Annotated in this window: 39 protein-coding genes and 2 pseudogenes (2 of these 41 only partly in view); 33 read left to right on the top strand and 8 right to left on the bottom strand. The window is 71.6% G+C overall.

Features of this window, described 5'->3' with window-relative positions; all coding sequences use genetic code 11:
• The 3 genes from NKJ47_RS18340 to NKJ47_RS18330 form a co-directional block, all read right to left on the bottom strand.
• Positions 1-186, bottom strand: the 5' end (the start) of a protein-coding gene (locus tag NKJ47_RS18340) for a valine--tRNA ligase (RefSeq protein ID WP_254459172.1). It extends 2,661 nt beyond the left edge of the window; the window shows 186 of its 2,847 coding nt (coding positions 1-186); it begins with the start codon at positions 184-186; its stop codon lies off the left edge, out of view.
• 115 nt (positions 187-301) lie between these two features.
• On the bottom strand, positions 302-727 hold the full coding sequence (locus NKJ47_RS18335; RefSeq protein ID WP_254461470.1) for a DNA polymerase III subunit chi: 426 nt from the start codon (positions 725-727) through the stop codon (positions 302-304).
• 108 nt (positions 728-835) lie between these two features.
• A complete protein-coding gene (locus tag NKJ47_RS18330; RefSeq protein ID WP_254459171.1) occupies positions 836-2,317 on the bottom strand; it encodes a leucyl aminopeptidase in 1,482 nt (493 codons plus the stop codon).
• A gap of 107 nt (positions 2,318-2,424) precedes the next feature.
• Here NKJ47_RS18330 and lptF point away from each other — a divergent pair, with 107 nt between their 5' ends.
• From lptF to NKJ47_RS18315, 3 genes are read left to right on the top strand one after another with little or no spacing between them, the layout of a single operon-like run.
• Positions 2,425-3,510, top strand: coding sequence for an LPS export ABC transporter permease LptF (gene lptF, locus NKJ47_RS18325; protein ID WP_160948123.1), 1,086 nt, complete (start codon positions 2,425-2,427; stop codon positions 3,508-3,510).
• Positions 3,507-4,613: an LPS export ABC transporter permease LptG gene (gene lptG, locus NKJ47_RS18320; protein ID WP_254459170.1), complete on the top strand. Its 1,107-nt coding sequence runs from the start codon at positions 3,507-3,509 to the stop codon at positions 4,611-4,613. Before lptF ends, lptG begins: the two co-directional genes overlap by 4 nt.
• Positions 4,614-4,615: 2 nt before the next feature.
• Positions 4,616-4,924: a hypothetical protein gene (locus NKJ47_RS18315; RefSeq protein WP_254459169.1), complete on the top strand. Its 309-nt coding sequence runs from the start codon at positions 4,616-4,618 to the stop codon at positions 4,922-4,924.
• An 86-nt stretch (positions 4,925-5,010) separates the two neighbouring features.
• Here NKJ47_RS18315 and NKJ47_RS18310 read toward each other — a convergent pair whose 3' ends face one another.
• On the bottom strand, positions 5,011-5,487 hold the full coding sequence (locus NKJ47_RS18310; RefSeq protein ID WP_254459168.1) for an RDD family protein: 477 nt from the start codon (positions 5,485-5,487) through the stop codon (positions 5,011-5,013).
• A 193-nt stretch (positions 5,488-5,680) separates the two neighbouring features.
• Between NKJ47_RS18310 and xerD the strand changes: the two genes are divergently transcribed.
• From xerD to NKJ47_RS18225, 18 genes and pseudogenes are all read left to right on the top strand, one after another.
• Positions 5,681-6,655, top strand: coding sequence for a site-specific tyrosine recombinase XerD (gene xerD / locus NKJ47_RS18305; protein ID WP_254459167.1), 975 nt, complete (start codon positions 5,681-5,683; stop codon positions 6,653-6,655).
• Positions 6,656-6,753: 98 nt separating this feature from the next.
• Positions 6,754-7,560, top strand: a complete 807-nt coding sequence (locus NKJ47_RS18300) for a DsbC family protein (protein WP_254459166.1) — start codon at positions 6,754-6,756, stop codon at positions 7,558-7,560.
• Between the two features lie 312 nt (positions 7,561-7,872).
• On the top strand, positions 7,873-11,943 hold the full coding sequence (gene purL, locus NKJ47_RS18295) for a phosphoribosylformylglycinamidine synthase (RefSeq protein ID WP_254459165.1): 4,071 nt from the start codon (positions 7,873-7,875) through the stop codon (positions 11,941-11,943).
• Positions 11,944-12,700: 757 nt separating this feature from the next.
• Positions 12,701-13,018: pseudogene (locus NKJ47_RS20840) on the top strand (ESPR domain-containing protein); the annotation flags it as partial.
• Positions 12,995-18,010, top strand: a complete 5,016-nt coding sequence (locus NKJ47_RS18290; protein WP_429002551.1) for a beta strand repeat-containing protein — start codon at positions 12,995-12,997, stop codon at positions 18,008-18,010. The pseudogene NKJ47_RS20840 and the gene NKJ47_RS18290, both read left to right, overlap by 24 nt.
• Before the next feature lie 156 nt (positions 18,011-18,166).
• Positions 18,167-20,062 (top strand): S8 family peptidase, encoded by a 1,896-nt coding sequence (locus NKJ47_RS18285; protein ID WP_254459163.1) that lies wholly within the window; start codon positions 18,167-18,169, stop codon positions 20,060-20,062.
• A 314-nt stretch (positions 20,063-20,376) separates the two neighbouring features.
• The gene (gspE, locus tag NKJ47_RS18280; RefSeq protein ID WP_254459162.1) at positions 20,377-22,107 is read left to right on the top strand and encodes a type II secretion system ATPase GspE; all 1,731 of its coding nucleotides are present in this window, start codon (positions 20,377-20,379) and stop codon (positions 22,105-22,107) included.
• Positions 22,108-22,240: 133 nt separating this feature from the next.
• Positions 22,241-23,455, top strand: a complete 1,215-nt coding sequence (xpsF, locus tag NKJ47_RS18275) for a type II secretion system protein XpsF (protein WP_254459161.1) — start codon at positions 22,241-22,243, stop codon at positions 23,453-23,455.
• A gap of 372 nt (positions 23,456-23,827) precedes the next feature.
• Positions 23,828-24,265, top strand: coding sequence for a type II secretion system major pseudopilin GspG (gene gspG, locus NKJ47_RS18270; protein WP_026143220.1), 438 nt, complete (start codon positions 23,828-23,830; stop codon positions 24,263-24,265).
• Between the two features lie 78 nt (positions 24,266-24,343).
• A complete protein-coding gene (xpsH, locus tag NKJ47_RS18265) occupies positions 24,344-24,793 on the top strand; it encodes a type II secretion system protein XpsH (RefSeq protein WP_254461469.1) in 450 nt (149 codons plus the stop codon).
• The gene (gene xpsI / locus NKJ47_RS18260; RefSeq protein WP_254459160.1) at positions 24,790-25,206 is read left to right on the top strand and encodes a type II secretion system protein XpsI; all 417 of its coding nucleotides are present in this window, start codon (positions 24,790-24,792) and stop codon (positions 25,204-25,206) included. Before xpsH ends, xpsI begins: the two co-directional genes overlap by 4 nt.
• Positions 25,203-25,856, top strand: coding sequence for a type II secretion system protein J (locus tag NKJ47_RS18255; RefSeq protein ID WP_254459159.1), 654 nt, complete (start codon positions 25,203-25,205; stop codon positions 25,854-25,856). Before xpsI ends, NKJ47_RS18255 begins: the two co-directional genes overlap by 4 nt.
• Positions 25,853-26,710, top strand: a complete 858-nt coding sequence (locus NKJ47_RS18250) for a general secretion pathway protein GspK (protein ID WP_254459158.1) — start codon at positions 25,853-25,855, stop codon at positions 26,708-26,710. Before NKJ47_RS18255 ends, NKJ47_RS18250 begins: the two co-directional genes overlap by 4 nt.
• Complete coding sequence (locus NKJ47_RS18245; protein WP_254459157.1) at positions 26,707-27,831, top strand: PilN domain-containing protein; 1,125 nt, start codon at positions 26,707-26,709, stop codon at positions 27,829-27,831. Before NKJ47_RS18250 ends, NKJ47_RS18245 begins: the two co-directional genes overlap by 4 nt.
• Positions 27,812-28,468 (top strand): annotated as a pseudogene (gspM, locus tag NKJ47_RS18240) (type II secretion system protein GspM); the annotation flags it as partial. The gene NKJ47_RS18245 and the pseudogene gspM, both read left to right, overlap by 20 nt.
• A gap of 145 nt (positions 28,469-28,613) precedes the next feature.
• Positions 28,614-29,387: a type II secretion system protein XpsN gene (gene xpsN / locus NKJ47_RS18235; RefSeq protein WP_254459155.1), complete on the top strand. Its 774-nt coding sequence runs from the start codon at positions 28,614-28,616 to the stop codon at positions 29,385-29,387.
• Between the two features lie 11 nt (positions 29,388-29,398).
• The gene (gene gspD / locus NKJ47_RS18230) at positions 29,399-31,699 is read left to right on the top strand and encodes a type II secretion system secretin GspD (protein WP_254459154.1); all 2,301 of its coding nucleotides are present in this window, start codon (positions 29,399-29,401) and stop codon (positions 31,697-31,699) included.
• Positions 31,700-31,703: 4 nt separating this feature from the next.
• The gene (locus NKJ47_RS18225; protein WP_254459153.1) at positions 31,704-32,537 is read left to right on the top strand and encodes a glycosyltransferase; all 834 of its coding nucleotides are present in this window, start codon (positions 31,704-31,706) and stop codon (positions 32,535-32,537) included.
• 681 nt (positions 32,538-33,218) lie between these two features.
• Here the strand turns inward: NKJ47_RS18225 and NKJ47_RS18220 are convergent.
• The 4 genes from NKJ47_RS18220 to NKJ47_RS18205 all read right to left on the bottom strand — a co-directional run bounded on the left by NKJ47_RS18220 (position 33,219) and on the right by NKJ47_RS18205 (position 38,626).
• Positions 33,219-33,950, bottom strand: coding sequence for a UTRA domain-containing protein (locus NKJ47_RS18220; protein WP_254459152.1), 732 nt, complete (start codon positions 33,948-33,950; stop codon positions 33,219-33,221).
• Between the two features lie 151 nt (positions 33,951-34,101).
• Positions 34,102-34,674 carry a nicotinamide riboside transporter PnuC gene (gene pnuC / locus NKJ47_RS18215; RefSeq protein ID WP_254459151.1) on the bottom strand — a complete coding sequence of 191 codons (573 nt, stop codon included), beginning with the start codon at positions 34,672-34,674 and terminating at the stop codon, positions 34,102-34,104.
• A 512-nt stretch (positions 34,675-35,186) separates the two neighbouring features.
• Complete coding sequence (locus NKJ47_RS18210) at positions 35,187-37,367, bottom strand: TonB-dependent siderophore receptor (RefSeq protein WP_254459150.1); 2,181 nt, start codon at positions 37,365-37,367, stop codon at positions 35,187-35,189.
• A 107-nt stretch (positions 37,368-37,474) separates the two neighbouring features.
• Entirely contained in the window at positions 37,475-38,626 is a 1,152-nt protein-coding gene (locus tag NKJ47_RS18205) for a phosphotransferase enzyme family protein (RefSeq protein ID WP_254459149.1), read from the bottom strand.
• Positions 38,627-39,044: 418 nt separating this feature from the next.
• Between NKJ47_RS18205 and NKJ47_RS18200 the strand changes: the two genes are divergently transcribed.
• The 12 genes from NKJ47_RS18200 to NKJ47_RS18145 form a co-directional block, all read left to right on the top strand.
• Positions 39,045-39,890, top strand: a complete 846-nt coding sequence (locus NKJ47_RS18200; RefSeq protein WP_254459148.1) for a glycosyltransferase family 2 protein — start codon at positions 39,045-39,047, stop codon at positions 39,888-39,890.
• A gap of 150 nt (positions 39,891-40,040) precedes the next feature.
• The gene (locus tag NKJ47_RS18195; RefSeq protein ID WP_254459147.1) at positions 40,041-40,991 is read left to right on the top strand and encodes a hypothetical protein; all 951 of its coding nucleotides are present in this window, start codon (positions 40,041-40,043) and stop codon (positions 40,989-40,991) included.
• A gap of 2 nt (positions 40,992-40,993) precedes the next feature.
• Positions 40,994-42,925, top strand: a complete 1,932-nt coding sequence (locus NKJ47_RS18190; protein WP_254459146.1) for a glycosyltransferase family 2 protein — start codon at positions 40,994-40,996, stop codon at positions 42,923-42,925.
• A complete protein-coding gene (locus NKJ47_RS18185) occupies positions 42,873-44,387 on the top strand; it encodes a hypothetical protein (protein WP_254459145.1) in 1,515 nt (504 codons plus the stop codon). Before NKJ47_RS18190 ends, NKJ47_RS18185 begins: the two co-directional genes overlap by 53 nt.
• Positions 44,369-45,343 (top strand): glycoside hydrolase family 113, encoded by a 975-nt coding sequence (locus tag NKJ47_RS18180; RefSeq protein ID WP_429002454.1) that lies wholly within the window; start codon positions 44,369-44,371, stop codon positions 45,341-45,343. Before NKJ47_RS18185 ends, NKJ47_RS18180 begins: the two co-directional genes overlap by 19 nt.
• A 152-nt stretch (positions 45,344-45,495) precedes the next feature.
• Positions 45,496-46,680, top strand: coding sequence for a nicotinate phosphoribosyltransferase (gene pncB / locus NKJ47_RS18175; protein ID WP_254459144.1), 1,185 nt, complete (start codon positions 45,496-45,498; stop codon positions 46,678-46,680).
• 222 nt (positions 46,681-46,902) lie between these two features.
• A complete protein-coding gene (gene bcsD, locus NKJ47_RS18170) occupies positions 46,903-47,361 on the top strand; it encodes a cellulose biosynthesis protein BcsD (protein ID WP_254459143.1) in 459 nt (152 codons plus the stop codon).
• A gap of 47 nt (positions 47,362-47,408) precedes the next feature.
• Positions 47,409-47,780 (top strand): hypothetical protein, encoded by a 372-nt coding sequence (locus tag NKJ47_RS18165; protein WP_254459142.1) that lies wholly within the window; start codon positions 47,409-47,411, stop codon positions 47,778-47,780.
• 95 nt (positions 47,781-47,875) lie between these two features.
• Positions 47,876-50,026 carry a UDP-forming cellulose synthase catalytic subunit gene (gene bcsA, locus NKJ47_RS18160; RefSeq protein ID WP_254459141.1) on the top strand — a complete coding sequence of 717 codons (2,151 nt, stop codon included), beginning with the start codon at positions 47,876-47,878 and terminating at the stop codon, positions 50,024-50,026.
• Positions 50,027-50,085: 59 nt separating this feature from the next.
• Positions 50,086-52,374: a cellulose biosynthesis cyclic di-GMP-binding regulatory protein BcsB gene (gene bcsB / locus NKJ47_RS18155; RefSeq protein WP_254459140.1), complete on the top strand. Its 2,289-nt coding sequence runs from the start codon at positions 50,086-50,088 to the stop codon at positions 52,372-52,374.
• A complete protein-coding gene (gene bcsZ, locus NKJ47_RS18150) occupies positions 52,371-53,537 on the top strand; it encodes a cellulose synthase complex periplasmic endoglucanase BcsZ (protein WP_254459139.1) in 1,167 nt (388 codons plus the stop codon). Before bcsB ends, bcsZ begins: the two co-directional genes overlap by 4 nt.
• Positions 53,525-57,671, top strand: the 5' portion of a protein-coding gene (locus NKJ47_RS18145; protein WP_254459138.1) for a cellulose synthase subunit BcsC-related outer membrane protein. The gene runs 335 nt beyond the window's last position; 4,147 of the gene's 4,482 nt are visible here — the first part of the coding sequence; it begins with the start codon at positions 53,525-53,527; its stop codon lies off the right edge, out of view. The genes bcsZ and NKJ47_RS18145 overlap by 13 nt, the downstream gene beginning before the upstream one ends.

Genomic DNA, 57,671 nt, shown 5'->3' with positions numbered 1-57,671 from the left:
CGCATCCATCAGCGTCTGCTGGAAGGCGTGGCCCATGTGCAGCGTGCCGGTCACGTTCGGCGGCGGCAGCAGCACCGTGTACGGCGTGCCCTGCCCGGACGGCGCGAAGTAACCGGACGCCTCCCATTGCGCGTACAGGCGCGATTCGAAGGACTTGGGATCGTAGCTGGAGGCGAGGGTGGTCATTGGCTGGGAATCGGGAATCGGGAATGGGGAATCGATGGAGCGCAGAGCGGGACCCGCCTCAATGCGGCGCTTGGAGAAACGATTCCCGATTCTCCATTCCCGATTCTCCGCTGCATCACATATCGTGCTTGTTGACCGCGTAGCCCTGGGCCTTGTACTGCTTCCAGCGCTCGCGCAGCGGTTCGCGTGCGGACGGATCGGCCGGGACCACTTCCAGGACGCGGTCGCAGGCGCCCAGGTAGGGCGCATCGCGCAGGTTGATCACCAGCGGCCGCGCCGGCGCGTCGACGCCGGGCGGGGCGATCAGCACCTGCGCTTCTTCCTCGTCGGCGTCGGCGCCGGCGATCTGGTGCGGGATGTAGGCCTCGTCGTCGAACGCCCACAGCAGCTCGTCCAGCTCCTCGGCCTGGGCCATGTCGCGCGCCAGCACCAGCGTCCACAGGTTGGCGTCGTTGGCCTTGCGCGCCAGCTCGCACACCAGCCGCAGCGGTTCGTTGAGGAACCGCGGCTTGGCGATCAGGTAGAAGTCGGCGCGCATCAGGGCTGGGAGTGGGGAATGGGGAATGGGGAATGGGAACAGCGTGCGGCGCGCGCGCCGCCTCCGGTTGGGTCAGACAAGGCGCTTTTCACGATTCCCGATTCCCGTTTCTCAATTCCCGGCCGCAACGCGGTCGAGCAACCACTGCGACAACAACCCCACCGGGCGGCCGGTGGCCATGCCGCGCTTGCCTTCGTCGCTGGCGACGCCGGCGATGTCCAGGTGCGCCCAGCGCTGGCCTTCGGTGAAGCGCGACAGGAAGCAGCCGGCGGTGATCGCACCGGCCCAGCGGCCGCCGATGTTGTAGACGTCGGCGAAGCTGGAATCCAGCAGGCCCTGGTACTCGTCCCACAGCGGCAGGCGCCAGGCGCGGTCGAACACGTGTTCGCCGGCGGCCAGCAGTTCGGCGGCCAGGTCGTCGTGCTTGCTCATCAGGCCGGCGGTCTGGTGGCCGAGGGCGACCATGCAGGCGCCGGTGAGGGTGGCCACGTCGATCAGCGCCGCCGGCTTGAAGCGCTCGGCGTAGGTCAGCGCGTCGCACAGGATCAGGCGGCCCTCGGCGTCGGTGTTGCCGACCTCGATGGTCTTGCCGGACATGCTGGTGATCACGTCCGACGGGCGGTAGGCATTGCCGTCGATCGCGTTCTCCACCGCCGGCACCACCACCACCAGGTTCAGCGGCAGGCGCGCGGTGGCCGCGGCGACGAAGGTGCCGATGACGTTGGCGCCGCCGCACATGTCGTACTTCATTTCCTCGATGCCGCCCTGGGTCTTCAGGTTGACGCCGCCGGTATCGAAGGTGATGCCCTTGCCGACCAGCACGTAGGGCTGGGCGTCGCCGCCGCCATGCCACTTCAGCACCAGCAGCCGCGGGCGGTTGGCCGAGCCGCGCGCCACCGCCAGCAGCGAGCCCATGCCCAGTTCCTGCATCTGCGTCTCGTCGAGGATCTCGGCCTCGGCGCCGTCCACGCCCTGGGCGAAGGCGGCCGCGGTCTCGGCCAGGTAGGCCGGGGTGCACAGGTTCGGCGGCAGGTTGCCCAGTTCGCGGGCGAACGTCACGCCGGCGGCGATCGCCTCGCCCTGGGCCAGCGCGGTGGCGTCGTCGCCATGCACGGCCAGGCGGGCGAGGCCGCTGTCGTCGGGCTTCTTCTTACCGAGGGTGGCGGTGTAGCGGTAGCAGGCGTGGTCGCTGGCGATCACTGCCTGGCGGATCGCCCAGGCCTGGTCCCGGCCCTTGACCTCCAGCTCGCTCAGGGTCAGCAGCGCGTTGGCCGCCGGCCCGCTCTTGAGCGCGCGCGCGGCGTCGCCGACCGCCTTCAGGTACTGCGGCACGCCGAACTTGGCGGCGTCGCCCAGGCCCACCGCGAGCACGCGCGGCGCCTTCACGCCGGGCAGGTCGTGGAGCAGGGCAGTGGCGCCGGTCTTGCCGCTGACGTCGCCGCGCTCGGCGAGGGCGGTCAGGCGTCCGCCGCTGGCCGCGTCCAGGGCCTGGGCGGCCGGGGACAGGCGCTTGTCGGCGAACACGCCGACGACGATGCAATCGAACGCCGCGGTGGCCGGGGCGTCGTGGTTCAGGGTGAATTCCAGGGCCATTGATCAGATTCCGTTGGCAAATCCGTACAATCGCGGACTCTTTACCCCCAGTCGAATAGGCTGGGTCCGCCGCGAACGAATCCGAGAGTTTAAATCAACCCACCCCCATGCCGAAGCTCGATCGATACCTGCTGCGCGATTTCGTCCAGAGCTTCTCGGCCACCCTGATCGTGCTGCTGGTGGTCAGCGTCGGTGGTGTGCTGGTGGACATCCTGGGCAACATCGCCGATGGCCGCATTCCGGCCAAGTTGTTGTTTTCACAGCTCGGCCTGCAGTTCGTGGTGTACCTGCCGCTGATCCTGCCGCTGGCGCTGATGCTGGGCCTGCTGCTGGCGCTGGCGCGCCTGTACCGCGATTCGGAGATGGCGGTGATCACCGCCATCGGCGTCGGTCCGCGGCGCCTGCTGCGGCCGATCCTGATGCTGGTGATCCCGGTGGTGACCCTGGTCGGCATGTGCTCGCTGTGGCTGGGCCCCTGGGCCGACCGCACCTCCGACCGGCTGATCGACGAGGCCAACCACAGCCTGCTGATGGCCGGGCTGGAGGCGGGCCGCTTCACCCCGCTGTCCGATGGCGGCATCGTCTACATCAGCACCCTGTCCGGGGACGGCACCAAGCTCAGCAAGGTGTTCATGCAGCGGCAGAAGGACGGCCGCCTGGATGTGGTCACCGCGCAGCGCGGCGCGATGTTCTTCGAAGGCAAGGCCGACCGCTACCTGCGCCTGGAGGACGGCTACCGGGTCGAAGGGCCGCTGGCCGGCGACGGGCTGGACTACCGGATGATGCGCTTCGTCAGCAACGACGTGGCGCTGCCGGACCGTGACGCCGCGCGCAAGGACGACGATCCGGAACTGCTGCCCACCGCCAAGCTGATCGGCGATCCGCGCCCGCAGGCCAATGCGCAGTTGCACGCGCGCCTGGCGCCGCCGCTGCTGGCGCTGGCCTTCGCCCTGCTGACCCTGCCGCTGTCGCGCAGTTCGCCGCGGCAGCAGCGCTATGGCCGGATCATGCTGGCGTTCCTGGCCTACCTGGTCGGCACCAACCTGATGTTCCTCGGCACCCAGTGGCTGAGCACCGAGAAGCTGCCGCGCGCGCTCGGCCTGTGGTGGCTGACCCTGCCGTTGCTGGCCCTGTCGGTCTGGATGTACCTGCGCGATGGCCGGCTGTCGCGGCCGCGGAGGCAGCCGGCATGAGGCTGCGTCCGAATCTGCATGATGTGTACGTGGGCCGCGCCGTGCTCGGCACGGTGCTGCTGACCTGGGCGGTGCTGCTGGGCCTGGACGTGATCATGGCCCTGTCCAACGAGTTCAAGGTCATCGGCACCGGCAGCTACAGCCTGGGCCATGCCGCCGCGTTCGTGGCCTACACGGTGCCGCGCCGCGCCTACACCCTGTTCCCGACCGGTGCGGTGATCGGCGTGCTGATGGGCTTGGGGCAGCTCGCCGCCACCTCCGAACTGACCGCGCTGCGCGCGCTGGGCCTGTCGCGGCGCCGGCTGAGCCTGGCCGCAGCCTCGACCATGGCGGTGCTGACCGTGGTCATGGTGGTCAACGGCGAGACCCTGGCGCCGTGGGCGCAGAACCAGGCCGACGCGATCAAGGCCAACGCCAAGTACAACGGCGACATGAGCATGGCCCGCTATTCCGGGCTGTGGGCGCGCGAGGGCAACACCTTCCTCAACGCGCAGGCCGGCGAAGAGCACCTGGAGGACGGTGGCGGCACCTGGCTGGAGCTGCGCGACGTGCGCCTGTACACGCTGGACGACAACGGCCGGCTGGCCTCGCTGACCCACGCCGCCATCGCCGAGCATCGCCATGACGGCTGGACCCTGAAGCAGGCCTACCGCGACACCTTCGGCGAGCGCTCGGTGCAGCGCGAGAAGTTCGACAGCCTGCCGTGGCAATCGCGGCTGGATGCGGCGGCGCTGGCCTCGGGCCTGGCCAAGCCGCGCAACCTGTCCGCGCGCGACCTGCACACCAGCATCGAGTACCGCCGCCGCAACGGCCTGGACGCGCGCGACTACGAGGACCAGTACTGGAGCCGCTGGTTCTATCCGCTGAACGTGCTGGCGCTGTGCTTCGCCGCGATCCCGTTCGCGTTCGGCGCGCTGCGCAGCGGCGGCATGGGCAAGCGCCTGTTCCTGGGCATCCTGTTCGCGCTGGTGTTCTGGCTGCTGCAGCTGTTCTTCGGGCGCATGGCCGGTGCCCTGAAGTTCGACTACCGCATCGCCTACGCCTTGCCGCCGCTGGTGATGTTGACCGTGTCCTGGTTGCTGTTCCGCAAACGCAGTAGCTAGCGGTGCGCCGGCGCAGCCTGCTCGGCCTCGGTCTGTGCATGCTGTATGCGGCGCTGGTGGCGTGCTGCGTGTGGGGGGCGCTTGGCGCCGACGACAAGGGCCGTTTCGTGTTCTTGCAGTTGCCGTTGACGCCGCAGTTGCTGGTGTTGGAGGCGTTGGGTGTGGATGGTGCGCTGCCCGGCCTGTCCTGGGTCGCCCGCTATCTGCTGCTGATCCCGCCGTTCGGGCTGCTGCTGTATCTGACCGGATGTGCGCTGCAGGCACTGGTGCGGCGCGCTGTCATGCGTCTGCCGCGGTCCATGCGAGGTTGAGCGGCATAGCGTTCCTGAGGCCGCTTGGCGCCTAATCCCGATACGTCAGCAACGGCTGGGCGCCGCTGTGCGGCTTTCTGCTGCGGTCAGGGCTTGGCTTTGGATTGACGGGTCAAGCGGGTAGCGCTGGCTCTGTCATGCCACGTCAACCGTTCCCGATCGAACAACGCCCACCAGAACCCCAATCCACCCAGCAGCAACGACACGGTCCCGACCAGATAGCGCCGCCACAGCGCGCTCCAGCTCGGTGGCTTGCCGTCGGCGCCGTGCAGGCGCAGCCGCCACGGACGCATGCCCAGGGTCTGGCCGCCGCGGCGCCAGCTCAGCGTCGCGTACAGGCCGGCGACGACCCAGCAGCACAGCCACAGTAGCCACTGCAGGGCGCTGAACGGGGCGATGTTCTCGCGCGGCGCATGCCCCTCCAGCGTGTAGCCGAGGGTGAACAGCGCCGAGACCACAAACCACAGCGCCAGCACCGGCCAGGCGTCGTAGAACAGCGCCAGCAGCCGCCACAGCAGCAGCGCGCGTGGACGGGGGGCGGAGGCGGGAGGCGAGGCGCTCATCGGCACAGCTTAGAGCCAGTCGCGCGGATTGCGGTGGACCGCGTGCATCGCGGTCGCGCCGCTCGCGCACGCCATCCTGGCGCTCGTTGCCCGGCCACGCCGACCTTGCGCCCCCGGGCAAAGCGGCTAGGCTCTCCCGAATCCCGAATCCCGAATCCCGAATCCCGAATCCCGAATCCCGAATCCCGCCCGCATGCCCTCCCTGCATTCCCCCGCCGAACGCCGCCAGCAGGCGCAACGGCTCGCGCCGCTGCGCGAGGCCGATGCGGTGACGATCCAGCAGTTCCTGGATGCGGCCTGGGCCGAGCAGGGACTGGCGCGGCAGAGCCTGGAGAGTTACCGCCGCGATCTGGAGGGCTTCGCGCGCTGGCGCGACGGGGTCGGCGGCGGCCTGGCCGGCGCCGATCGGCAGGCGCTGTTCGACTATCTGGCCTGGCGCACCGAACTGGGCTATTCGCCGCGCAGCAATGCGCGCTGGCTGTCGTCGTTGCGCGCCTTCTTCGCCCTGCGCGTGCGCCGCGGCGAGCGCGGCGACGACCCGACCGCGCTGCTGGAGCCGCCGCGGCTGCCGCGCTCGCTGCCCAAGGCGCTGGCCGAGAGCCAGATCGATGCGCTGTTGGCGGCGCCGGACGTGTCCGCGCCGGTGGGGCTGCGCGACCGCGCCATGCTCGAGCTGATGTACGCGGCCGGCCTGCGCGTCAGCGAGCTGGTCAACCTGCCGGCCAACGCGGTGAACCTGCGCCAGGGCGTGCTGCGGGTCACCGGCAAGGGCAGCAAGGAGCGGCTGGTGCCGCTGGGCGAGGAGTCGCAGCACTGGCTGCAGCGCTACCTGGACAGCGCGCGGCCGGCGCTGGCGGCCGGGCAGGCGGTGCCGGCCAGCGACGGCGTGGTGCCGCTGTTCATCGACGCCGCCCGGCGCGCGCTGACCCGCCAGCAGTTCTGGGGGCTGGTCAAGCGCTATGCGGCGGTGGCCGGGATCGATCCGGCGAAGATCAGCCCGCATGGCCTGCGCCACAGCTTCGCCACCCATCTGCTCAACCGCGGCGCCGACCTGCGCGCGCTGCAGATGCTGCTCGGCCACAGTTCGCTGTCCACCACCCAGATCTACACCCTGGTCGCGCGCGAGCACCTGCAGAGCCTGCACCGCAAGCATCATCCGCGCGGCTGAACGCCGCCGCGGCGCGGGCGGGCCGCTCAGCCTGTCTACATGGAGCGCGCCGGGGGGTGTGCGACAATCGGGCGATTCGCAGCCCTCATGGATCGCCAATGCTCCGTTTTGCTCTTTGCGCGCTGCTGGGCGCGGCTTCGCTCTCCGCCTGCGCACAGTCCACCACGCCGCCCGCCGGCGCCACCGCCGGGGCCAAGGCCGCTCCCGCCGCCAGCGGCGCGCCGGGCGAACAGCGCGTGCGCGCGGCGCTGCTGCAGCTCGATCCCAACTTCAAGCCCGACTACATCGGCGCCGCGCCGTTCCCTGGTTTCCGCGAGGTGGTGGTCGGCGGCCAGGTGCTGTACGTCTCCGACGACGGCCGCTACCTGTTCCAGGCGCAGCCGTTCGACATCCAGGAGAAGCAGTTCGCCTCCAGCGAGGGCCTGCTGAGCTACCGCCGCAAGCTGCTGGAATCGGCGCCGCGCGCCGATCGCATCGTGTTCGCCCCGGCCAATCCCAAGTACACCATCAGCGTGTTCACCGACATCGAATGCGGCTACTGCCGCAAGCTGCACAGCGAGATCGGCGAGCTCAACAAGCAGGGCATCGCGGTGGAATACCTGGCGTTCCCGCGCATGGGTCTGGGTAGCCAGGACTTCAAGGACATGGTCGCGGTGTGGTGCGCGGCGGACAAGAAGCAGGCGCTGACCGAGGCCAAGAGCAGCGGCAAGGTGCCGGGCGCGACCAACTGCAAGAACCCGGTGACCATGCAGTACAACCTGGGCCAGCGCCTGGGCGTCAACGGCACCCCGGCGATCTTCGCCCCGGACGGCACCCAGATCGGCGGCTACCTGCCCCCGGCCAAGATGCGCGAGGCGTTGGACAAGCGCGCGGCGGAAGCGACGAAGGCTGGCGGAAGCCGTTAAGGGCCGTGCGCTGAGCGGCCGGGAATGGGGAAACGGGAATCGGGAATGGGCGCGACGTCGCTCGTTCCCGCGGGCACGAGCGCTGAACGCGCGTCTCTCCCCCTTGGCCGGCGGTGCGACCTTCGCGCCACCGGTGGTGCCACCCCGCGTTTTGCCGCTGGAGCGCCGCGTCCGTTGGCGCCCAACCACCGCTAGCGTCCGCGTGCGCCGACCCCGCTCGGCGGCCGGCTGTGCCGATTCCCCATTCCCGAATCCCCATTCCCAGCTCTCCGCTACAATAGCCAGCCCGTTTCCTCACACGGTTCCCCGGACATGATCGTCCTCGAGGGCGCTTCCGCCCTTTCGCCGTTCCGTCGCGCTCGGCTCGAAACCCGCCTGCAGTCCCTGGTTCCCGGTGTGCGTATCGCCGGCGCCTGGCATGTCTACTTCATCGACGGCGAGAACGCCGAGTCGCTCGATCTGGTCGCGGCGCGGCGCATCCTGCAGGCGCAGGAGGCACCGGCGCCGGCCGCGGCGGGGACCTGCTCGCGCTACGTGGTGCCGCGGCTGGGCACGCGCTCGCCCTGGTCGAGCAAGGCCACCGAACTGGTCCGCGGCGCCGGCCTGGCGATCCGCCGGGTCGAGCGCGGCACCCGCCTGGACCTGGCCGGCTGGCCGCAGGCGCCGGCCGACCAGGCGGCGCTGGCCAAGCTGCTGCACGATCCGATGACGCAGTCGCTGCTGGACGGCGCCGCGCAGGCGCAGGCGCTGTTCCAGGCGCCGGCGCGCGGCGAGGTCGAGCGCATCCCGCTGGACCAGCTGGATGCGGCCAACGCGCGCCTGGGCCTGGCCCTGGCCCAGGACGAGATCGACTACCTGCGCCAGCGCTTCGGCGAGCTCGGCCGCGCTCCGGCCGACGTGGAACTGATGATGTTCGCGCAGGCCAATTCCGAGCACTGCCGGCACAAGATCTTCAACGCCAGCTGGACCATCGACGGCAAGGAGCAGGACCGCTCGCTGTTCCGGATGATCAAGCACACCCACCAGCAGACCCCGCAGCACACGCTCAGCGCCTACAGCGACAACGCGGCGGTGGTGGAAGGGCATCCGGCCGCGCGCTACCGCCCGGATCCGGCCAGCGGCGAATACCGCCGCGAGCCGGTGACGCCGTCGGCGTTCTGCATCAAGGTCGAGACCCACAACCACCCGACCGCGATCGCGCCGTTCCCGGGCGCCTCCACCGGCGCCGGCGGCGAGATCCGCGACGAGGGCGCCACCGGCCGCGGCGGCAAGCCCAAGGCCGGCCTGACCGGTTTCAGCGTTTCGCACCTGCGCATTCCCACCCTGCCGCAGCCGTGGGAGGGCGCGCGCCCGCTCAACCCGCGCATGGCCCCGGCGCTGGAGATCATGCTGGACGGCCCGCTCGGCGGCGCCGCGTTCAACAACGAATTCGGCCGGCCCAACCTGCTCGGCTATTTCCGCAGCTTCGAACTGCCGGAAACGCAGGACCTGACCCGCGCCTACGACAAGCCGATCATGCTGGCCGGCGGGCTGGGCGCGATCGACCGCGTGCAGGTGGAGAAGATCCCGCTGCAGCCCGGCGATGCGGTGATCGTGCTCGGCGGCCCGGCGATGCTGATCGGCCTGGGCGGCGGCGCGGCCAGTTCGGTGGCCTCCGGCGACAGCGCCGAGGACCTGGATTTCGCCAGCGTGCAGCGCGACAACCCGGAGATGGAGCGGCGCGTGCAGGAGGTCATCGACCGCTGCGTGGCGCTGGGCGCGGACAACCCGATCCGCTGGTTCCACGACGTCGGCGCCGGCGGCCTGTCCAACGCCATTCCCGAACTGCTGCACGACTCCGGCGTGGGCGGGATCATCGACCTGGACCGCGTGCCCAGCGACGACCCCTCGCTGTCGCCGATGCAGCTGTGGTGCAACGAATCGCAGGAGCGCTACGTGCTCGGCGTGCCGCAGGCGCGCCTGGCCGAGTTCGCCGCCCTGTGCGAGCGCGAGCGCTGTCCGTTTGCCGCCGTGGGTGTGGCGACTGCCGAGGAACGGCTGGTCGTGGGCTACGGGGTGCTCGGCGGCGGGAATGGAAAATCGGGAACCGGCAATGGTGAAAAGCAGGCATACCCCGCTGTTGCCCATTCCCCATTCCCCGCTCCCCATTCCCAGCATCCCATCGACCTGCCCATGGACGTGCTCTTCGGCAAGCCGCCGAAGATGCACCGCGACACCCGGCAGCCGCCGGCGCCGCGCTGGCCGGAGCTGGACACCGATGCGCTGGACCTGCGCGAGGCCGGGCTGCGGGTGCTGGCGCATCCGACGGTGGCGGCCAAGAGCTTCCTGGTCACCATCGGCGACCGCAGCGTCGGCGGCCTGACCGCGCGCGAGCAGATGATCGGCCCCTGGCAACTGCCGCTGGCCGATTGCGCGATCACCCTGGCCGGGTTCGACACCCACGCCGGCGAAGCGATGGCGATCGGCGAGCGCACCCCGCTGGCCCTGCTCGATGCCGCCGCGGCGGCGCGGATGGCGGTGGGCGAAGCCATCACCAACCTGTGCGCGGCGCCGGTGCAGGCGCTGGACCAGGTCAAGCTGTCGGCGAACTGGATGGCCGCGGCCAACCATGACGGCGAGGACGCGCGCCTGTACGCCGCGGTCAAGGCGGTGGGCATGGAACTGTGCCCGCAGCTGGACCTGAGCATCCCGGTGGGCAAGGACTCGCTGTCGATGCAGGCGCAGTGGGCGGTGACCGCCGTGAATCGGGAATCGGGAATCGGGAATCGGGAAAAGCGCGATGCGTCCGCCACCGATGCCGCCGCTTCTCCGCTTCCCGATTCCCCATTCACCAGTCCCGGCGAGACGCACAAAGGCGAGACGCACAAAAGCGTCTCGCCCGTCTCGCTCATCGTCTCCGCGTTCGCGCCGGTGGCCGATGCGCGGGCGCAGTTGACGCCGTTGCTGGCGCGCGAGGCCGACAGCGAGCTGTGGCTGATCGGGCTGGGCGGCGGCAAGCAGCGCCTGGGCGGTTCGGTGCTGGCGCAGGTGCATGGCGACGGTGCGTTGCCGGCGTTCGGCGGGGCGGTGCCGGACCTGGACGACCCGCAGCGGCTGCGCGCGTTCTTCGAGCTGATCCGCGATGCGCGCGAGGCCGGCTTGCTGCTGGCGTATCACGACCGCAGCGACGGCGGCGCGTTCGCCGCGCTGTGCGAGATGGCGTTCGCCTCGCGGCAGGGGCTGGACATCACCCTCGATGCCTGGGGCGACGATCCGTTCCGCAGCCTGTTCAACGAGGAACTGGGCGCGGTGGTGCAGGTCGCGCGCGAAGACCGCGCCGCCTTCGCCGACCTGGTCGAGCGCCACGCGCTGACCGAATGCGCACAGCGCATCGCCCGCCCCAGCACCGCGGCGGCGGTACGCGTGGGCCTGGGTGGCAAGACCCTGGCCGAATGGCGCTGGGAGGAGCTGTTCGACGCCTGGTGGTCGGTGACCCACGCCATGCAGACGCTGCGCGACAACCCCGACAGCGCCGCCGAGGAGCGCGCGCTGGCGCGCGACTTCGCCGCGCCCGGGCTGAAGCCGAAGCTGGCCTTCGACCCGACCGAGGACATCGCCGCGCCGTTCGTGGCCAGCGGCCAGCGGCCGAAGGTGGCGATCCTGCGCGAGCAGGGCGTCAACGGCCAGATCGAGATGGCCAATGCGTTCGAACGGGCCGGGTTCCGCGCCTTCGACGTGCACATGAGCGACCTGATCGCCGGCCGCGTCGACCTGGCCGACTTCGTCGGCCTGGCCGCCTGCGGTGGCTTCAGCTACGGCGACGTGCTCGGCGCCGGGCGCGGCTGGGCCACCTCGATCCTGGAGCGGCCGGCGCTGCGCGATGCCTTCGCCGCGTTCTTCGCGCGCAGCGACAGCTTCGCCCTGGGCGTGTGCAACGGCTGCCAGATGCTCAGCCAGCTCAAGGACATCATCCCCGGTGCCGAGCACTGGCCGCGCTTCCTGCGCAACCGCAGCGAGCAGTTCGAGGCGCGCACCAGCCTGCTGGAAGTGGTGGAATCGCCGTCGATCTTCCTGCGCGGCATGGCCGGCTCGCGCATCCCGGTGGCGGTGGCGCACGGCGAAGGCCGCGCCGAGTTCGACAGCGCGGTGGACCAGGCCGCCGCGCGCGTGGCGCTGCGTTTCGTCGACGGCCATGGCGCCGTCGCCACGCAGTACCCGCTGAACCCGAACGGCTCGCCCGACGGCATCACCGGCCTGACCAGCGACGACGGCCGGGTGACGATCCTGATGCCGCATCCCGAGCGCACGCTGCGCTCGCTCAACCTCAGCTGGCATCCGGCGGAGTGGCCGGACGAGGCGCCGTGGCTGCGCATGTTCCGCAACGCGCGGGTCTGGGTGGGCTGAGCCCGGCGTTGCGCCTGGCGTGCGCCGCGATGGCGATGCGCCAGGACGGCCTCGGCGGCGACACGCTGCCGTGGGCCCTGCCGCGTGCTGGGGGATGCAGATACAGCACCACGCGGCGCACCGCGCAGCGTCTCTGGATTGGTCGCGCGGCGCAGGCGCTGGATCGCGCGTCGCCGCATCCCGTGTGGGAGGGACTCCAGTCCCGACGCTGGACAGCCTCCGGGCCGGCGGCTGGGCGGTCGATGCCGTCGTTTTTTCCTGTGGGCCGAGCTGCGTTGTCTCGGCCCAACCCCCATTCCGATGATCTGAGCGTGCGCGGTCGCGGCTGAAGCCGCTCCGACGCGCATCGCGGCGCTTCTGGCGCTGCCGTCATGGCGGCAGCGTCCGCATGCCTGCGCCATTCGGCGTCTCGCGCAGGCCAGTGGCGCGCACGCATGGCGCTCTCCGCTGCGCCGCCGCCAAGCGTGGCTCCCTCCCAGACCTCCAACGCTCCAGCCCGGGCTGCCGCGCGACGTCGGCTGCGTGTTTCGCGCAATCGGCGCCCTCCGCGTCCGTCGCTCGCCTCGCGTTGGCGGGTCTGGATGCGCCTACCACGCGTTTGCGTCAAGTCCTTGACGGGTAACGAAATCGCGCCAAACGCAATGTGTCAAGGCTGGCAAGGTGTGTGCCGAAAATTTGGCGTGACCCGGTTGTTTTTATTGATATTTACCGAAAAATTAACGAAAACGACCTGAATTCGCGGTCTTTGTCACGGCCTATGTCGTCGCAAGTCAAAAACTTGACGTACGCGAGAGACCGGGTTAACACTTCGGCCAGTTCCGCATTCCACCTCGGTTCATCTTCAGCTCCGAGCAGCGACAGGCGTGAGCCTCTCGGGTCCCGTATCGGGACGTGCGGCACCAAAAAACCGACAGGGGGTCGGCCGGCCGGAACGCCGGGCGAGGGTGGCTTTTTGACCAAAACCAGCCGAATTGAGGAGCAGTCGTCGATGAATCGGATTTATCGCAAGGTCTGGAACAACGCGTTGGGGATGTGGGTGGTGGCATCGGAACTGGCCAGCGGCGACGCGCGTGGCGCGCTCGTCCGCGACCGTCGTGCCGCCCGTGCGCACGGCCTAGCCCTGGCCGGCGCGATCGCCCTGGCGCTGGGCGCCGGCGCGGCGGGCCTGCCCGCGGTGGCGCAGGCACAGGCCGTGCAGATCGGCGACAACGCCAGCGCCAGCGGCGACTACGCCACCGCGGTCGGTGCCGAGAGCAATGCCAGCGGCGCACAGAGCACCGCGACCGGCGCGGCCAGCAACGCCAGCGGCGACGGCAGCGTGGCCAGCGGCACGCTCAGCGAAGCCAGCGGCGTGGAGTCCAGCGCGCTCGGCTACTACAGCACCGCCAATGGCGATGGTGCGACCGCGCTCGGCGCCGAGAGCATCGCTTCCGGTGCGGCCAGCGCCGCGGTCGGTCTGGCGGCCGACGCGACCGGCGCGTACGCCACCGCGGTCGGCGGCTTCTCCAGCGCCAGCGGCTTCAACAGCACCGCGCTGGGCAATAGCGCGGTCGCGCAGGGCCGCAACAGCGTGGCGCTGGGCGCCGATGCGCTGGCCGATCGCGACAACAGCGTCTCGGTCGGCAAGGCCGGCGACGAACGGCAGATCACCAACCTGGCCGCCGGCACCGAGGCCACCGATGCGGTCAATGTGGCGCAGCTGGACGCGGTCCGGCAGACCGCCGACACCACCGCCAAGTACTTCCAGTCCAGCGGCAGCGACGCCAGCGATGCCGGCGCCTACGTCGAGGGCGCCAATGCGGTGGCCGCCGGCGAAGGCGCCAACGCCATCGGCGACGGCGCCAGCGCGCTGGGCAGCGGCGCCACCACGCTGGGCGGCAATGCCACCGCGGTCGGCAGCAACGCCACCGCCGTCGGCGCCTCGGCGACCGCGGTCGGCGGTGCGCTGTCGATCGTCGACGACAACGGCGAGGTGCTGCTGGAAGGCACCACCACCGCGGCCGAGCAGGGCGCCAGCGCGTTCGGCGCCGGCGCGCAGGCCAATGGCGCGTTCTCCACCGCGCTGGGCACCGCGGCGCGCGCCGACGGCGTGCAGAGCACCGCCACCGGCTTCTCCGCCGCCGCCACCGGGCTGGCCGCGACCGCCACCGGCGGCTTCAGCCAGGCCGGCGGCGACCTCGCCTCCGCGTTCGGCTACGGCGCCAACGCCAGCGGCGGCGAGGCCGTGGCGGTGGGCTTTTCCAGCCTGGCCAGCGGCGCGTCCAGTACCGCCGTGGGCGGCAGCGTGCTCGGCCAGTACGTCACCGAGGCGCGGGGCGAAGGCGGCAGCGCGTTCGGCGCCGGCGCCTGGGCCAACGGCGCGTTCTCCACCTCGGTCGGCTGGCTGAGTTCGGCCGACGGCGTCTCCAGCGCCGCGTTCGGCGCCGCGTCCTGGGCGCAGGCCGACGATTCCACCGCGCTGGGCTACGGTGCAAAGGCCGCGGCCAGCGACAGCGTCGCGCTCGGCCAGGGATCGGTCGCCGATCGTGCCGGCAGCGTGTCGGTGGGCAGCGCCGGCAAGGAGCGGCAGATCGCCAACGTCGCCGCCGGCACCGAGGCCACCGACGCGGTCAACGTCGCCCAGCTGGACGCGGTGAAGCAGGCGGCAGCGACTACCAGCAAGTACTTCCAGGCCAGCGGCAGCGCCGACAGCGATGCCGGCGCGCTGGTCGACGGCGACAACGCGCTGGCCGCCGGCGAGGCGGCCAACGCCACCGCCGACGGCGCCACCGCGCTCGGCGGCGGCGCCAATGCGGTGGCCGCCGGGGCGACCGCGATCGGCTTCAACGCCGTGTCCAGCGGCGTCGACGCGGTCGCGCTGGGCAATGCCAGCCAGGCTGCGGGCGAGAACAGCATCGCCATCGGCAGCAACGCCCAGGCCAGCGAGATCGGCGCCACCGCCAGCGGCGCCGGCGCGCAGGCCAGCGGCACCTATGCCACCGCCACCGGCAACGAAGCGGTGGCCTCGGACAACCAGGCCACGGCGACCGGTTTCCGCAGCACCGCCTCGGGCACCGGCGCCACCGCGCTCGGCGGCTACAGCGAGGCCAGCGGCTATCTGTCCTCGGCGCTGGGCTATGGCGCGCTCGCCTCCGGCAGCTACGGCACCGCGGTCGGCGTGTCTTCCACCGCGTCCGGCAGCAGCAGCGTGGCGGTGGGCGAGTACAGCGTGGCCTCCGGCGAGGAGAGCGTGGCGGTCGGCGGCACCTCGTTCTTCGGGCTGATCCCGGCCGAGGCGTCCGGCGCCAACAGCGCCGCGTTCGGTGCCGGCGCCGGCGCCACCGCCGACTTCAGCAGCGCGCTCGGCAGCCTCAGCTACGCCAGCGCCGACAGCGCCAGTGCGTTCGGCTACGGCGCGTCCGCGTCCGGCATCAACAGCGTGGCGCTGGGTGCGAACTCCACGGCGGCGCGCGACAACACCGTCTCGGTGGGCAGCGCCGGCAATGAGCGGCAGATCACCAGCGTCGCCGCCGGCACCGAGGCCACCGACGCGGTCAACGTCGCCCAGCTGGAGGCGGTGAAGCAGTCCGCCGACGCCACCGGCAAGCAGTTCAAGGCCAACGGCGGCAGCGATCCGGCCGACGATGTCGGCAGCTACGTGGAAGGCACCTACGCCACCGCCGCCGGCGAGGCCAGCAACGCCTACGGCACCGGCGCCTCGGCGTTCGGCAGCGGCGCGCTGGCCGGCGCCCGCTACGCCACCGCGTCCGGCTACAACGCCACCGCCACCGGCGAGTCCAGCACCGCGATCGGCGGCTCGCTGTACTACACCGATGCGGCCGGCAACGTGCTGCTCGACGGCACCACCACCGCCAGCGCCGCCGGTGCCACCGCGCTGGGCGCGGGGGCGCAGGCCAGCGGCACGTTCAGCAGCGCCAGCGGCGCCGGCGCCCTCGCCAGCGGACTGCAGGCCACCGCCAACGGCTACAAGGCCAGCGCCGGCAGCGACTACAGCACCGCGGTCGGCGCCTTCAGCAACGCCAGCGGCACCCGCACCAGTGCGTTCGGCTACGGGGCGGCGGCCGCGGGCAACTACGCCTCGGCGCTGGGCTGGGGCAGCACCGCGTCCGGCGCGTATGCCGCGGCGCTGGGCTACAGCGCCCGCGCCACCGGCGAGGACGCGACCGCGCTCGGTGCCTCGGCCTGGGCCACCGCGGCGCAGACCACCTCGGTCGGTCAGTTCGCCTGGGCCACCGCGCAGGGCGGCACCGCGATCGGCCAGAACGCCTTCGCCTACGGCGGCGCCAATGCCACGGCGCTGGGCATCAATGCCTCGGCCAGCGGCGCCGGCAGCGTGGCCCTGGGCTCGGGCGCGCGCACCAGCGAAGCCAACGTGGTGTCGGTGGGCGGCGGCAACGGCGTCACCGCGCCGGCCACGCGCCGCATCACCAATGTCGGGGCCGCGGTCAACGCCACCGATGCGGTGAACAAGGCGCAGCTGGACGCGGTGGCCTCGGCCGCCGGCGACACCAGTGCGCGCTTCCAGAGTTCCGGCACCGCGGTGGCCAGCGCCAGCGGCGTGGACAGCACCGCGGCCGGTGCCGGCGCCACCGCCAGCGGCCTGCGCAGTTCCGCGCTGGGCGTGGGCAGCGTCGCCGCCGGCGCCGGTGCCACCGCCACCGGTGCCGGCAGCTCGGCGACCGGCGCGCGCAGCACCGCGATCGGCCTGCAGACCAATGCGATCGGCGAGAACGGCGTGGCGATGGGCTACAACAGCTTCGTCCGCAACAGCGGCAGCAACGGCGTCGCGCTCGGCGCCAATGCCGGCGTCTCCGCGGACAACGCAGTCGCGCTCGGCGCCGGTTCGCGGGCGTACGAGGCCGACACCGTGTCGCTGGGCAGCGGCAACGGCCGCGGCGGTCCGGCCACCCGGCGCATCGTCAACCTGACCGCCGGCAGCGTGGCCGCCGGCAGCACCGAGGCGATCAACGGCGGCCAGCTGTACCAGTCGCTGAGCAACATGGCCACGTTCCTGGGCGGCGGCGCCGGGCTCGGCGCGCAGGGCCTGTTCGTGGCGCCGACCTACGTGATCCAGGGGGCCAGCTACAACAACGTCGGTGCGGCGCTGGCGGCGCTGGACGGCAAGGTCAGCGAACTGGATGCGCGCACCGGCGGCAGCGCCACCGTGGCCCGCAGCGCGCGCATGGTCAGCGCCAGTGCGGTGGCTGCGCAGGCCAGCGAGGCCGCGCCTGCGGCATCGGCCGCGACGGCTGCAACCGCGGCGGCGACGCCGGTGTCCGGCAGCATCGGCACCGCGCAGGTCGGCGAAAGCACGGCGGTGGCCGCCGCTGCCACCGCGGTCGGCGCTGCCGCACGCGCCAACGACGTCACCGGCACCGCGATCGGCGGCAGCGCCTACGCGCACGGCCCCAACGACACCGCGATCGGCAGCAACGCCAAGGTCAATGCCGACGGCAGCACCGCGGTGGGCGCCAACAGCCACATCGCGGCGGTGGCGACCAATGCGGTGGCGATGGGCGAGGGCGCCAGCGTCAGCGCGGCCTCGGGCACCGCCATCGGCCAGGGCGCCAGCGCCACGGCGCAGGGCGCGGTGGCGCTGGGCCAGGGGTCGGTGGCCGATCGCGCACAGACGGTCTCGATCGGCAGCGCCGGCAACGAGCGCCAGCTCGCCCACGTCGCCGCCGGCACCCAGGCCACCGATGCGGTCAACAAGAGCCAGCTCGACAACGGTGTGGCCACCGCCAAGTCGTACACCGATGCGCGCTTCGGCACCATGGCCGACAGCTTCGAGGTGCTGCGCGGCGACGTCGATGCGCGCCTGCGCGACCAGGACCGCCGCATCGACCGCCAGGGCGCGATGAGCGCGGCCATGCTCAACATGGCCACCAGCGCCGCCGGCATCCGCACCCAGAACCGGGTCGGCGCCGGCATCGGCTTCCAGAACGGCGAGTCGGCGCTGTCGGTGGGTTACCAGCGCGCCTTCAGCGACCGCGCCACGGTGACCATCGGCGGTGCCTTCAGCGGCGACGACAGCTCCATCGGCATCGGTGCCGGTTTCGGCTGGTGATCCATCGCGGACGGCGGCGCGTGCCGCCGTCCGCCACTCAACGGCCTGAGGGGGCAGACCACAGGACCTTGGCTGGGCCGGCCAACGGATTCGGAAAAGGGAGTTTTACGGCCGCAACTGTCGCCTGATCCACGAAACTTTGAAGAGGACGTCAACGTGATCGACAAGCAAAACCTTCGTATCAATGCCATCGCCGCCGCCATGCTGGCGATGTCGCTGGGCGCCTCGAGCGCAGTCGCGGCCGGCGCTTCGGCGCCGCTGCCGGTCAAGGAGCCGGGCAGGTCCGCGCCGGCCGATGCGGTGACCTCCAACCGCATCCTGGTGCGCTACAACGCCGGCAGCGCCGCGGCCAGCGACCGCAGCGCCAAGCTGTCGGCGGTGCAGTCGGCGGTGGGCCGCGCCAGCCTCGGCGGCGGCAACGGCATCTCGCGCGCGGCCGCGGCCAGCGTGCGCGCCGAGTACGTGCGCACCCTGGGCATCGGCGCGGACCTGATCCGCCTGACCGGCAAGCTGAGCAAGGCCGACGTGGACAAGGTGGTGGCGGAAATCGCCGCCGACCCGGCGGTGAAATACGCGCAGGTCGACGCCAAGCTGCGGCCGGTGGAAGTGCTGCGGGCCAAGGCGCAGGTGCAGCCGCAGTTCGTGCCCAACGATCCGCTGTACGCGCAGTACCAGTGGCACTACAGCAACGCCAACGGCGGCATCAACGCGCCGGCCGCGTGGGACGTGTCCAAGGGCGACGGCGTGGTGGTGGCGGTGCTCGATACCGGCATCCTGCCGAACCATCCGGACGTGGCGGTGAACCTGCTGCAGGGCTACGACTTCATTTCCGACGCGGCGACCTCGCGGCGTCCGACCGATGCCCGCGTACCGGGCGCGCTGGACTACGGCGATTGGGTCGAGAACGCCAACGAGTGCTACACCGGCTCGTCGGCCGAGGACAGCTCCTGGCACGGTAGCCACGTCGCCGGCACCGTGGCCGAAGCGACCAACAACGGCGTCGGCATGGCCGGCGTGGCGCCCAACGCCACCGTGCTGCCGGTGCGCGTGCTCGGCAAGTGCGGCGGCTACACCTCCGACATCGCCGACGCGATCATCTGGGCCTCGGGCGGCACCGTGTCCGGCGTGCCGGCCAACCAGAACCCGGCCGAAGTGATCAACATGTCGCTGGGCGGCAGCGGCGCCTGCGACAGCGTCACCCAGGACGCGATCAACGGCGCGGTGTCGCGCGGCACCACGGTGGTGGTGGCCGCCGGCAACAACACCGCCAACGCCGCCAACTTCAGCCCGGCCAGCTGCGACAACGTGATCGCGGTCGGCGCCACCCGCATCACCGGCGGCATCACCTATTACTCCAACTACGGCGCCAAGGTGGACCTGTCCGGTCCCGGCGGCGGCGGCAGCGTCGACGGCAACCCGGGCGGCTACGTCTGGCAGAACGGCTACACCGGCGCGACCACGCCCACCTCCGGCAGCTACACCTACATGGGCATGGGCGGCACCTCGATGGCCTCGCCGCACGTGGCGGCGGTGGCGGCGCTGGTGCAGAGCGCGCTGATCGCCGCGGGCAAGGCGCCGCTGACCCCGGCCGCGCTGGAGACCCTGCTCAAGCAGACCGCGCGACCGTTCCCGGTGTCGATCCCGTCCAGTACCCCGATCGGCACCGGCATCGTCGATGCCAAGGCCGCGCTGGCCAAGGCGCTGGAAGAGCCGTGCGATCCGGCCACCGAGCAGTGCGCGCCGACCGCGACCGCGCTGACCAACAAGGTGGCGGTCGCGGGTCTGGCCGGTGCCGCGGGCAACGAGGCGCTGTACAGCTTCGAGGCCAAGGCCGGTGCGGTGCTGAGCTTCCTCACCTACGGCGGCAGCGGCAACGTCTCGCTGTACGTGAGCTTCGGCAAGGAGCCGAGTGCCGGCAACGCCGACGCCAAGTCGACCCGTCCGGGCAACAACGAGACGGTGCGCTTCACCGCGCCGCAGGCCGGCACCTACTACATCAAGCTGGTCGGCGAGAGCGCCTACAGCGGCGTCAGCCTGGTCGCGCGCCAGTAAGCGCACGCGGCGCAGGGAAGCGCCACGCAGTCCCTGGAAACCCGGCTCCGGCCGGGTTTCCTGCGTCTGGGGCCGGCGCACCGGCCCGACGATCGCCGAGTCGCCGAGCGCATGGAACACCAGGTGCTGGTGGCCGCGGCGGCGCGCTGCGCGCCCGCTCAGCTTATCCTTCCGGCATGTCAGTGCGATGACCGCGACGGGCGCCGCCGGGTCGGCACCCTGCCGCCCGGTAGACAGTGGCGACGGCGCGCGCCGGATTCGGCGTCGGGTCGCGCCGAACTGCTAAAGTCGCACGGTCATCTGGGAGGGATAGCGTGAACGCGCTCGTGAAGGACACTGCCGTCGCCGTCGATACGCCCGAAACCCGCATCATCGAGGCGTTGCTGGCCAAGGGCCGGCTCAAGGACGGCGACCTGGCGCGCGCGCGGCAGTTGCAGCGCGAGTCCGGCGGCGGCCTGCTGGCGCTGCTGGCGCGCCTGGGCCTGGTCTCCGAGCGCGACCATGCCGAACTCAGCGCCGAGGTCCTGGGCCTGCCGCTGCTGGACGCCAAGCAGCTGCCGGCCACCGCGCCGGAAAGCCTGCCCGAGGCGCAACCGTTGTCGCTGCGCTTCCTCAAGCAGTTCCATGTGTGTCCGCTGGGCGAGCGCGACGGCGTGCTGGAACTGTGGATGGCCGATCCGCACGACGCCTATGCCGCCGACGCGGTACGCCTGGCCACCGGCCTGCAGGTGCTGCCGCGGGTCGGCCTGCGCTCGGAGATCGACGACCTGATCGAGCGCTGGTTCGGCCAGGGCCGCAGCGCGATGGGCGCGATCGTGGAGACCGCCGACGGCGACAGCGTCGCCGCCGACGACATCGAACACCTGCGCGATCTCGCCTCCGAGGCGCCGGTGATCCGGCTGGTGAACCTGGTGATCCAGCGCGCGGTGGAACTGCGCGCCTCGGACATCCACATCGAACCGTTCGAGAGCCGGCTGAAGGTGCGCTACCGCGTCGACGGCGTGCTGATCGACGGCGAGAGCCCCCCGGCCAACCTGACCGCGGCGGTGATCAGCCGCGTCAAGATCATGGCCAAGCTCAATATCGCCGAGCGCCGCCTGCCGCAGGACGGCCGCATCATGCTGCGGGTGCAGGGCAAGGAACTGGACCTGCGCGTGAGCACCGTGCCCACCGCGCACGGCGAGAGCGTGGTGATGCGCCTGCTCGACCGCGAGACCGTGGTATTCGACTTCCACCGGCTCGGCTTCACCGACGCGTTCCTGCCGCAGTTCCGCAAGGTGCTGGAGCAGCCGCACGGCATCCTGCTGGTCACCGGCCCCACCGGCTCGGGCAAGACCACCACGCTGTACACCGCGCTGAGCCAGCTCAACACCGCCGACGTCAAGATCATCACCGTCGAGGACCCGGTCGAATACCAGATCGAGGGCATCAACCAGATCCAGGCCAAGCCGCAGATCGGCCTGGATTTCTCGCATGCGCTGCGCAGCATCGTGCGCCAGGACCCGGACATCATCATGATCGGCGAAATGCGCGACCTGGAAACCGCGCGCATCGCCATCCAGTCCGCGCTGACCGGCCACCTGGTGCTGTCCACCCTGCACACCAACAACGCCGCCGGCGGCATCACCCGCCTGCTCGACATGGGTGTGGAGGACTACCTGCTGACCTCCACCATCAACGGCATCCTCGCCCAGCGCCTGGTGCGGCGGCTGGAGCCGACCCACGCCGAGCGCTATGCGGCCTCGCCGGAAGAGATCGAGAAGTTCGAGCTGCGCCGGCTGCAGCCGGAGGGCGAGATCTTCCTGTACCGCCCGCGGCCCTCGGCGCTCGCCCCGACCGGCTACGTGGGCCGTACCACCATCATGGAATTCCTGGTGATGAACGACGCGCTGCGGCGTGCGGTGATGCGCCACGCCGGCATGGGCGAGATCGAGCAACTGGCGCGCGAGGCCGGCATGCGCACCATGTACGAGGACGGCCTGGCCAAGGCGCTCAGCGGCCAGACCACGATCGAGGAAGTGCTGCGCGTGACGGAGGAAACCTGATGCGCGCGGCATGCGCTCCGGCGATGGCAGCGTGGTGCTTCGCCATGCGCTCGCGGCCGGCGCCCGGGTACGCAGCGAACGTGCACGACGCGCTTTCCCACTCCCGATTCCCCATTCCCCATTCCCAGCCCTGATGCCCCTGTACCGCTACAAGGCCCTGGACTCGCACGGCGAGATCCTGGAAGGGCAGATGGAAGCCGCCAGCGAGGCGGAGGTGGCGCTGCGCCTGCAGGAGCAGGGGCACATGCCGATGCAGGCCCGGCTCGCCGCCGAGGGCGGTGGCACCTCGTTGCGTGGGCTGTTCCGACCCAAGCCGTTCGACGGCGCGGCGCTGGTGCAGTTCACCCAGCAATTGGCGACCCTGCTCGGCGCCGGCCAGCCGCTGGACCGCGCGCTGTCGATCCTGCTCGAGCTGCCCGAGGACGAACGCTCCAAGCGCACCGTCGGCGACATCCGCGACGCGGTGCGCGGCGGCGCGCCGCTGTCCACCGCGCTGGAGCGCCAGCACGGGCTGTTCTCGCGCCTGTACATCAACATGGTGCGCGCCGGCGAGGCCGGCGGCAGCCTGCACGACACCCTGCAGCGCCTGGCCGAATACCTGGAACGCAGCCGCGAACTGCGCGGGCGGGTGATCAACGCACTGATCTATCCGGCGATCCTGGTCAGCGTGGTCGGCTGCGCGCTGCTGTTCCTGCTCGGCTACGTGGTGCCGCAGTTCGCGCAGATGTACGAGAGCCTGGACGTGGCCCTGCCGTGGTTCACCCAGGCGGTGCTGAGCGTGGGCCTGTTCGTGCGCGACTGGTGGATCGTGCTGCTGGTGGTGCCCGGGGTGATCATCCTGGCGGTGGACCGCAAGCGCCGCGACCCCGCGTTCCGCGCCAGCTTCGACGCCTGGCTGCTGCGCCAGCGCTTCGTCGGCGTGCTGATTTCGCGGCTGGAGACCGCGCGCCTGACCCGCACCCTCGGCACCCTGCTGCGCAACGGCGTGCCGCTGCTGGCGGCGCTGGGCATCTCCCGCAACGTGCTGTCGAACCTGGCGCTGACCGCCGACGTCGGCGCCGCCGCCGACGACGTCAAGAACGGCCACGGGCTGTCGGCCTCGCTGTCCAAGGGCAAGCGCTTCCCGCGCCTGGCCCTGCAGATGATCCAGGTCGGCGAGGAATCGGGCGCGCTGGACATCATGCTGCTGAAGACCGCCGACACCTTCGAGCAGGAGACCGCGCAGGCCATCGACCGCCTGCTGGCGGCGATGGTGCCGGCGATCACCCTGGTCCTGGCCTCGGTGGTCGGCCTGGTGATCATCTCCGTCCTCGTCCCCCTCTACGACCTTACCAATGCGATTGGGTGAGGTCATGGCGGGCCGGGCCGGCGTGTCCGGCGCCGGGACTGCGGCGCCATGCAGCGCGGTGGCCTTGCCCGCAGCGCCCGCGCGGCGCGCCATGGCGGATGGGGCGCCGCACGCCCGCGCATGGCCTGGCCTCGGACGGCTGTCGCGGACTGTGACGCCGCGCGGTCCCGGGCGGGAACCTTCGGCCGTCGCCCCTGTCCCATTGCCAGCGGCGCCGCGCGCGCCGGCCGCGGCCGTGCGTGCGCGCGGCACGGATCCTCCGCTGCCAGGTGTGACGGCGTGCGTGACGCGCCGCTGTACCGCCGGCTGGCGCCGGCAGCCATCGTCACCGTGTTCGGCTACATAGGTCTTCCACCGCAAGGATCCGATGCAATGCGTACTCTCCGCCGCTCCCTGACCCGTTCCCCGTCCGCCGCACGCCAGGCGGGCATGAGCCTGCTGGAAATCATCATCGTCATCGTGCTGATCGGCGCGGTGCTGACCCTGGTCGGCAGCCGCGTGCTCGGCGGCGCCGACCGCGGCAAGGCCAACCTGGCCAAGTCGCAGATCCAGACCCTGGCCGGCAAGGTCGACAACTACCAGCTCGATACCGGCAAGCTGCCGTCCAAGCTCGACGACCTGGTCACCGCGCCGGGCGGCGTCAGCGGCTGGCTCGGCCCGTACGCCAAGCCCGCCGAACTGAACGACCCCTGGGGCCACCCGATCGAGTACAAGGTGCCCGGCGAAGGCCGCCCGTTCGACCTGATCAGCCTCGGCAAGGATGGCCAGCCCGGCGGCAGCAGTTACGACGCCGACATCAAGTACGAGTGATCCGGCGCCGTGATCCAGGCCCCTGCCGGCGCGCTGCGCTTCGGCGCGCCGGCGGGCGCGCCGGCTGCGCGTGCGCGCATGCGCGGCGTGTCGCTGCTGGAGATGCTGCTGGTGGTGGGCCTGATCGCGATCGCCGCGCTGCTGGCGGCCTCGGTGCTGACCGGCGGCATCGACGGCATGCGCCTGCGCTCGGCGGCCAAGGAGATCGCCTCGCAACTGCGCTACACCCGCACCCAGGCGATCGCCAGCGGCCAGCCGCAGCGCTTTCTGATCGACCCGCAGGCGCACCGCTGGCAGGCGCCCAACGGCCGCCACGGCGAGATTCCGCCGTCGCTGACGATCCGCTTCACCGGCGCGCGCCAGGCGCAGCGCCGCGACGGCGAGGGCGCGATCCAGTTCTTCGAGGACGGCGCCTCCACCGGCGGGCGCATCGAGCTGCAGGCGCGCCAGGCGCGCTGGCGCATCGACGTGACCTGGCTGACCGGCGAGGTCACGGTCGGGCGTGCGCCGGAGCAGGCGGGCTCATGAACCGCCAGCGCGGCTACACCCTGATCGAGGTGATCGTGGCGTTCGCGCTGCTGGCGCTGGCGCTGACCCTGCTGCTCGGCTCGCTGTCCGGCGCCGCGCGCCAGGTGCAGCGTGCCGATCAACTGAGCCGCGCCACCCTGTACGCGCAGTCGCTGCTGGCGGCGCAGGGCGTGGAGCAGCCGCTGCAGCCGGGGCGCAGCCAGGGCACGCTGGAGCAGGGCGGCTACCGCTGGACCCTGGACGTGGCGCCCTACGCGGATCCGCGGCGGCCGCCGGATGCGGCGGTGGTGCCCGGCGCGCCGACCCTGCTGCAACTGACCCTGCAGGTGCGCTGGGGCGAGGCGCCGGCGCAGGCGCTGCAGTGGAAGACCCTGCGCCTGGTCGCGCCGCAGAGCGCCGGGGTGCCGCAATGAGCCTGCGCGCGCCGCGCCGCGCCGGGATGCGCGGCTTCACCTTGATCGAGGTGCTGCTGGCCACGGTGCTGCTGGTCGGCGGCCTGACCCTGGCCTTCGCCACGCTGCGCTCGGCGATGGCGATCAGCGGCCGCGGCGAGGCGATCGCCGGGCGCAGCGAACGCATGCGTGCGGTCGAGGGCTTCCTGCGCCGGCGCCTGAGCGGCGCGCAGTCGCTGCCGCTGGACATCGACACGCACACCCTGCAGCCGGTGCGCTTCGTCGGCGAACCGCAGCGCATGCAGTTCGTGGCCGATCTGCCCGAGTACCTCGGCCGCGGCGGCCCCTACCTGCACGACCTGCGGGTCAGCGGCGACGGCGACCACCGGCAGCTGACGATCGCGCTGGTGCAGGTACAGGCCGGCAAGCAACTGGCCGAGACGCCGCCGCGTCCGCCCGAGCCGCTGGCGCGCGACCTGCGCGAGGTGCGCTTCCGCTACCGCGGCCTGGACCCGGAGCGCGGCACCATCGGCCCGTGGCAGGAGCGCTGGGAGCGCACCGACACGCTGCCGCTGCTGGTCTCGATCGAGCTGCGCAGCGGTGACGGCGTGGCGTGGCCGCCGCTGGTGGTGGCGCTGCGCCAGGCCGGCGGCGCGGAGATGCGGCAGTGAGCGCGGCACGCAACAACCGCGGCGCGGCGCTGGTGCTGGTGCTGTGGCTGATCGCGCTGCTGACCGCCCTGATCGGCGCCTTCGCGCTGACCGCGCGCACCGAGAACCTGCAGGGCAAGGTGCTCGGCGACGGCGCCGAGGCGCAGGAGCGCGCCCGCGCCGGCCTGGAATACGCGCTGACCCGGCTCGCCGGCACCGCCACGCAGCCGGGCTGGCGTGCCGACGGCCGGCGCTACCGTTGGCAGTACGAAGGCGCCACGGTCGACCTGCGGGTCACCGACGAGAGCGGCAAGGTCGACCTGAACATGGCCGATGCGCCGCTGCTGGCGGCGCTGGTGCGCGCGGTCGGCGAGGATCCGCAGCGCGCCGAGCGCATCGCCGCGGCGATCGTGGACTGGCGCGATCCGGACAACCTGACCCAGCCCAACGGCGCCGAGGATCCGGATTACGCCGCCGCCGGCCTGCCCTACGGCGCCAAGGATGCGCCGTTCGAGAGCCTGGCCGAACTGCAACTGGTGCTGGGGATGGACCCTGCGTTGTACGCCAAGCTGCTGCCCAACCTGACCCTGTACGCCGGCGTGTCGCGGCCGACACCGGACTTCGCGCCGGGGCCGGTGCTGACCGCGCTCGGCCTGGACGCGCAGCAGGTGCTGGCGCAGCGCGAACGCACCGACCAGACCCAGCTCGGCATGGTCGGCCTGGGCGGTGGCGGCACCTACAGCATCGAAAGCCGGGCGCGGCTGGGCAATGGCCGCGAGGGCGTGTTGCGCGCGGTGGTGCGCCCAGGCTCGTCGGCGCTGCCGGGCTCCGCCTACACTGTGCTGCGTTGGGAAGAAGGAACGACGGTGCGATGACGGCGTGGCGCGACACGATGGACAAACTTGGCGTACGCATCGCCCCCGGTGCGGGCGGGCTGCTGTCCTGGTGGCAGCGGTCGCTGATGGCGTGGCTGCCGCCGCGCTGGCAGCTGCAGCTGGGCTGGTCGCAGGCGCGGCTGCTGCTGTGGCGCCAGGGCGAGCAACTGATGCTGGCGCGGCAGGTCGAGTCCGAGCTGGGCGCGCCGCTGGCGTTGCCGTGGCCGCTGCTGCCCGACGAACTGGATGCGCTGCTGGGGCCGCGCCTGGCGGCGCTGCCGCGGGTGTGGCTGCTGCCGGCCGAGGCGGCGCTGCAACGCCGGCTGCGCCTGCCGGCGGCGGCGGCCGAGCACCTGCGCGAGGTGGTGAAGTTCGAGATCGACCGGCAGACCCCGTTCCAGGCCGACCAGGTGATCTACGACGTGCGCGCCGACGGCCGCCGCGACGACGCCCAGCTCGATGTCGAACTGGTGGTGGCCCCGCGCCGCGTGCTCGACGACCTGCAGGCCAGCGCCGGCGCGCTGCGCCCGACCCTGGCCGGCATCGACGTCGCCGGCAGCGATGGCGCGCCGCTGGGCGTGAACCTGCTGCCGCAGGAACAGCGCCACCGTCGCGCCGACCCGATGCGGCGCTGGAACGCGATCCTCGCCGCCACCGCGCTGCTGGCGCTATTTGCGGCCGGTTGGCAACTGCTGGACAACCGCCGCGACGCGCTGGAGCACCTGCGCACGCAGGTGGACAGCGGCGCGCAGCGCGCGCGCGCGGTGGCCGCGCAGCGCCAGCAACTGCTCGACCTGGTCGAAGGCGCCGCGTTCTTCGACCAACTGCGCGCCGAGCGCCCGGCCTCGGTGGAGGTCTGGAACGAACTGAGCAAGCGCCTGCCGGAGGGCACCTATCTGGAGAAGTTCTCGATCGAGGGCAATCAGTTGCAGTTGATCGGCCTCAGCAGCGAAGCCTCGTCGCTGGTCGGGCGGCTGGAAGGCTCGCCCCTGTGGCGCACGCCGTCGCTGACCGGCGTGCTGCAGGCCGATCCGGGCAGCCATCGCGACCGCTTCACCCTCACCGCCGAACTGGCCGGGACCAAGCGCAAGGAGGCCGCCGATGCCGGTGCAGGTCGATAAGCGCGACCGCTGGCTGGCCCTGGGCCTGCTGCTGGCGGCGCTGGCGCTGGGCTACCTGGTGCTGGTGCATCCGTGGTGGACCGTGCCGATGCGCGAGGTCGATGCGCAGCTCCAGGAACTGCGCCAGCGCGAGTTGCGCGTGCGCATGCAGTTGCAGCAGGCGCCGCAGGTGGCGCAACGGCTGCAGCAGGCGCAGCGCGAACTGGCCACGCGCCCGGGTTTCCTGCGCGAGACCTCGGCCGAGCTGGCCTCGGCCGGCCTGGTACAGCGCCTGGAGAGCGCAGTGGCCACGGCCAGCCCGGGCAACCGCAGTTGCGCGATCAGCAACCGCTCGCCGCTGGCCGCCGACAATCGCAGCGACCGCTTCACCCGGGTCGCGGTGCAGGTGCGCCTGCGCTGCGGCACGCCGGAACTGGCCGCCGTGCTGCATGCGCTGGAGAGCGGCACGCCGGCGCTGTTCATCGACAACCTCAACGTGATGGCGCAGCGCTACCAGCTCTCGCCGGGCGAAAGCGGCAACGGCCTGGACGTGGCCTTCGAACTGGCCGGCTACCTGCGCCCGAACGCGATGCCGGCGCCGCCGGCATCCGCCACGCCGGACCCGTCCGCGGCGGCGGCACCCGCCGCGACCGCCCCGGTGATGAACGCCGGCGGTTCCGCCGGCGCCGGGCCGAGCGAGCCGGCCACGGTGCCGTCGCCGCCGGCCGCGCCCGGCGCGACCAACCTGCCGGGCGCCCCGGCTGCCGCGCCGGCGGACCTGCCGCAACAGGTGGAGGGCCGCCATGCGAATTGAAGCGATGGGCCTGCGCACCGTGTGGCTGGGCACGCTGGCGCTGTGGGGCCTGCTGGTCTGGGCGCTGGGCCTGGGCGGACTCGGCGAGCGGGTGGCGCCGCTGCCCGACGATCCGTCGATGCTGCAGCGGCTGCCGGGCCTGCCCGCGGCCACCGCGCACCGCCTGGGCGATTTCTCGCAGTACGGCGAGATCGCCGCGCGGCCGGTGTTCGCCGAGGATCGCCGCCCGCATCCGTTCTTCCTCAGCGCCGACAACGGCCAGGCCGCCGCGCCCAACGTGCGCCTGACCGGCGTGCTGCTCACCGATCGCTTCAAGATGGCGACGCTGACCACCGAGCAGGGCGAGTCGCTGCGCCTCAAGGAAGGCGGCGACGCGGTGCAGGGCTGGCGGCTGCTGTCGCTGGCGCCGCGCCAGGCCACGGTCAGCGGCGCCGGCGGCACCCAGACCCTGGAGCTGAAGGTGTTCGACGGCAAGGGCGGGCAGCCGCCGACCGTGCTCGGCCAGGCCGGGCGCGCGGCCGCCGGGCAGGTGCCGCCGCAGGCCGCCGCGGGCAACGGCCAGCCCAACGCCGGCATGCAGCGTCCGCCGACCCCGGCCACCCCCACCACGGTGCCGAACCAGGCGCCGACCCCGTCCGCGCCCCAGCCCGCGTCCCCGGCGCCGTCGTCGGAGCAGTTGCAGGCGATCCGCGAACGGATCGAAGCGCGGCGCCGGCAATTGCAGCAACAGCGCCAGAACAACCCATCAGGCCAGAACCCTTGAAGAGTGATCGCATGACGCCGCGTCTGTTTTCCCTGTTCCTCGCCATCGGCCTGGTGGCCGGCTGCGCCACCACGCCCTCGCCGGACATCCGTCGCGGCGCCGCGATCAACCCCCAGGTGGGCGCGGCCGGCAGTACCCAGACCGACGGCCAGGGCGGCCCGGCCGATCCCAATGCCTTGCCCGAGCGCACCGCCCCGGTGATCCGCCGCGGCAGCGGCACCATGATCAACTCCGCGGCCGCCGCCGCGCCGGCGCCCTCGCTGGGCAATGCCAGCAGCGGCAGCGCCACCTTCAACTTCGAGGGCGAATCGCTGCAGGCGGTGGTCAAGGCCATCCTCGGCGACATGCTCGGGCAGAACTACGTGATCGCGCCGGGCGTGCAGGGTACGGTGACCCTGGCCACGCCCAAGCCGGTGTCGCCGGCGCAGGCGCTGAACCTGCTGGAGATGGTGCTGGGCTGGAACAACGCGCGCATGGTCTACAGCGGCGGCCGCTACAACATCGTCCCCGCCGACCAGGCCCTGGCCGGCACGGTGGCGCCGAGCACCGCCTCGCCGGCCAGTGCGCGCGGCTTCGAGGTGCGGGTGGTGCCGCTGAAGTACATCTCCGCCAGCGAAATGAAGAAGGTGCTGGAGCCGTACGCGCGGCCCAACGCCATCGTCGGCATCGACAGCTCGCGCAACGTCATCACCCTGGGCGGCACCCGCGCCGAACTGGAGAACTACCTGCGCACGGTGCAGATCTTCGACGTCGACTGGTTGTCGGGCATGTCGGTGGGCGTGTTCCCGATCCAGTCCGGCAAGGCCGAGCAGGTCGCGGCCGACCTGGAGAAGGTGTTCGGTGAGAACAGCAAGACCCCCAGCGCCGGCATGTTCCGCTTCATGCCGCTGGAGAACGCCAATGCGGTGCTGGTGATCACCCCGCAGGCGCGCTACCTGGACCAGATCCAGGAGTGGCTGGACCGCATCGACAGCGCCGGCGGCGGCGCGCGGCTGTTCTCCTACGAGCTCAAGTACATCAAGGCCAAGGACCTGGCCGACCGCCTGGCCGAAGTGTTCGGCGCCGGCGGCGGCAACCGCGGCGATTCCAACGCCTCGCTGATGCCGGGCTCGCAGATGAGCCAGTTGAACGGCGGCGGCCTGGGCGGCTTCAACGGCAGCGACAGCAGCAGCCTGGGCGGCGGCGTGGGCGGCAGCCTGGGCGGCAGTAGCGACAGCCTGGGCGGGAGCAGTTCTTCCGGCAGCAGCGGCGGCGGCCTGGGCAACGGCAGCCTGCAGCTGTCGCCGCGCACCGCCGGCAACGGCAGCGTGACCCTGGAAGTGCAGGGCGACAAGGTCGGCGTCTCGGCGGTGGAGGAAACCAACACCTTGCTGGTGCGCTCGACCCCGCAGGCCTGGCGCTCGATCCGCGACGTGGTCGAGAAGCTCGACGTGATGCCGATGCAGGTGCACATCGAGGCGCAGGTGGCCGAGGTCAGCCTGACCGGCGATCTGCAGTACGGCGTGAACTGGTTCTTCGAGAATTCGGTCAACGCCTCCGCCGATTCCACCGTGGCCAATTCCACCGGCCTCGGCCCGGGCGCAGGCTTGCCCAGCGCGGCCGGTCGCAAGATCTGGGGCGATATCGCCGGCAAGATCACCGGCAGCAGCGGCCTCGGCTGGACCTTCCTCGGCACCAATGCTGCGGCGGTCATCACCGCCCTGGACAAGGTCACCAACCTCAAGCTGCTGCAGACCCCGTCGGTGTTCGTGCGCAACAACGCCGAAGCCACCCTCAACGTGGGCACGCGGATTCCGATTAATTCCACTTCGATCAACACGGGTATCGGCACCGACACCAGCTACTCGTCGGTCCAGTACATCGACACCGGCGTGATCCTCAAGGTGCGCCCGCGGGTCACCAAGGACGGCATGGTGTTCCTGGACATCGTGCAAGAGGTCAGCACGCCGGGCGCGCGGCCGACGGCATGTACGTCCTCCAGCACCATCGTCAACAGCTCGGCCTGCAACGTCGATATCAACACCCGCCGGGTCAAGACCGAGGCGGCGGTGCAGAGCGGCGACACCATCATGCTCGCCGGCCTGATCAACGACAGCACCACCGACGGCAGCAGCGGCGTGCCGTACCTGAGCAAGTTGCCTGTGGTCGGCGCGTTGTTCGGACAGAAGACCCAGCAGAAGAACCGCAACGAAGTGATCGTGCTGCTGACCCCGACGATCGTGCGCAACCCGCAGGAAGCGCGCAATCTCACCGACGAGTACGGGCAGAAGTTCAAGGCCATGGAGCCGCTGCCGGTACGCGGCAAGAAGTAAGCGGGTGAGCCTGCCCATCGTGCTGCTGGCGGTCGGCGTCGACGACGTCGCCCTGGACGCCTGCCTCGGTGCGCTGGAGGAGAACACGCCGGCCGGTACCCGCGTGTGGCTGGCCGACGATGCGCAGGCCGGCCCGCGCGGCATCCGCGTGATCGAGGCCTGGCTGGCGCGCACGCGCCTGCAGGCCGACTACACGCGGCGGCCGCGCATGCTCGGCGAGGTGGCGCATATGGACGAGATGCTGCGCGCCTGCGGCGATGCCGACGTGGCGGTGCTGGCCGCCGATGCGCAGCCCGGGCCGGGCTGGCTGCAGCAGTTGAGCGCCTGCCTGGCGCGCGATGCGGCCATCGCCAGCGCCACGCCGTGGAGCAATGCCGGCGAAGCCTGTGCGTGGCCGCGGCTGGGCGAGATCAACCCGCTGCCCGAGGATCCCGAGCGCCTGGCGCGGACCTGCGCGGCGTTGCCGCCGCTGCATCCGGAACTGCCGTCGGCGGTGTGCCACGCGGTGGTCCTGCGCGGCGTGGCGCGGCAGCGCGCCGGCGGCCTGGACGCCAGCAGCTACGGGTCCTGGTATGCGGCGCTGACCGACCTGTCGCTGCGCATGGCCGGGCTCGGCTGGCGCAACGTGTTGTGCGAGACCGCGCATGTGGCCTGCAGTGGCGAAGGCCGCGCCGCCGACGGCGACATGGATGCGCTGGCCACGCGCTGGCCGGCCTGGCACGCGCGCCTGGCCGAGTTCCTGATGCACGATCCCTTGCGCGCCTGCCGTGAGGAATTCCAGCGCTTGTACGACACCTCGCCGCCGCCGGATCCGCAAGGCGCGCTGTTCGATGCCTAGTGCGTCTCGTGTCGAGGTCGCTTCCACATTCAGCCATGGTGACGACAAGTGCAAGAGCAAAGCTTTCGCCTTACGGCGAGTTACTTTTCTTTGCTCGCGCAAAGAAAAGTAACCAAAAGAAGCGCTTTACCACAGCCGAAGGCTGGTCAAGCGCGCCCTGCCTCGCGCCCTCCGCGCTGCGCGCTCCGGGTCCGCGTCCAGCGCGGGGATCCGCGGAAGGGGCATCCTGCCCCTGCCGCGGACGGCGCACATCCATGTGCGCCGCCCTTCGGGTTTTTCCCCGCGCTGGCCGCCGCTTCGGAAGGGAACCCGGTAAGTCAAAAGCAAGGCAAGAGCAACAACCAAAGCAAGAGCAACAACCAAAGCCAAGCGACCGCGACTCCCGCAGGGACTGGCGGTGATCGGTGTCCGGGCGCGATGTGGGAGGGAATCTCGTTCCCTTTTGTGGGGTCTAGTCCCGACGGCTTCCGAGGTCCGATCGTCCACCTACTCCGTTCGTCGTGGTTGCATGACAGTTGACTCCCACAGCGGCTTGCGGCAAGCCCGCCGGATGCACTGTGGGAGCGACTTCAGTCCCGACGCATTGCGCCATCGGAAAGCACGCACCGCTTTGCGCGTCGCGGCTGCATGACAGTTGACTCCCACAACCCCCGTGCCTGGTTGACATCGCCGCAGATCGGCTTATTTCGGCGGCGCGTACACGTCCACCGAGACTTCCAGCACGTCGTGGCGCCAGGATTCGATATCGAACTCCACCGCGCGGCCGTCGGCGGCATAGCTGACGCGCTGCAGGCGGAAGCAGGGCGTGCCGGCGGTGGATTGCAGCAGCGCGGCCTGCTCGGCGTCGAGCGTGGCCGGATACATCGACAGCCGGCTGCGCGCCTGCCGCAAGCCCAGGCGCTGGGTCAGCACCGCGCTCAGCGAGCCGGCCAGGTCGTGCTCGAGCAGGCGCGGCGCCCACGCGGCGAGGATGGCGTTGGTTTCCAGCAGCACCGCACGCCGCCCGATCCAGCGCCGGCGGCGCAGCACGAACATCTCGGTCGCAGGATCGTCCAGGTGCAGGTGCCGGGCGAGCGCCGCGCCGGCCGGCTGGCGCTGCGCGGCGAGCAGTTCGGTGCGCGGGACGCCGCCCTGCGCGGCCACGTACTGCATGAAGCCGGCGATGCTGTTGGGGTCGTGGCGCACCCGCGGCGCGCTGACGAACCAGCCGCGGCGGTTCTCGCGGTAGATGTGCCCGTCCGATTCGAGCTGCTGCAGGGCCTCGCGCAAGGTGATGCGGGTGCAGCCGAACAGCGCGGCCAGCTCGCGCTCCACCGGCAGGCGCTGGTCCGCCCGCCACTCGCCGGCGGCGATGCGCGCCAGCAGCGCATCGGCGATGCGTTGGGCGAAGCCGGCGGCGGTGGCGAAGCTCATGCGAAGTCCAGGGCGTGGCGAAGCGTGGCCGACAAGACTACGCCGCCGGCTGGCGAGTGCGGACGATGCGTGGATGTCTGCTGCGCGCTGTCCGCACATCCGACGACGGCTCGCACTGTGCCGCTGCGCACTTCGCCGGCACCGAGCGCGCTCAGGCGATGGCACGCGCGCGGCGCAGATCGGCCTGCCACAGGCGCAGTCCGTACACCGCCAGCACCACGAATCCGGCGTACAGCGCCGCGGTGGGATACAGGCCCTTGTACACGAACACGCCGACGTAGACGCAGTCCAGCACGATCCACAGGCCCCAGCTGGCCACACGCTTGCGCGCCGCCCAGACGCTGGCGACCACGCTGAACGCCGACAGCGCCGCATCCAGCCACGGCAGTGCCGCATCGGTGTGCCGGTGCATCAGCCAGCCCAGCAGCGCCGCGCCGGCGGCGCCGGCCAGCAACGAGCGCACGCCTTCGGCCCACGGCAACGGCCCGACCCGGACCTTGCCGTCCTCGTCCAGCCCCTGGCTCCAGCGCCACCAGCCATAGCCCTGCAGGACCACATACAGGCCCTGCAGCAGCATGTCCGAGTACAGCTTCCACTGATAGAACAGCCACGCGTATAGCAGCACCGCGACCACGTTGACCGGCCAGCACCAACGCACCCGCCGCGCGGTCAGCCACACGCCCAATACGTTGACCAGCACGGCGAGAAGTTCGAGGGGGGACATGGTGGGGTGGCCGGGAGTGGGGAGTGGGGATTCGGGATGGGGTGTGGTTCGCGAGCGCGGTGCATTGCGCGCGTTCGTGGAGCGGCTTCAGTCGCGCCCTGTCAGCGGTAGCGCGTCGCGGCTGAAGCCGCTCCCACAGGGGCTTGCGGCGAGCCTGTCGGGTGCACAGTAGAAGGGACTTCAGTCCCGACGCATTGCGCCACCGAAACGCACACCACTTCGCGCGTTTCCGCTGCATGGCAGTGGATCGCCACATCGGTCATCGGCGTGGCTGGTGTTCGAGAGGGGGCGCGAATGGATGAAGTCATGGTGGATCCGGAGAACAGGGTCAGGCGTTTTTGCGAGCGAAGAAGACAGGGTTTGTTGAAGGAGCAGCTTGTCTCACTGTGGGGATCAGCCTCGACCCGTCCGCAGTAGCGCGTCGCGGCTGAAGCCGCTCCCACACCGGCAACGCGCCATGTCTGCTTCCGGCTTTTACGAATCCCCACTCCCGACTCCCCAATCCCCGCCCCTCAAAAATCGAACTGCAGCGCCAGTCGTGCGGTCCGCGGCGCACCGAGGAACAGATAGTTGTCGCCTTCGTAGGCGCCGACGTCGCGCCAGTAGCGCTTGTCGGTGAGGTTGTCCACGCTCAGCCGCAGCGTGGTCGGCACCGTGCCCAGCCGGGTGGCGTAGCGGGCGCCCAGGTTGTAGACGCTGTAGCCGCCGACGGCGACCTGGCCGCCGCGGTCGGCGTACTTGGCACCGCTGTACTGCGCCCCGCCCAGCAGCGCCAGGCCGTTGACGCCGGGCACGTCCCAGGTGGCCTGCGCGCTGGCGCGCACCCGCGGCACGTTCAACGCCTGGTAGCCCTCGTCGCCCGGCGTGCCGGTGTCCTCGGCGCGCGCGCGGATGCCGGCGACGCTGGCCTGCAGGTGCAGCCCGGCGCCCGGCGTGCCGGCGGCCGACAGTTCGATGCCGCGGTTGTGCAGGCGGCCCTGCTGCACGAACAGGAAGCTGCCGTCGGCCTGCGGTTGCGCGTACTGGTCCGCCTGGCGCATGTCGAACAGCGCCGCGCCCAGGGTCAGCCCGTCGCGCTCGTACTTCATGCCGGCCTCGCGCTGGTAGGCGCTGGTCGGGGCGAGGATGCTGTCGGCGTTGCTGGCGAACCACGGCGCGGTGCCGCCCGGGGCCAGGCCCTTGGCGAAGCTGGCATACAGCGACAGCGACGGCTGCAGCTTGAACAGCAGCGCCGCCTGCGGCAGCAGCACCGAGCGGCGCGTGCGCCGGGTCAGGGTGCCGTCGCGGTCCCAGGCGCGTTCGTCGTAGCGCACCTGGCGCGCGCCCAGCAGCAACTGCCAGGCATCGCCGATGCCGATGCGGTCGCTGGCCAGCAGGGCGGTCTGAGCGCTGTCCAGGCGCCGGCGCTTGGGGCCAAGCGTGGCGTCGGCCGGCGCCAGCAGCGGCGGATCGGCATCGATGTTGCCGCTGCCGATCATTTCGTTGATCGAGCCGTGCCGTTCGATGGTGCGATGCAGGGAATCGACCCCGACCTGGAACTGGTGCTGCAGCGCGCCGGTGCTGGCGCTGCCGCTGGCGATCGCCTGCAGTTCGTCGTTGCGGCGGCTGTCGGCGGGGCTGCGGTAATCGTAGATGTCGTAGTCGCCCTCGCGGCTGAAATGATTGGGCACCGCGTCGCTGGCGCAACTGGCAGCGCCGTAGCAGCCCCAGGCGAAGCTGGAGTAATCGTCGATCAGCGCACGGCTGTGCGCCGCGGCCACGTGCAGGGTCCAGGCGTCATTGAAGCGGTACTCGTAGCGCACCTGCGCATTCAATGCCTCGATGCCGACCGGCTTGGACCACGGCTGGTAGGCGAGCAGGCGGTGCACCGACACCCCGCTCGGCAGCTGCGTGCCGCCGAGCAACTGGTAGCCCGGCACCGAGCGCTGCTGGCGGTCCTGGTATTCCACGTCCAACTGCAGGGTCGATTGCGGATCGATGTTCCAGTCCGCGGCCAGCGACAGGAAGTTGCGGTGGCCGTCGGCGTGATCCACGTAGCTGCGCAGGGTCTCGTGCGCGGCGTTGACGCGCAGGCCGACCTGGCGCTCGCTGCCGAACCAGTCGCCCAGGTCCACCGCTGCGCCGCGGCTGCCGTCGTCGTCGCCGCTCAGCAGCAGGCTGCGCACGTGCTGCGGGCGCTTGGTCTGGTAGTCGATCACGCCGGCCGGCGTGGTGATGCCGGACAGCACCCCGGACAGGCCCTTGAGCACCTGCACCTGCTGCTTGTTCTCCAGCGCCACGTTCTGCTCGCCGGCGATGGTCAGGCCGTTGATGCGGTAGCTGTTGGCCGCATCCAGCGAATAGCCGCGGACCAGGAAGTTCTCGTAGTAGCCGATCGGCGCGTAGCTGTCGCCGACCGCGGCGTCGGCGCGCAGCACTTCGCTGAGTACGCGCACCTGGCGGTCGGACAGCTGGGTGCGGTCGATGGTGTCGATGGCCATCGGCGTGTCCAGCAGCGGCGCATCGCCGTAGCCGCTGAGGCTGCTGCGGTTGTGCGGCTGGCGGCCCTGCACGTTGACCGCGTCCAGTTCGACCGGGGTCTGCGTGCTGGTGGACGTCGCCGCGTCGTCGGCGGCCAGGGCCGGCAGCGGCAGGGCGATGGCCAGGGCCAGCGCGAGCGCGTGCGGAGCGGGGAAGCGGCGGGTGGGGAGCATGCGGAGCGACCTCGTGGAAACGGGACGGAAGGGGAAAGCGGCGGCACAGCCGCACGGTGTGCGCACGGCAGCCGTGCCGGCGGACGTGCCGGTGTCGATGCGACGGTTCATGGCGCGGCCGCGGCGCGGCGCCGCAGGTGCCGCAGCAGGCGCTGGCCCTCGCCCTCGCCGTACCAGGCGGCGTGGCCGAGCAGGTAGCGACGGTAGGCGATCTCGGCGTGCGCGTCCGAGCCGGTGATGCCGGCGAAGTACTCGATCTCGCTGAGCGCGAAATCGGCATGCACCAGCGGCAGCAGCGCGCCGAGCAATCGCAGCTGCGCCGCGTCCAGCGGCAGCAGCGTGGCGTAGCCGTGCAGCAGCGCATCGAGCTGGTCGAGTTCGGCGACCGCGCTGCCGCCGTCGTCCAGCTGCAGCCACGGGATCAGGTTGCGTTCGATCGCGGTGGCCAGGTCGAACAGGGCGAACGTGCGGTCGGCCAGGCCGAAGTCGAACACCGTGCTGACCGTGCTGGCGGCGCCGTGGCCGCGCCACAGCAGGTTGGAGGCGTGCCAGTCGCCATGCGTCCACAGCGCCGGCGGCGGCGTCTGCAGCAATGGCCAGGCCTGCGCGTGCCAGGGCAGCAGGTGCGCGCGCAGGTCGTCCTGCCAGTCGCGTCGCTGCAGCCACGCGGCCAGCGCCGGGCGTCGCGGCAGGTCCTGTCGCAGCGCCTGCAGGGGCTGCGGTTGGGCGAACAGGCGCAGGTTGGCGACCAGCACGGTGGTGCCGCGCGGCGGTGCGGCGTAGCCGGCGGCGGCACGGTGCAGCGCCGCCAGCGCGCGGCCGGCGGCCGCGGCATGGACGGTGTCGGCGAACGGCGTCCACGACATCGCCTCGCGGTAGCGGTCCTCGCCGTCGCCGGCGCGCAGCACTTCGTAGGTCCAGTGGCCCCGTCGCACCGCGCTGGCGCCGTCGCGGTCGCGCAGCACGTCCGGCACCGGCACGCCCTGCGCGTGCAGGTGGGCGATGAAGGCGTGCTCTTCGCCCAGCGCACGCAGGTCGCGCACGCGGCGATGGTGGCGCTTGACGAACAGCGTGCCGGCGGCGGTCGCGACCTCCGCCGCCGCGGAGAACGGGCGCGGGCTGTGCCAGCGCACTGCGTGCAGGTGGCCGGGCAGGGCGTACTGCCGCAGCAGCGCTTCCACCTCGCCCTCGGACAGCGGCGGCCAGTCGGCGACCACGGTCTGCGTGCCCATGCCGTGCATCTGGTGGCGAACGCTCATGCGCACGCCTTGTTGCGCAGACCCGACTCGGCGTGCCACGTCGGTGGCCGCAGGCGTGACCGGTCGCGCGCCGCGGCGCGGCCATCGCCAGGGGTTGGTCTAGACCAGGAGTGGGCGGGCCTGGGGCAGGGCCCGGTCGCGCGATCGGGGACGGGGACGGTGGCGCCGCCGGCGTCTCGGCATGCGCGCGGGCTCAGGCGGCGCGCGCGGTCTGCGGGGTGGGGCGGCAGCCTGGGACAGGAAACAACGCTGGCCGGCATCTGCACTGGGCGAAGGAAAGGACACGGATCGCTCCGTCTCCCGCACGCACGGGCCGCAGGCGGCCGCGCAGCGCACGGGGCGCAGAGTATGCGCGGCAATCGCCGCCGCCGCCATGCCCGCCGCGCGTGGCAGGCGGCGCATGCGGGATAATCGGCGGATGAGCGAACAGCAGATAGCCGTGGTGGTGGTGACCTACGAGAGCGGCAGCACCATCGATGCCTGTCTGCAGCGGCTGCGCGCGGCGGCCGAGGTGGCGCAGATCCGGGTGGTCGACAACGCCTCGCGCGACGACACCCTGGCGGTGGTGCAGCGGCATGCGCTGGACGATGCGCGGGTGCGCTTCATCGCCAATCCCGACAATCCCGGCTTCGCCACCGCCTGCAACCAGGGCGCCGCGGCCAGCGATGCGCCGTGGCTGGCCTTCGTCAATCCCGACCTGATGGTCGAGCCGCAGACCCTGGCGCAGTTGCGCGCGCAGGCCGCCGCGCTCGGCGAGGCGCTGCTGGGCGTGGAGCAGGTCGACGAACAGGGCCGCGCCGACGCCGCGGTGCGCCGCCGCGACCCGGATTTCGCGGCGATGCTGCGGCATCCGCTGGCCGGCTCGCGGCTGGCGCTGGCCGCCGACCCGGCGCAGCCGCTGCAGCCGGTGCCGGCGCTGTCCGGTGCGCTGATGCTGTTGCCGCGCGCGCTGTTCGCGCGCATCGGCGGCTGGGACGCCGGCTACCGGCTGCACGCCGAGGACCTGGACCTGTGCCGCCGGGTACGCCAGGCCGGGGCCACGGTGGCGGTGCTGAACAGCCTGCGCGTGCTGCACATGCGCGGCGTGTCCAGCCGCAAGCGGCCGTGGTTCGTGGAGTGGCACAAGCACCGCGGCCTGTGGCGCTACTTCCGCAAGTTCGAGGCACCGAGCCGGACCTGGCCGGTGCGTGCGGCGGTCTGGGCGGTGATCTGGCTGCATGCCTGGGTCACCTTCGCCCGGCTGTGCTGGCGCCGTCCAGGCTGAACGAAATCCGCCGCGTTGCGCGCGCGGGCGGCATGGCAGCAGAAAATCGCTATATTGCGAAGTACGTCACTTAACAAATGACGTGTTCCGCCGATTCCCCCTGCACTGTGCCTGCTCTCTGGTTCAGGGGACCCCACCAGGAACTCAACCATGCATGATTCCGACGGCGTGCGCTCGCGCACCCACGCGCGCGGCTGCGCGTCCGCTGTGTCCATGCCCGCTGCCGGTCGCGCGTCGCCTGCGCGCCGCGCGCGGCTGGCGCTGGCGCTGCTCGCGCTGGCGGCCGGTCCCTGCGGCGCCAGCGCCTGGGTCGACGAGGCCGGCCACGGGCTGGTGATCCTCAAGGCCAGCCATACCGATGGCGGCGCGGTGTTCAACAGCCACGGCCAGCGCGGCAACTTCCCCGATGCCGGGCGCAGCCGCCAGGACCAGCTCAATCTCTACGGCGAGTACGCGCTGAGCGCGGATCTGACCCTGGTCGGCAACTTCTATTTCAGCAAGGTCGGCTACCGCAACGACAGCGGCTACGGCGACCGCCACAGCAGCGGCTGGTCCGACCAGGAAGTCGGCCTGCGCTACCGGCTCGACCCCGACGGCGGCGATGGCCCTTGGCAGGGCGCGCTGCAGGTGCTGGCGCTGGTGCCCGGCTACGCGCGCCAGCGCGACAGCGCGCGGCCGGCGCTGGGGCAGGGCGACTACGGTGCCGAGCTGCGCTACAGCGTCGGCCGCGGCTACCGCCTGGGCGAGCACGACGGCTATGTCGATCTGGGCACGGCGGTGCGCCTGCGCGGCGGCGACGCCTCCGACGAGGCGCGGCTGGACGTGTCCAGCGGCCTGGCGCTGGCGCCGCGCTGGATGCTGATCGGCGAGTTCAACGTGATCCAGAGCCTGGGCAACGGCAAGGGGCCGAACCGGATCTACGCGCCCGGCGACAACACGCCGATCCGCGGCAACAACTTCGACTTCAGCAAGCTGCAGGCCTCGGTGCTGTACACGCTGCCCGGCGGCACGCAGCTGCAGCTCGGCTACCAGCAGCCGGTGGCCGGACGCAATACCGGCGGCGCCGGCGGTCCGTTCGTGGCCGCCTGGTGGCGGTTCTAGCCATGTCCGGGAATCACCAGCGCGTTGCCGCCGAGGCGAGCGTCCCCGGCCGGCTCGGGCGGCTGCCGACCAATGGCGGCCTGCAGGCGCCGATCGGCGAGGCGCTGGTCGCCGCGGGGGTGATCGACCCGCCGCAACTGCAGAACGCGCTGTCCCTGCAGGCGCGCTGGCGCTCGCGGTTGGGCGACGTGGTGCTGGCCCAGCGCGGCGTCGTCGCGCTGCGCTTCTACACGGTGCTGGCACAGCATTTCGGGCTGAACTTCGTCAATCTGCTCAAGCAGCCGATCGACCCGGCGCTGTTCCAGCCGGAGCGGTTGGCCGACTACGCGCAGCGCCTGGTGCTGCCGTGGCGCGAGGAGGACGGCCAACTGGTGCTGGCGGTGGCCGATCCCGGGCCGGACATCTTCGCCTGGGCGCGCGCCACCTACGGCGAGCAGGTGCGCTTCGTCGGCACCTCCAAGTTCGACATCGTCTGGAGCCTGCAGCAGCACGCCGACGCGCTGCTCACCCACGACGCGCTGAACCTGCTGGCCGAACATGCGCCGGAGCACTCGGCGCGGCAGGTGATCACCCGCGCGCAGTCGGTCTTCCTGGTGGCGCTGACCGTGGTGCTGGCCGCGGCCCTGGCGCTGTGGCCGCTGTTCACCCTGATCGCGCTCAACACGCTGATCGCGGTGGCGTTCCTGGCCACCTTCGGGTTGAAGCTGGTGCTGGCCTGGCGCGGCGCGCGGCGCCGCATCGACATCAAGGTCAGCGACGAGGAAGTGGCCGCGCTCGGCGACGAGGACCTGCCGGTCTACACGGTGCTGGTGCCGATGTACAAGGAACCGGACGTGCTGCCGATCCTGGCCAACGCGCTGCGCCGGCTCGACTACCCGACCTCCAAGCTGGACGTGAAGCTGGTGCTGGAGGCCGACGACACCGAGACCATCGAGGCGGCCAAGGCGCTGGGCCTGGAGGCGTTCTTCGAGATCATCCGGGTGCCGCCGTCGCAGCCCAAGACCAAGCCCAAGGCCTGCAACTACGCGTTGCGCTTCGCCCGCGGGCAGATGCTCACCATCTACGACGCCGAGGACAAGCCGGAGCCGGACCAGCTCAAGCGCGTGGTCGCCGCGTTCCGCAAGTCGCCGGCCGACGTGGCCTGCATCCAGGCGCGGCTGAACTACTACAACGCCGACGAGAACTGGCTCACGCGCATGTTCACGCTGGAATACACGTTGTGGTTCGACTTCTACCTGCCGGCGTTGGAGACCCTGCGCATCCCGATTCCGCTCGGCGGCACCTCCAACCACTTCCGCCTGGACATCCTGCGCAAGGTCCATGCCTGGGATCCGTACAACGTCACCGAGGACGCCGACCTGGGCGTGCGCCTGACCCAGCAAGGCTACCGGGTCAGCGTGGTCAACTCGACCACGTTCGAGGAAGCCAACGTCAGCATCCCCAACTGGATCCGGCAGCGTTCGCGCTGGCTCAAGGGCTACATGCAGACCTGGCTGGTGCACATGCGCAACCCGGTGCAGCTGTACCGCTCCACCGGCGTGCGCGGGTTCTGGGGCTTCCAGCTGTTCGTCGGCGGCACCTTCTTCACCGCGCTGGCCGCGCCGCTGATGTGGCTGAGCTACGGGCTGTGGCTGGCGGTGGGCTCGAAGTTCTTCGATCCGTTCTTCCCGCCGGCGCTGCTGTACCTGAGCCTGCTCAACCTGCTGCTCGGCAACGGCTTCCTGATCTACATGACCCTGGTGGCGGCGTTCAAGCGCGACTACTTCCGCCTGGCGCCCTACGCGCTGACCGTGCCGCTGTACTGGCTGCTGCAGTCCATCGCCGCCTACAAGGGCCTGTGGCAGCTCATCCGCAACCCGTTCTACTGGGAAAAGACCACCCATGGCATCAGCAAGCACATGGCCGAAGAGCGCCGCGCCGCACTCGACGACTGACGCGGCGCCGCGCGCGCGCGGCACCGCGGTGTTCGTGCTCACCGCGGCGCTGCTGGCGCTGCTGTGCCACCGGCTGCTCGCGCACGGCTACATGAGCGACGACGCGATGGCGCAGTACGCCAAGCTGCTGCTGTTGCGCGACGCGGCCGGCTTCCGCATCGAGTACCTGGGCTTCCTGTACGCGCAGGCCTCGCTGTACCTGGGCGTGCTGATCGGCGGCCTGCCGGGCCTGTCCACGCCGCTGTTGCCGTACCTGGTCGACGTGCTGGCCGGGGCGACGCTGGTGACCCTGTTGTGGCGCGACATCGCCGCCGGCCTGGGCCGCGGCTGGGCCTGGGCGCTGAGCGCGGGACTGGTGCTGCAGCCGTTCTTCCTGTGGCCGACGCTGTCCGGCAACAACCAGGGCCTGGGCCTGCTGGTGTTCTACGTGGCCGCGCGCGCGCTGCGCCACGTCCGCGACGATCCGGAGGCCTTCGCCTACCTGCGCCTGGCCGCGAGCCTGTGCCTGCTGTTCTTCGTCGACGAGCGCGCCTGCTTCCTGGCCGTGGCGCTGGCGCCGTGGCTGTTCCTGGTCGCGCCGCTGCGGCTGATGCGGCAGGCGCCGCTGGCCTTCTACCTGGTGTGCTACCTGCCGTTCCTGTTCGCGGTGGGGGCGTGGATGTACCTCAACTACATGTTCTTCGGCGACCCGCTGCTGTTCGTGCGCGACGCCAACTCCGCCTTCCGCGGCATCTACGCGCAGGCGGCGTTGCAGCCGTGGCTGCAGCAGGCCGCGGCGCGGCCGTGGTGGCCGCCGCTGTGGCTGCTGCTGGCCGGTGTGGTCAGCGCGCCGCTGTTGCTGCTGACGTGGCACACCCGCAGCCGCACTACCTGGCGCTGCGTGCTGGCCGCCATCGCCACCGTGATCGGCGCCGGCACGCTGGCGACCTGGGCGCGCTTCAGCGCGCAGCCGCTGGACTTCCTGGCCCTGCTGCTGGTGCCGGTGGCGCTGGTGCTGGGCGACCTGCGCCACAACGTCCGCTGGCTGGGCCTGGTCCTGCTGCTGGCTGGCGCGGTCTCCAGCGGCTGGGTGATCGCGCGCACCGCCACCCCCACCACCCGCGACTGGATCGGCGCGTTGCAGGCGCCGGCGCCGCCGCGCCATGCCGACGCCGCGCGGCTGGGGGCGTGGCTGGCCGAGGCGCGCTTGCCGACCCTGCTCGACGACCGCGCCAGTTATCCGGTGATCGTCGCCCGTGGCGACGCCAAGCAACTGATCCTGCCGTTCGATCCGCGCTTCAAGCAGGCGCTGGTGGATCCGCGGCGGATGCCGGCGCAGGTGGTGGTGAGCGATCCGGCCAGCCAGACCGGCGCCCTGGACAGCCTCAACCGGCGCTTCCCGCAGCTATGGCAGCAGGGCCTGCCGGGTTACAGTCTGGTCTACCGACAGGGCATCTACCGGGTATGGCGCCGATCGCCGTGAGACTGCTGGCCGCACTGCTGCTGGCGCTGAGCGCCGGCGGCTGCAGCGCGGCGCCGGCGCCGCCGTGGCTGGGCGCCAACGTCAAGGTTTCGCCCGAGGCGCCGTGGGGCAGCGCGGCGGCGCAGCGCTCGCTGCGGCAACTGGCCGAGGCCGGCGCCACCCGCGCGTTGCTGGTCGCCTTCGTCTGGCAGGCGACGCCGCAGTCCTCGGCGCCGGTGCTGGGCAGCGACAGCAGTCCGGCGCTGGTCCGCGCCGGATTGCGGCAGATGCACGCGGCCGGCCTGCAGCCGGTGCTGAAGGTGCACCTGTGGATTCCCGGGCACTGGGCCGGCGAGGCCGCGCCTGCCGATCGCGACGCCTGGTTCGCCGGCTACCGGCGCGCGCTGCTGCAACTGGCCCAGGTCGCCGCCGAGGAGCGCGCCAGCGCGCTGATCGTCGGCACCGAGCTGCGCCAGCTGCAGGATGCGCCGCAATGGCCGGCGCTGCTGGCGGCGGTGCGCCAGGTCTATCGCGGCCCGATCGGCTACGTCGCCGACGGCCTGGAGCAGGCCGAGCGCTTCGGCTACTGGGACCGCTTCGATTTCGTCGGCACCAGCCTGTATCCGGCGCTGGCCGCGGCGCCGGCGCAGCGCCTGGCGCAGATGCGCGCGGCCGCGGCGCGGGTGCAGGCGCTGGGCGAGCGCAGCGGCCGCCCGGTGTGGGTGGCCGAACTGGGATTGCGCTCGGCGCACGGCAGCCTCGCCGCGCCGTGGGAAAGCCCGGAGCAGCGCAGCGCCGAGGTCGACACCGCGTTGCAGGCGCAGGTGCTGCGCGAATGGCGCGACGTGCTCGACGCGCAGCCGCGCATCGCTGGCATCGCGCTGTGGTGCTGGTACACCGATCCGGACGCCGGCGGCGCCGACGACAGCGATTTCACCGTGCAGCACAAGCCGGCGCAGGCGGTGCTCAAGCGCTGAGGCGCGCGGCGCAGCGCGCTTCCGATCGCGTTTCGTCGGCGCGGCTGCAGCCGCGACCGGCATGCCCGGCAAGGCCCGGTCGCGGCTGCAGCCGCGCCGACGAGCACCGCACGCAGACCGAACCTGCAACCCGCCGGGCGCATAATCGCCCGATGATCATCGATTCGTTGCTGGACACCGACCTCTACAAGTTCACCATGATGCAGGCGGTGCTGCATCAGCACCCCGGCGCGCAGGTGGAGTACCGCTTCAAGTGCCGCACCCCGGGCATCGACCTGGCGCAGTACCTGCCGCAGATCTCGGAGGAGATCGACGCGCTGTGTGCGCTGCGCTTCCGCGAGGACGAGCTGGACTACCTGCGCGCGATGCGCTTCATCAAGCCGGACTTCGCCGATTTCCTGGCGCTGTTCCACCTGGACCGCAAGTATCTGCACCTGCAGGCCTCGGCCAAGGTGCCCGGCGAGATCGAACTGCGCATCCGCGGGCCATGGTTGCACACGATCCTGTTCGAGGTGCCGCTGCTGGCGATCATCAACGAGGTGTGGTTCCGCAATGCCGGCGGCGCCGAGCATGCCGAAGGTCTGCGCCGCCTGCAGGCCAAGATCGCGCTGCTGCGCGATACCCCCGGCTACGACGGTTGCGCCATCGCCGACTACGGCACCCGCCGCCGCTATTCGCGGGCCTGGCACGGCGAACTGCTGCCGGTGCTGCAGCAGACGCTGGGCAAGCAGTTCGTCGGCACCAGCAACGTGCACTTCGCCCGCCGCTACGGGCTGACCCCGCTGGGCACCATGGCCCACGAGTACCTGCAGGCGTTCCAGGCGCTGGGGCCGCGGTTGCGCGACTCGCAGGCGGCGGCGCTGGAGTCGTGGGCGCGCGAGTATCGCGGCGATCTCGGCATCGCGCTGTCGGACGTGGTCGGCCTGGATGCGTTCCTGCGCGATTTCGATCTGTACTTCTGCAAGCTGTTCGACGGCATGCGCCACGATTCCGGCGACCCGTTCGAGTGGGGCGAGCGGGTGCTGGCGCACCTGCAGCGGCATCGGGTGGATCCGCGTAGCAAGATCCTGGTGTTCAGCGACGGCCTGGACATCGACAAGGTGATGCGGCTGTACGCGCATTTCCGCGACCGCTGTATGCTGGCGTTCGGCGTCGGCACGCACCTGACCAACGACCTGGGCCTGGTGCCGCTGCAGATCGTGATCAAGATGGTCCGCTGCAACGGCCAGCCGGTGGCCAAGCTCAGCGACTCGCCCGGCAAGACCCTGTGCGACGACCCGGCCTACCTGACCTACCTGCGCCAGGTGTTCCAGGCGCCGGTCGAGGCCCAGGATTGAGTCGCCGACTCGCCCGGCCGAAGCCGGGCAGGGGCCCCTTGGCGTCGCCGGGGACCGGACGCGACGCGCGGCGCGGGAGGGCTTTGCTGCGACGCAACCGTGCGATAAACTGCGAGAGAAAGTGAGAACTGTGTCGCAATAGTGACGGCCGGCACACTGTCGCCAGCAAGCGTTGCCGCCGCCACGCCATTGTCGTCCCGCCCTTGGTCAGAGACCTCCTCGATGAGCGCTCACGCGTTGCAGACCCATTACCGCACCCACGCCTGTTCGCGGCAGTGGCGGGGCTTCCTGCACGCGCTGGCCGAGGAATTCGCCGCGGAACTGGGTGCCGAGGACCTGGCGTTGCTGATGGCGCGGATCGGCCGTCGCTTCGCCGCCGAACACCCGGTCGGCACCTGCGCCACCCTGCAGGACCTGGAGGAGGCGGCCAACCGTATCTGGGACCGCCTGGAATGGGGCTATGTGCGGTTCGAGGAGCAGGCCGACCGCCTCGACCTGCTGCACGCCGGTTCGCCGCTGCACATCGGCCTGGCCGGGCAGGCCACCGGCGCCGACGGATTCATGGAAGGGGTGTATCAGGCATGGTTCGTGCAGGTCGGCATGTCGGCCGGGCTGTGCGTGCGTGCGTTGTCGTCTGCGAACGAGGATCTGCGTCGCTTCGTGCTGACCCGGGTCGGCTGAGCGCAGCAGCAAGGACCAACCAATTTCAGATCGTCATGAGGGGAGTCATGTCCAAGAAATCCAAGCAGATGGGTGCCGAAACCGGCGACGACGTCTCCAGCCTGTTCGCCAAGCTCGGCAGCAGCGGCGCCACCGCCTACCAGGATTTCTCCGCCACCCGGCTCAGCGCGGTGGAGTCGGCCGCGCCGGCGCCGGTGCTGTCGGTGGTGCGGGCCCCGGTCGAGCCCAGGCCGGCCGCGCCGCTGCCGGTGGCGCCGGTCGCGCCTGCCGTGCCGGTGGCGCCCGCGCCGGTCGCCGCCACCGCGGGCATGGGCGCGGCGACGCCGTTGCAGCAGCTGTTCCAGCGCCTGCTCGAGGCCGGTCGCGAGGCCGCCGTGCCGGCGCCGGGCGGCCCGCTCAAGCGTTTCCAGAACCGCTGACGTCGCGCGGCGCTTGGGGCGCCGCACCTGATTGCCGTTGCCGCGCGGTGGGGAGACCGCGCGCCGACCTCACTCCTCCTTGTTAGGAACCTCCGATGAGCGCTGCCTCCGCGTCGCATGCCGCGCGCCCGCTGCATGTCCTGGCCACCTGGTCGCTGTGGCTGCTGGGCGCCGTGTCGCTGGTCTTCGTCGTGGCCATCCCGATGGATGTGCCGCAGCAGCTGCTGTTCTCGCTGGTGGTGTTCGCCGCGGCGATGCTGCTGCGGCGCAGCGGCAGCCGCCTGGCGATCCTGGTGATGATGGCGCTGTCGCTGGCGGTGTCCTCGCGCTACATCTGGTGGCGCCTGACCCAGACCGTGGGCATGAGCAGTCCCGTCGACCTGAGCCTGGGCCTGGGCCTGCTGCTGGCCGAGCTGTACGCGTTCGTGATCCTGGCGCTGGGCTACTTCCAGGTGCTGTGGCCGCTCAACCGGCGGCCGCTGCCGCTGCCGGCCGACCAGCGCGAATGGCCCAGCGTCGACCTGTTCATTCCCACCTACAACGAACCGCTGTCGGTGGTGCGCTCGACCATCCTCGCCGCCAGCGTGATGGACTGGCCGGCCGACAAGCTCAACATCTACCTGCTCGACGACGGCCGCCGCGAGGAATTCCGCGCGTTCTGCGAGCAGGCCGGCATCCACTACGTCACCCGCACCAACAACTTCCACGCCAAGGCCGGCAACATCAACGCCGCGCTGAAGAAGTCCAGCGGCGACTACGTGGCGATCTTCGACTGCGACCACATCCCCACGCGCTCGTTCCTGCAGGTGGCGATGGGCTGGTTCCTGCGCGACCCGAAGCTGGCGGTGGTGCAGATGCCGCACTACTTCTTCTCCGCCGATCCGTTCGAGCGCAATCTCGGCAACCACGGCAAGGTGCCCAACGAGGGCGAGCTGTTCTACGGCCTGCTGCAGGACGGCAACGACCAGTGGGACGCCACGTTCTTCTGCGGCTCGTGCGCGGTGATCAAGCGCAAGCCGCTGGAGGAAGTGGGCGGGGTGGCGGTGGAGACCGTCACCGAGGACGCGCACACCGCGCTGAAGCTGCACCGCCGCGGCTATCGCAGCGCCTACATCGCGGTGCCGCAGGCCGCCGGCCTGGCCACCGAGAGCCTGTCCGGCCACGTCGCCCAGCGCATCCGCTGGGCGCGCGGCATGGCGCAGATCGCGCGGCTGGACAACCCGCTGCTGGGCAAGGGCCTGCGCCTGTCGCAGCGGCTGTGCTACGCCAACGCGATGCTGCACTTCTTCTACGGGCTGCCGCGCATCGTCTACCTCACCGCGCCGCTGGCCTTCCTGTTCTTCGGCGCGCACGTGATCCACGCCTCGGCGCTGATGATCCTGGCCTACGCGCTGCCGCACATCCTGCAGGCCAACCTGACCAACCTGCGCACCCAGGGCAAGTTCCGCCATCTGTTGTGGAACGAGGTCTACGAGACCACCCTGGCCTGGTACATCCTGCGCCCGACGCTGGTGGCGCTGTTCAATCCCAAGCTCGGCAAGTTCAACGTCACCCCCAAGGGCGGCCTGGTGCCGCGCAGCTACTTCGACGGGCAGATCGCCAAGCCGTACCTGTTCCTGCTGGTGCTCAACCTGGCCGGCCTGGCCGCCGGGGTGATGCGCCTGCTCAGCGTGCAGGCCGGCGGCGAGGAGCAGACCATCTGGTTCAACCTGGCCTGGACCGCGTACAACGTGCTGCTGCTCGGCGCCACCATCGCCACCGCCAGCGAGATGCGCCAGGTGCGCCGTTCGCACCGCGTGCCGCTGGACATCCCGGCCAGCCTGCACCTGGCCGACGGGCGCGAACTGGCCTGCCGCACGGTCAACTTCTCCACCGGCGGCATGGCCCTGCGCCTGCTCGCGCCGGTGCCGGTGGAGCCGGACATGCCGGTGGAGATCGAACTGCCGCAGCGCGGCAGCGCCAAGCGCCTGCCGGCGATGGTGCGCCACGACCGCGACGGCGAAATCAGCATCCAGTTCCGGCCGATGTCGATCGAGCAGGAGCGCTGGCTGGTGGCCTGCACCTTCGCCCGCGCCGACATCTGGGTGTCGCAGTGGGGCCGCCACGACCGCGACCGCTTCTGGGTGTCGCTGGGGCGCGTGTTCGCGGCCAGCATGCGCGGCTTCCGGCGCCTCGGCCAGCACATCGGCAGCAGCGCGCGCAGCGGCTGGCGCGGTCGCGCGGCCGGCGAGGAGGCCGCGCCATGAGTCGCCGCCCCGCTGTGTTGCGTTGCTTCTTCTCTTTCACTTCCTTCCGGTTGCCGTCGATGCGTCTCCCTGCCCTGGCTGCATGCTGTCTCACGGTCCTGTCCGGCCTGGCCCTGGCCAAGGAGCCGACCCTTCCCGCCACCACGCGCGCGCCGGCCGCCGCAGCGACCGCCACGGCGCGGCCGGCCCCGGTCGAACGCGAGCGCTCGGCCACGCTCAAGCAGCTCGGCGTGGACTACGAGATGACCCTGCGCGGCATCCAGGGCAGCGCAGGCATCGCCTTCAGCACGCGTACCGACGAGGTGGTGCAGGCGGCGAACCTGCACCTGGTCTACAGCTATTCGCCGGCGCTGCTGCCGGACCTGTCGCACCTGAAGGTCAGCGTCAACGGCGTCACCGTGGCGACCCTGCCGGTCAGCCGCGAGAACGCCGGCAAGCTGCAGCAGAGCGACGTGCCGATCGATCCGCGCCTGATCAGCGACTACAACCGGCTCAATCTGCAGCTGATCGGCCACTACACCCGCGACTGCGAGGACCCGGACCACACCAGCCTGTGGGCCAACATCGATCCGTCCACGCGGCTGTCGCTGACCGCCACCCCGCTGCTGCTGCGCAACGATCTGGCGCTGCTGCCGGTGCCGTTCTACGACAAGCGCGATACGCGCCGCCTGGACCTGCCGTTCGTGTTCCCGCAGCGCCCGGACCTGGCCATGCTGCGCAGCGCCGGCATCGTCGCCTCCTGGTTCGGCGCGCAGGCCGGCTACCGCGGCGCGTCCTTCGGCGTGACCATCGGCGAGGTGCCGCTCACCGGCAACGCGGTGCTGTTCGCCACCGCCGCGACCCTGCCGGCGGAGCTGGCCGCGACCCAGGCCGGCCTGAACGAGATCGCCGGGCCGACCCTGGCGATGATCACCAACCCGCGCGATGCCACCGGCAAGCTGCTGCTGGTGCTGGGCCGCGACGACGCCGAGCTGCAGCAGGCCGCCATCGCGCTGAGCCTGGGCACGCCGTTCAATGGCCCGGTGGCGCGCATCGGCGAACTGAAGCAGGCGCAGCCGCGCAAGCCCTACGACGCGCCCAACTGGATCTCCAGCGACAGGCCGGTGCGCTTCGGCGACCTGGTCGCGCAGACTTCGCAATTGAACGTCAGCGGCTACCACCCCGACCTGATCCGGGTCGGCCTGCAACTGCCGCCGGACCTGTTCGTGTGGCAGCGCGACGGCATCCCGGTCAACCTGCGCTATCGCTACACGGTGCCGGAGACGCAGAACAAATCCGCGCTCAACGTCAGCATCAACGACGCCTTCGTGACCACGCTGCCGCTGACCGGCCACGCCTACGCCGAGTCGTTGCCGCTGCGCTGGTGGCACGCGCTCTCGCCCAAGGGCGCGATGCCGGTGGAGCAGACGCTGCTGCTGCCGACCGGACCGTTCTCGGCCAACAGCCAGCTGCGCTTCCACTTCTTCTTCGACCGCCCGCAGGCGGAGGCGTGCAAGAACACCTTCCCCGACGTGTCCGGCGCGATCGACGCCGATTCCACTGTGGACCTGAGTTCGTTCCATCACTACATGGCGATGCCGAACCTGGCCGCGTTCGGCAATGCCGGCTTCCCGTTCACCCGCCTGGCCGACCTGTCCGAGTCGACCGTGGTGGTGCCCGACGAGATCGGCGACCAGGACATGGCCAATCTGTTGACCCTGCTCGGCCGGCTCGGCGCGTCGACCGGCTACCCGGCGCTGCGGGTGACCCTGATCCACGCCGCCGACGTCGACAAGCACGCCGACAGCGACCTGCTGGTGTTCGGCAGCCTGCGCTCGCAGCCGCTGTTCCAGCGCTGGAGCGCGGCGTTGCCGATCGGCGATGGCGCCAGCGGGCGGCGCTTCGCGATGAGCGACTGGGTGCTGGACAAGCTGCCCGGCTTCCTGTCGGTCGATCCGCGCCGCACCGACCTGCCGACCACCGCCGAGGTGGCGGTGAAGCCCGCGCCCGGCGACGTGGTGCTGATGGGCTTCCAGTCGCCGCTGAAGGCCGGGCGCAGCGTGGTGGCGCTGCTGGCCGAGGACCCGGCCAGCGTCGAGGACTTCTTCGACGCCTGGTTCGAGCCGGCCACGCTGAAGGACTTCCAGGGCAGCGTGGTGCTGTTGCAGAAGGGCAAGGTGCGCAGCCTGGCCGGCAACCAGACCTACTACGTCGGCCACCTGCCGCTGCCGACCTGGGCGCGCTGGTACTTCTCGCAGCACCCGCTGCTGCTGGGGCTGGCCGTGCTGGCGCTGAGCATGCTGTTGGCGCTGGCCGCGCGCGTGGTGCTGCGCCGGCATTCGGCGGCGCGGTTGCAGGAAGGGCGGTGAACGGACACACCGGCCAACGCCGTCGCCTGCTTGGCGGCCTGCTCGCCGCCGGTGCGGCGACGCTGCTGCCGCCGGCGCGCGCCGCGCTTGCGGCGGCGCCGGCCTGCGCGCCGTGGCGCGAGTGGACCGCGTTCGTCGACAAGCATCTCGATGCCAGCGGGCGGGTGATCGATTTCCAGCACGCCGACCAGCGCAGCACCTCCGAAGGCCAGTCCTACGCGCTGTTCTTCGCGCTGGTGGCCAACGACCAGGTGCTGTTCGAGCGGGTACTCGGCTGGACCCGGCACAACCTGTGCGGCGGCCGCCCGCAACAGGTGCTGCCGGCCTGGCTGTGGGGCCGCGCCAGCGACGGCGGCTGGCGCGTGCTCGACGGCAACAGCGCCAGCGACGCCGACCTGTGGATCGCCTACGTGCTGCTCGAGGCCGGGCGCCTGTGGCAACGGCCGGGTTATACCCAGGCCGGCCTGCAGACGCTGGCGCTGGTGCGTCGCACCGAACTGGCCGAGCTGCCCGGGTTCGGCAGCATGGTGTTGCCGGCGGCCAAGGGCTTCGTCAAGCCGCAGCGCTGGACGCTCAACCCCAGCTACCTGCCGATCCAACTGCTGCGGCGCTTCGCCGCAGTCGATCCGAAGGGGCCGTGGGCCGGCCTGGCCACGCGCAGCGCGCGGCTGCTGCGCGACAGCGCGCCGATCGGTTTCGCGCCGGACTGGACCGCCTGGGACGGCCGCGCATTCGGCGTCGATCCGGACAAGGGCGCGCTGGGCAGCTACGACGCGATCCGCGTGTACCTGTGGGCCGGCATGCTCGACCCCGCCGAGCCGCTGCGCAAGGCGCTGCTCGACGACCTGTCCGGGCCGCTGCAGCAACTGCGCGCGCAGGGCCATCTCGACGAGAAGATCGACACCCGCCACGGCGTCGGCAGCGGCCAGGCGCCGCCCGGCTTCTCCGCCGCCCTGCTGCCATACCTGAGCGCGCTGCGCGAACCGGCGCTGCTCAAGGCGCAGGCGCAACGCATTCCCGCGCCCGGCGCTGCCGCCGCGGCCCGGCTTCCCTACTACGACCGGGTGCTGATCCTGTTCGGCCGCGCCTGGCTCGACAACCGCTATCGTTTTTCCGCAGACGGCGCGCTGCAGCCCGCCTGGAGAACCCAATGCTCCGCATGAACCTCAAGCCCCTGTACCTGGCCGGCATGATCGACCTGTGCCTGCTGGCCGGCAGCGCGCACGCGCAGAACGCCGCCGCCACCCAGCAGCTGGTCAGCCAGGGCAACTACTGGCACGACCAGGGCCGCGACGATCTCGCCGCCGACGCCTGGCGCAAGTTGCTGCAGGTCGATCCGAACCAGCCCGACGCCTTGCTCGGCCTGGCCCAGATCGATCTGGCGCAGGGCCGCCAGACCGACGCGCGCAAGCGCCTGGCGCAATTGCAGAAGGCGCATCCGCAGGCGCCGCAGACCCAGCGCCTGGCCATGGCGATCGGCGGGACCGCCGACAACGTCGATCTGCGCAACGCGCGCCGCGCCGCGGCCGCCGGGCGCTACGTGGACGCGGTGCGCGCCTACCAGGCGCTGTTCGACGGCAAGGGCCCGCCGGACGCGCTGGCGCTGGAGTACTACCAGGTGCTGGCCGGCACGCCGCAGGGCTGGGAGGGCGCACGCGACGGCCTGCGCCGCCTGGCCGCCGCGCAGCCGGACAACACCGCCGCGGCGCTGGCGCTGGCGCAGGTGCTGACCTATCGCGAACCGTCGCGGCGCGAGGGCATCGCCCAGCTCGCCGCGCTGAGCAAGCGCGCCGATGTCGCCGGCCCGGCCCGCGCCGCCTGGCGCCAGGCCCTGCTGTGGCTCAATGCCGGCCTCGCCGATGCGCCGCTGTACCAGGCGTTCCTGGCCGCCAATCCGAACGATGCCGAGGTCGCCAACAAGCTGACGCAGCTGCAGGCGCGGCGCGCGCAAGGCGGCGACCCGGCCGGCGAACAGTTGGGCGAGGGCTTCAAGGCGCTCAATGCCGGCAACCTGGCGCTGGCCGAACAGCGCTTCGCGCAGGTGCTGCGCGCGCGTCCGCGCGATGCCGAGGCGCTCGGTGGCCTGGGCTCGGTGCGGCTGCGCCAGCAGCGCTTCGGCGAAGCGCAGGAACTGCTGCGTCCGGCCGCGGCCGCCAACGGCAAGTGGCGCGGCGCGCTGGACAGCGCGCGCTACTGGCTGCAGTTGCAGCAGGCGCAGGCCGCGCGCACGCGCGGCGACAGCGATGCCGCGCTGCGCCTGGTCCAGCAGGCGGTCAAGCTCAAGCCCGAGGAGGCCGCCGGCTACGCGCTGCTGGGCGACCTGCAGTCGGCCAGCGATGCCGCCGCGGCCGAGAAGAGCTACCGCGAGGCGCTGCGCCTGCATGCCGACGATCCCGGCGCGCTGCAGGGCCTGATCGCCCTGTACAGCCGCCAGGGCCGGGCCTCCGAGGCCAGTGCGTTGTTCGCCCGGCTCAGCCCGGCGCAGCGCCAGCAGGCCGGCGGTGAGGCCGCGCTGAAAGCCAACCTGCAGCGCGCCCGCGCGCAGCAGGCGCTCGAGGCTGGCGACACCGTGACCGCGCAGAGCGAGCTGGAGGCGGCCATGGTCGACAACCCCGGCGATCCGTGGGTGCGCCTGGACCTGGCGCGCCTGTACCAGCAGGCCGGGCGTCCGGACCAGGCGCGCAGCGTCATGGACGGCCTGCTCGCGGTGCATGGCGACATGCCCGAGGCGCTGTACGCCAACGCGCTGCTGGCGCAGGAACGCGGCGACTGGGCCAGCGCCTACGCCAGCCTGGAGCGCATCCCGGCTAATGCGCGCACCGCCGAGATGCGTGCGCTGCGCAACACCGCCTGGGTGGAACAGCAGGCGGCGCAGGCGCGCCTGCTGCAACAGCAGGGCCGCGGCGGCGAAGCGCAGTTGCTGCTGGGCCGCACCGAGGCCGCGCTGGGCGATGCGCTGGAGCAGCCGGCGCTGCTGGCGGCGATGGCCGGCGCCTATGCCGACATCGGCAGCAACCAGCGTGCGCTGACCCTGGCGCAACGCCTGGTCGCGCACGACCCCACCACCGAGGCGCGCCTGCAGTACGCCGGCGTGCTGCTGCGCGCGCACCAGGACGCGGAACTGGCGGCGACCCTGCGCCAGTTGCGCGACAGCGACATGAGCGCCGAGCAGCAGCGCCGCTACCAGGCGCTGCGCAGCGGCTACGTGCTGCGCCAGGTCGATGCGCTGCGCGAACTGGGCAATCTCGAAGCCGCCTACGACGCGCTGGCGCCGCTGCTGGCGCAGCAGAACCAGGACCCGCAGGCGGTGGCCGCGCTGGCGCGGCTGTATGCCGCCGCCGGCGACCAGCGCCAGGCGCTGGTGCTGTACCAGCAGCAACTGCAGCAGTCGCCCAACGACCTGGACACGCTGATCGCCGCGGCCAACACCGCCGCTGCGCTGCGCGACCTGCGCGGTGCCGAGGACTACCTGCAGCGTGCGCTGGCGCAGGCGCCGGAGTCGCCGCAGGTGCTCGCCGCCGCCGGCCGTGTGTACCGCAGCGCCGGCAAGAACCGCAAGGCCGAGCGCTACTTCCGCGCCGCGCTGGCGGCGCAGGCGCGCGAGGCCGGCCAGTACGACAACGGCCTGCCGGCCGCCAACGGCCCGGCGGCGTACGCCGCCGCCGGGCGCCCGCTCAATCCGTTCGCCGGCATGACCGGGCGCATGCCGCGCAGCGCTGCGGTGGTGTCCGATAGCCTCGGCGGCGGCGTGCCGGCACCGGCCTACGCGGCGCCCGCGCTGCCGGCGCCCGCGACGGCGCTGACCGGTGGCGACGACCTGCCGCCGCCGGCCAGTGCCGGCGCCACGGGCGTGGCCCTGGCCGCGTTGCCGGTGCCGGGCCAGCGCAGCCCCATCGCCCGCGGCGCGCCGCGCGCGCTGGCCGACGACGGGCTGCTGGCGGCCGCGCCGCGCGCGTCGTTGCGCCAGCCGGCCGTACCGTCCGCCTCCGCCGGCGGTTCCAGCGTGCTCGACGAGCTGCGCGAGGTGCAGGCCGAGAACAGCGACAGCCTCGCCACCGGCGCCAGCTACCGCGCCCGCGATGGCGAGGCCGGCCTGGGCCGGCTGCGCGACCTGGAAGTGCCGCTGCACGGCGAGTTCGCGGTGGGCGAGGGCAAGCTGCAGGTCGACGTCACCCCGACCCTGCTCGACGCCGGCGCGCTCGGCACCGGCTATGCCACCGCCAGCCGTTTCGGCGCCGGCCCCGTCGCGGCGATGGGCGATGCGCTGGCCGCCGATCGCACCCCGATCGACAGCCTGGTCGGCAGCGACCTGTACCAACTGCTGCTCACCGAGGGCAACAACAATGCCACCCGCAACGCGCTGCGCACCTATGCGGTCAACACCGGGCTGTACAACAAGCTGTTCAATGACACCGACCCGGCGCTGACCAACGCGCAGCGCGAGGCGGCGGCGCTGCAGGCGCTGTACGCCGAGCCGCTGTCGGCGTTCCTGCTCGGCAATACCGCCGCCGACACCGCGATCGGCACGCTGGCCAGCGCCATCCTCGGCGATGCGTCGCGCAGCGCCGATCTCAGTGCCGCCGACATCGCCCGCTTCCGCAACCTCGCCGCCAACCCCACCGCCGCGGCGCTGACCCCGGCCGGCTTCAGCCAGGCGCTGTACACCATGGCCGCCAACGGCAACGGCGCGCGGCGCATGGACCAGGACGCACGCGGCGTCGGCGTGGCGGTGACCTACAAGAACGGCGGCTTCAGCGCCGACCTGGGCAGCACGCCGGTCGGCTTCCCCGAGCGGCGCATCATCGGCGGCGTCGGCTATCGCGGCCAGGCCGGCGACAGCCTGACCTACTCGGGCGAGGTGTTCCGGCGCGCGGTCAGCGACAGCCTGCTGTCCTTCGGCGGCGTCGACGACGGCCGCGCCGGACTCGGCTGGGGCGGCGTGACCAGCAATGGCCTGCGCCTGTCGGCGACGCTCGACAACGGCCTGCTCGGCGGCTATGCCAGCGTCGGCGCCGATCGCCTGGTCGGCCGCAACGTCGCCAGCAACGACCACCGCCAGGTTGACCTCGGCGTGTACGTGCACGCGCTGGACACCGAGAACCAGTCGCTGACCGCCGGCCTCAACCTGACCGCGATGCAGTACGACAAGAACCTGGGCGGCTACACCTATGGCCAGGGCGGCTACTTCAGTCCGCAGGACTACGTGGATCTGGGTTTCCCGGTGCACTGGAGCGGGCGCACGGCCGGGCGCACGGTCAACTGGAGCGTGGACGCCAGCGTCGGCGTGCAGCATTTCC

It is taken from the genome of Xanthomonas sacchari, assembly GCF_024266585.1.
GTDB lineage: Bacteria > Pseudomonadota > Gammaproteobacteria > Xanthomonadales > Xanthomonadaceae > Xanthomonas_A > Xanthomonas_A sacchari_C.
Note: the sequence above shows the minus strand (reverse complement) of the source record. Positions and strands in the feature narration are given on the sequence as shown.

Bases quoted from the DNA above. Each gene is read 5' to 3' on its own strand.
- NKJ47_RS18220 (WP_254459152.1), bottom strand. From the start codon at position 33,950: ATGAGCTTCGCCACCGCCGCCGGCTTCGCCCAACGCATCGCCGATGCG.
- lptG (WP_254459170.1), top strand. From the start codon at position 3,507: ATGAGGCTGCGTCCGAATCTGCATGATGTGTACGTGGGCCGCGCCGTG.
- NKJ47_RS18200 (WP_254459148.1), top strand. From the start codon at position 39,045: ATGAGCGAACAGCAGATAGCCGTGGTGGTGGTGACCTACGAGAGCGGC.
- lptF (WP_160948123.1), top strand. From the start codon at position 2,425: ATGCCGAAGCTCGATCGATACCTGCTGCGCGATTTCGTCCAGAGCTTC.
- NKJ47_RS18205 (WP_254459149.1), bottom strand. From the start codon at position 38,626: ATGAGCGTTCGCCACCAGATGCACGGCATGGGCACGCAGACCGTGGTC.
- NKJ47_RS18180 (WP_429002454.1), top strand. From the start codon at position 44,369: ATGGCGCCGATCGCCGTGAGACTGCTGGCCGCACTGCTGCTGGCGCTG.
- NKJ47_RS18195 (WP_254459147.1), top strand. From the start codon at position 40,041: ATGCATGATTCCGACGGCGTGCGCTCGCGCACCCACGCGCGCGGCTGC.
- xpsN (WP_254459155.1), top strand. From the start codon at position 28,614: ATGCGAATTGAAGCGATGGGCCTGCGCACCGTGTGGCTGGGCACGCTG.
- bcsD (WP_254459143.1), top strand. From the start codon at position 46,903: ATGAGCGCTCACGCGTTGCAGACCCATTACCGCACCCACGCCTGTTCG.
- pncB (WP_254459144.1), top strand. From the start codon at position 45,496: ATGATCATCGATTCGTTGCTGGACACCGACCTCTACAAGTTCACCATG.
- xpsF (WP_254459161.1), top strand. From the start codon at position 22,241: ATGCCCCTGTACCGCTACAAGGCCCTGGACTCGCACGGCGAGATCCTG.
- NKJ47_RS18245 (WP_254459157.1), top strand. From the start codon at position 26,707: ATGACGGCGTGGCGCGACACGATGGACAAACTTGGCGTACGCATCGCC.
- NKJ47_RS18185 (WP_254459145.1), top strand. From the start codon at position 42,873: ATGGCATCAGCAAGCACATGGCCGAAGAGCGCCGCGCCGCACTCGACG.
- NKJ47_RS18330 (WP_254459171.1), bottom strand. From the start codon at position 2,317: ATGGCCCTGGAATTCACCCTGAACCACGACGCCCCGGCCACCGCGGCG.
- NKJ47_RS18310 (WP_254459168.1), bottom strand. From the start codon at position 5,487: ATGAGCGCCTCGCCTCCCGCCTCCGCCCCCCGTCCACGCGCGCTGCTG.
- bcsB (WP_254459140.1), top strand. From the start codon at position 50,086: ATGCGTCTCCCTGCCCTGGCTGCATGCTGTCTCACGGTCCTGTCCGGC.
- NKJ47_RS18210 (WP_254459150.1), bottom strand. From the start codon at position 37,367: ATGCTCCCCACCCGCCGCTTCCCCGCTCCGCACGCGCTCGCGCTGGCC.
- NKJ47_RS18255 (WP_254459159.1), top strand. From the start codon at position 25,203: ATGAGCCTGCGCGCGCCGCGCCGCGCCGGGATGCGCGGCTTCACCTTG.
- bcsA (WP_254459141.1), top strand. From the start codon at position 47,876: ATGAGCGCTGCCTCCGCGTCGCATGCCGCGCGCCCGCTGCATGTCCTG.
- xerD (WP_254459167.1), top strand. From the start codon at position 5,681: ATGCCCTCCCTGCATTCCCCCGCCGAACGCCGCCAGCAGGCGCAACGG.
- xpsI (WP_254459160.1), top strand. From the start codon at position 24,790: ATGAACCGCCAGCGCGGCTACACCCTGATCGAGGTGATCGTGGCGTTC.
- gspD (WP_254459154.1), top strand. From the start codon at position 29,399: ATGACGCCGCGTCTGTTTTCCCTGTTCCTCGCCATCGGCCTGGTGGCC.
- NKJ47_RS18300 (WP_254459166.1), top strand. From the start codon at position 6,754: ATGCTCCGTTTTGCTCTTTGCGCGCTGCTGGGCGCGGCTTCGCTCTCC.
- NKJ47_RS18190 (WP_254459146.1), top strand. From the start codon at position 40,994: ATGTCCGGGAATCACCAGCGCGTTGCCGCCGAGGCGAGCGTCCCCGGC.
- pnuC (WP_254459151.1), bottom strand. From the start codon at position 34,674: ATGTCCCCCCTCGAACTTCTCGCCGTGCTGGTCAACGTATTGGGCGTG.
- gspG (WP_026143220.1), top strand. From the start codon at position 23,828: ATGCGTACTCTCCGCCGCTCCCTGACCCGTTCCCCGTCCGCCGCACGC.
- purL (WP_254459165.1), top strand. From the start codon at position 7,873: ATGATCGTCCTCGAGGGCGCTTCCGCCCTTTCGCCGTTCCGTCGCGCT.
- NKJ47_RS18165 (WP_254459142.1), top strand. From the start codon at position 47,409: ATGTCCAAGAAATCCAAGCAGATGGGTGCCGAAACCGGCGACGACGTC.
- xpsH (WP_254461469.1), top strand. From the start codon at position 24,344: ATGCGCGGCGTGTCGCTGCTGGAGATGCTGCTGGTGGTGGGCCTGATC.